At 65.9% G+C, this 45,156-nt stretch carries 46 protein-coding genes and 1 other RNA gene; 21 read left to right on the plus strand and 26 right to left on the minus strand.

Translation table 11 applies throughout. The annotated features are described in order from the left end of the window. Positions 1 to 16: 16 nt before the first annotated feature. Both BN1233_RS06160 and BN1233_RS06165 read right to left on the minus strand, forming a co-directional pair. Entirely contained in the window at positions 17 to 1,651 is a 1,635-nt protein-coding gene (locus BN1233_RS06160) for an acyl-CoA synthetase (protein WP_425311681.1), read from the minus strand. A gap of 122 nt (positions 1,652 to 1,773) precedes the next feature. Next, a complete protein-coding gene (locus tag BN1233_RS06165) occupies positions 1,774 to 2,529 on the minus strand; it encodes a sulfite exporter TauE/SafE family protein (RefSeq protein WP_046862672.1) in 756 nt (251 codons plus the stop codon). A gap of 376 nt (positions 2,530 to 2,905) precedes the next feature. Here BN1233_RS06165 and BN1233_RS06170 point away from each other — a divergent pair, with 376 nt between their 5' ends. Further along, the gene (locus BN1233_RS06170) at positions 2,906 to 4,849 is read left to right on the plus strand and encodes a propionyl-CoA synthetase (RefSeq protein WP_046862673.1); all 1,944 of its coding nucleotides are present in this window, start codon (positions 2,906 to 2,908) and stop codon (positions 4,847 to 4,849) included. Positions 4,850 to 4,898: 49 nt separating this feature from the next. On the opposite strand, the gene BN1233_RS06175 is transcribed toward BN1233_RS06170, so the two are convergent. After that, entirely contained in the window at positions 4,899 to 5,609 is a 711-nt protein-coding gene (locus BN1233_RS06175; protein WP_046862674.1) for a DUF1013 domain-containing protein, read from the minus strand. 395 nt (positions 5,610 to 6,004) lie between these two features. Between BN1233_RS06175 and BN1233_RS06180 the strand changes: the two genes are divergently transcribed. Both BN1233_RS06180 and rcdA read left to right on the plus strand, forming a co-directional pair. Continuing rightward, positions 6,005 to 6,220 (plus strand): DUF1192 domain-containing protein, encoded by a 216-nt coding sequence (locus BN1233_RS06180; protein ID WP_046862675.1) that lies wholly within the window; start codon positions 6,005 to 6,007, stop codon positions 6,218 to 6,220. Positions 6,221 to 6,645: 425 nt separating this feature from the next. Further along, on the plus strand, positions 6,646 to 7,158 hold the full coding sequence (gene rcdA, locus BN1233_RS06185) for a protease adaptor protein RcdA (RefSeq protein ID WP_082145282.1): 513 nt from the start codon (positions 6,646 to 6,648) through the stop codon (positions 7,156 to 7,158). A gap of 67 nt (positions 7,159 to 7,225) precedes the next feature. Here rcdA and rpmE read toward each other — a convergent pair whose 3' ends face one another. Then, complete coding sequence (gene rpmE / locus BN1233_RS06190; protein ID WP_046862677.1) at positions 7,226 to 7,462, minus strand: 50S ribosomal protein L31; 237 nt, start codon at positions 7,460 to 7,462, stop codon at positions 7,226 to 7,228. Positions 7,463 to 7,611: 149 nt separating this feature from the next. Between rpmE and BN1233_RS06195 the strand changes: the two genes are divergently transcribed. After that, positions 7,612 to 9,405 carry an ABC transporter transmembrane domain-containing protein gene (locus BN1233_RS06195; protein WP_147707009.1) on the plus strand — a complete coding sequence of 598 codons (1,794 nt, stop codon included), beginning with the start codon at positions 7,612 to 7,614 and terminating at the stop codon, positions 9,403 to 9,405. 25 nt (positions 9,406 to 9,430) lie between these two features. Here the strand turns inward: BN1233_RS06195 and BN1233_RS06200 are convergent, their stop codons facing one another. The 12 genes from BN1233_RS06200 to BN1233_RS06255 all read right to left on the minus strand — a co-directional run bounded on the left by BN1233_RS06200 (position 9,431) and on the right by BN1233_RS06255 (position 23,453). Next, positions 9,431 to 10,453 carry a peptidoglycan -binding protein gene (locus BN1233_RS06200; RefSeq protein WP_046862679.1) on the minus strand — a complete coding sequence of 341 codons (1,023 nt, stop codon included), beginning with the start codon at positions 10,451 to 10,453 and terminating at the stop codon, positions 9,431 to 9,433. A gap of 66 nt (positions 10,454 to 10,519) precedes the next feature. After that, the gene (locus BN1233_RS06205; protein ID WP_046862680.1) at positions 10,520 to 11,485 is read right to left on the minus strand and encodes a flagellar motor protein MotA; all 966 of its coding nucleotides are present in this window, start codon (positions 11,483 to 11,485) and stop codon (positions 10,520 to 10,522) included. Positions 11,486 to 11,689: 204 nt separating this feature from the next. After that, on the minus strand, positions 11,690 to 12,484 hold the full coding sequence (locus tag BN1233_RS06210) for an inositol monophosphatase family protein (protein WP_046862681.1): 795 nt from the start codon (positions 12,482 to 12,484) through the stop codon (positions 11,690 to 11,692). 124 nt (positions 12,485 to 12,608) lie between these two features. Then, positions 12,609 to 13,502 carry a tetratricopeptide repeat protein gene (locus tag BN1233_RS06215; protein WP_046862682.1) on the minus strand — a complete coding sequence of 298 codons (894 nt, stop codon included), beginning with the start codon at positions 13,500 to 13,502 and terminating at the stop codon, positions 12,609 to 12,611. Beyond that, a complete protein-coding gene (locus BN1233_RS06220; RefSeq protein WP_046862683.1) occupies positions 13,499 to 14,155 on the minus strand; it encodes a thiamine phosphate synthase in 657 nt (218 codons plus the stop codon). The genes BN1233_RS06215 and BN1233_RS06220 overlap by 4 nt, the downstream gene beginning before the upstream one ends. Before the next feature lie 88 nt (positions 14,156 to 14,243). After that, positions 14,244 to 15,329 (minus strand): class II fructose-bisphosphate aldolase, encoded by a 1,086-nt coding sequence (fba, locus tag BN1233_RS06225; protein WP_046862684.1) that lies wholly within the window; start codon positions 15,327 to 15,329, stop codon positions 14,244 to 14,246. Between the two features lie 89 nt (positions 15,330 to 15,418). Beyond that, on the minus strand, positions 15,419 to 16,609 hold the full coding sequence (locus BN1233_RS06230; RefSeq protein WP_046862685.1) for a phosphoglycerate kinase: 1,191 nt from the start codon (positions 16,607 to 16,609) through the stop codon (positions 15,419 to 15,421). A 10-nt stretch (positions 16,610 to 16,619) separates the two neighbouring features. Next, complete coding sequence (gene gap / locus BN1233_RS06235) at positions 16,620 to 17,627, minus strand: type I glyceraldehyde-3-phosphate dehydrogenase (protein ID WP_046862686.1); 1,008 nt, start codon at positions 17,625 to 17,627, stop codon at positions 16,620 to 16,622. Between the two features lie 39 nt (positions 17,628 to 17,666). Beyond that, the gene (gene tkt / locus BN1233_RS06240; RefSeq protein ID WP_046863129.1) at positions 17,667 to 19,625 is read right to left on the minus strand and encodes a transketolase; all 1,959 of its coding nucleotides are present in this window, start codon (positions 19,623 to 19,625) and stop codon (positions 17,667 to 17,669) included. A 233-nt stretch (positions 19,626 to 19,858) separates the two neighbouring features. Beyond that, positions 19,859 to 20,179, minus strand: a complete 321-nt coding sequence (locus tag BN1233_RS06245; RefSeq protein ID WP_046862687.1) for a hypothetical protein — start codon at positions 20,177 to 20,179, stop codon at positions 19,859 to 19,861. Beyond that, positions 20,176 to 22,656 (minus strand): cytochrome c oxidase subunit I, encoded by a 2,481-nt coding sequence (ctaD, locus tag BN1233_RS06250; protein WP_046862688.1) that lies wholly within the window; start codon positions 22,654 to 22,656, stop codon positions 20,176 to 20,178. Before ctaD ends, BN1233_RS06245 begins: the two co-directional genes overlap by 4 nt. Next, positions 22,653 to 23,453 carry a cytochrome c oxidase subunit II gene (locus BN1233_RS06255; RefSeq protein WP_082145283.1) on the minus strand — a complete coding sequence of 267 codons (801 nt, stop codon included), beginning with the start codon at positions 23,451 to 23,453 and terminating at the stop codon, positions 22,653 to 22,655. Before BN1233_RS06255 ends, ctaD begins: the two co-directional genes overlap by 4 nt. On the opposite strand from BN1233_RS06255, the gene BN1233_RS06260 reads away from it, so the two are divergent. Then, positions 23,433 to 23,864 carry a DUF2231 domain-containing protein gene (locus tag BN1233_RS06260; protein WP_244470944.1) on the plus strand — a complete coding sequence of 144 codons (432 nt, stop codon included), beginning with the start codon at positions 23,433 to 23,435 and terminating at the stop codon, positions 23,862 to 23,864. The genes BN1233_RS06255 and BN1233_RS06260 overlap by 21 nt on opposite strands. Here the strand turns inward: BN1233_RS06260 and BN1233_RS06265 are convergent. Genes BN1233_RS06265 through BN1233_RS06305 form a run of 8 tightly spaced genes read right to left on the minus strand, consistent with a single transcriptional unit; the run spans position 23,834 to position 31,111 of the window. Beyond that, a complete protein-coding gene (locus tag BN1233_RS06265) occupies positions 23,834 to 24,346 on the minus strand; it encodes a CopD family protein (protein WP_046862689.1) in 513 nt (170 codons plus the stop codon). The genes BN1233_RS06260 and BN1233_RS06265 overlap by 31 nt on opposite strands. Continuing rightward, the gene (locus BN1233_RS06270) at positions 24,343 to 25,053 is read right to left on the minus strand and encodes a cytochrome c oxidase assembly protein (RefSeq protein WP_046862690.1); all 711 of its coding nucleotides are present in this window, start codon (positions 25,051 to 25,053) and stop codon (positions 24,343 to 24,345) included. The genes BN1233_RS06265 and BN1233_RS06270 overlap by 4 nt, the downstream gene beginning before the upstream one ends. Further along, positions 25,050 to 25,346 carry a hypothetical protein gene (locus BN1233_RS06275; RefSeq protein WP_046862691.1) on the minus strand — a complete coding sequence of 99 codons (297 nt, stop codon included), beginning with the start codon at positions 25,344 to 25,346 and terminating at the stop codon, positions 25,050 to 25,052. The genes BN1233_RS06270 and BN1233_RS06275 overlap by 4 nt, the downstream gene beginning before the upstream one ends. Before the next feature lie 36 nt (positions 25,347 to 25,382). Further along, positions 25,383 to 25,691 carry a hypothetical protein gene (locus BN1233_RS06280; RefSeq protein ID WP_046862692.1) on the minus strand — a complete coding sequence of 103 codons (309 nt, stop codon included), beginning with the start codon at positions 25,689 to 25,691 and terminating at the stop codon, positions 25,383 to 25,385. Next, positions 25,684 to 26,766 carry an NrfD/PsrC family molybdoenzyme membrane anchor subunit gene (gene nrfD, locus BN1233_RS06285; RefSeq protein WP_048709441.1) on the minus strand — a complete coding sequence of 361 codons (1,083 nt, stop codon included), beginning with the start codon at positions 26,764 to 26,766 and terminating at the stop codon, positions 25,684 to 25,686. Before nrfD ends, BN1233_RS06280 begins: the two co-directional genes overlap by 8 nt. A 3-nt stretch (positions 26,767 to 26,769) precedes the next feature. Further along, a complete protein-coding gene (locus BN1233_RS06290) occupies positions 26,770 to 27,672 on the minus strand; it encodes a 4Fe-4S dicluster domain-containing protein (protein WP_082145216.1) in 903 nt (300 codons plus the stop codon). After that, complete coding sequence (fdh, locus tag BN1233_RS06295; RefSeq protein ID WP_082145217.1) at positions 27,669 to 30,875, minus strand: formate dehydrogenase; 3,207 nt, start codon at positions 30,873 to 30,875, stop codon at positions 27,669 to 27,671. The genes BN1233_RS06290 and fdh overlap by 4 nt, the downstream gene beginning before the upstream one ends. Continuing rightward, on the minus strand, positions 30,872 to 31,111 hold the full coding sequence (locus BN1233_RS06305; protein WP_046862694.1) for a hypothetical protein: 240 nt from the start codon (positions 31,109 to 31,111) through the stop codon (positions 30,872 to 30,874). Before BN1233_RS06305 ends, fdh begins: the two co-directional genes overlap by 4 nt. 355 nt (positions 31,112 to 31,466) lie before the next feature. On the opposite strand from BN1233_RS06305, the gene BN1233_RS06310 reads away from it, so the two are divergent. From BN1233_RS06310 to BN1233_RS06335, 7 genes are all read left to right on the plus strand, one after another. Continuing rightward, complete coding sequence (locus BN1233_RS06310) at positions 31,467 to 31,754, plus strand: DUF4164 family protein (RefSeq protein WP_046862695.1); 288 nt, start codon at positions 31,467 to 31,469, stop codon at positions 31,752 to 31,754. 10 nt (positions 31,755 to 31,764) lie between these two features. Continuing rightward, complete coding sequence (locus tag BN1233_RS06315) at positions 31,765 to 32,121, plus strand: cell division protein ZapA (RefSeq protein WP_046862696.1); 357 nt, start codon at positions 31,765 to 31,767, stop codon at positions 32,119 to 32,121. A 117-nt stretch (positions 32,122 to 32,238) separates the two neighbouring features. Then, positions 32,239 to 32,397: non-coding RNA, 6S RNA (ssrS, locus tag BN1233_RS44125), on the plus strand. A gap of 8 nt (positions 32,398 to 32,405) precedes the next feature. Then, entirely contained in the window at positions 32,406 to 33,017 is a 612-nt protein-coding gene (locus BN1233_RS06320) for a 5-formyltetrahydrofolate cyclo-ligase (protein WP_046862697.1), read from the plus strand. 13 nt (positions 33,018 to 33,030) lie between these two features. Beyond that, a complete protein-coding gene (locus tag BN1233_RS06325) occupies positions 33,031 to 33,855 on the plus strand; it encodes a TIGR00282 family metallophosphoesterase (RefSeq protein WP_046862698.1) in 825 nt (274 codons plus the stop codon). A 58-nt stretch (positions 33,856 to 33,913) separates the two neighbouring features. Continuing rightward, the gene (locus tag BN1233_RS06330) at positions 33,914 to 34,606 is read left to right on the plus strand and encodes an exopolysaccharide biosynthesis protein (protein WP_048709443.1); all 693 of its coding nucleotides are present in this window, start codon (positions 33,914 to 33,916) and stop codon (positions 34,604 to 34,606) included. A gap of 93 nt (positions 34,607 to 34,699) precedes the next feature. Beyond that, positions 34,700 to 35,296 carry an exopolysaccharide biosynthesis protein gene (locus BN1233_RS06335; protein ID WP_046862699.1) on the plus strand — a complete coding sequence of 199 codons (597 nt, stop codon included), beginning with the start codon at positions 34,700 to 34,702 and terminating at the stop codon, positions 35,294 to 35,296. Between the two features lie 2 nt (positions 35,297 to 35,298). On the opposite strand, the gene BN1233_RS06340 is transcribed toward BN1233_RS06335, so the two are convergent. Beyond that, positions 35,299 to 36,222, minus strand: coding sequence for a serine hydrolase domain-containing protein (locus BN1233_RS06340; RefSeq protein WP_082145218.1), 924 nt, complete (start codon positions 36,220 to 36,222; stop codon positions 35,299 to 35,301). 161 nt (positions 36,223 to 36,383) lie between these two features. On the opposite strand from BN1233_RS06340, the gene BN1233_RS06345 reads away from it, so the two are divergent. The 9 genes from BN1233_RS06345 to tolB all read left to right on the plus strand — a co-directional run bounded on the left by BN1233_RS06345 (position 36,384) and on the right by tolB (position 43,946). Then, positions 36,384 to 37,130: a YebC/PmpR family DNA-binding transcriptional regulator gene (locus BN1233_RS06345; protein ID WP_046863137.1), complete on the plus strand. Its 747-nt coding sequence runs from the start codon at positions 36,384 to 36,386 to the stop codon at positions 37,128 to 37,130. Further along, positions 37,131 to 37,637, plus strand: coding sequence for a crossover junction endodeoxyribonuclease RuvC (gene ruvC, locus BN1233_RS06350; RefSeq protein WP_046862700.1), 507 nt, complete (start codon positions 37,131 to 37,133; stop codon positions 37,635 to 37,637). A gap of 111 nt (positions 37,638 to 37,748) precedes the next feature. Then, positions 37,749 to 38,366 carry a Holliday junction branch migration protein RuvA gene (ruvA, locus tag BN1233_RS06355; protein ID WP_046862701.1) on the plus strand — a complete coding sequence of 206 codons (618 nt, stop codon included), beginning with the start codon at positions 37,749 to 37,751 and terminating at the stop codon, positions 38,364 to 38,366. Positions 38,367 to 38,407: 41 nt separating this feature from the next. Next, a complete protein-coding gene (ruvB, locus tag BN1233_RS06360; protein WP_046862702.1) occupies positions 38,408 to 39,454 on the plus strand; it encodes a Holliday junction branch migration DNA helicase RuvB in 1,047 nt (348 codons plus the stop codon). Beyond that, positions 39,447 to 39,935 carry a tol-pal system-associated acyl-CoA thioesterase gene (gene ybgC / locus BN1233_RS06365; RefSeq protein WP_046862703.1) on the plus strand — a complete coding sequence of 163 codons (489 nt, stop codon included), beginning with the start codon at positions 39,447 to 39,449 and terminating at the stop codon, positions 39,933 to 39,935. Before ruvB ends, ybgC begins: the two co-directional genes overlap by 8 nt. Before the next feature lie 140 nt (positions 39,936 to 40,075). After that, positions 40,076 to 40,795 carry a protein TolQ gene (gene tolQ / locus BN1233_RS06370; protein ID WP_046862704.1) on the plus strand — a complete coding sequence of 240 codons (720 nt, stop codon included), beginning with the start codon at positions 40,076 to 40,078 and terminating at the stop codon, positions 40,793 to 40,795. A gap of 24 nt (positions 40,796 to 40,819) precedes the next feature. Then, entirely contained in the window at positions 40,820 to 41,260 is a 441-nt protein-coding gene (locus BN1233_RS06375) for an ExbD/TolR family protein (RefSeq protein WP_425311694.1), read from the plus strand. A gap of 24 nt (positions 41,261 to 41,284) precedes the next feature. Next, the gene (gene tolA / locus BN1233_RS06380; protein ID WP_046862705.1) at positions 41,285 to 42,565 is read left to right on the plus strand and encodes a cell envelope integrity protein TolA; all 1,281 of its coding nucleotides are present in this window, start codon (positions 41,285 to 41,287) and stop codon (positions 42,563 to 42,565) included. A 49-nt stretch (positions 42,566 to 42,614) separates the two neighbouring features. Next, positions 42,615 to 43,946: a Tol-Pal system beta propeller repeat protein TolB gene (gene tolB, locus BN1233_RS06385; RefSeq protein ID WP_425311683.1), complete on the plus strand. Its 1,332-nt coding sequence runs from the start codon at positions 42,615 to 42,617 to the stop codon at positions 43,944 to 43,946. Positions 43,947 to 43,982: 36 nt separating this feature from the next. On the opposite strand, the gene tehA is transcribed toward tolB, so the two are convergent. After that, positions 43,983 to 45,005, minus strand: a complete 1,023-nt coding sequence (gene tehA, locus BN1233_RS06390; protein WP_082145219.1) for a dicarboxylate transporter/tellurite-resistance protein TehA — start codon at positions 45,003 to 45,005, stop codon at positions 43,983 to 43,985. Between the last annotated feature and the right edge of the window lie 151 nt (positions 45,006 to 45,156).

Genomic DNA, 45,156 nt, shown 5'->3' on the forward strand with positions numbered 1-45,156 from the left:
GGTCCGTTGACGACCTTCAGGCCAGCGCCTGAGTGGATAGCGCCATCTCCCGGAGACGGAACTTCTGAATCTTTCCCGTCGAGGTCTTCGGGATCTCGGCGAAGATCACGGTGCGCGGGCACTTGTAGGACGCGAGATGCTGGCGGCACCAGTCCAGGATGTCCTCGGCAGTGGCCTGCTGTCCGGGCTTGAGTTCCACGAAGGCGCAGGGCGTCTCGCCCCATTTCTCGTCCGGTTTCGCGACGACTGCCGCAGCCTGTATGGCGGGATGCTTGTAGAGGGCGTCCTCGACCTCGATCGATGAGATGTTCTCGCCTCCCGAGATGATGATGTCCTTCGACCGATCCTTCAGCTGAATGTAGCCGTCCGGATGTTTCACCCCGAGATCGCCGGAGTGGAACCATCCGCCCGAGAAAGCTTTTTGGGTCGCTTCGGGGTTCTTGAGGTAGCCCTTCATCACGACATTGCCGCGGAACATCACCTCGCCGAGGCTCACGCCATCCGCGGGCAGAGGCTCGAGCGTCTCCGGACTGAGGACATCGAGATCCTCGAGGACCGGATAACGGACGCCCTGCCGGGCCTTGCGCGCCGCATATTCTCCGCTCGGAAGGTCGTCCCATTCGCGATGCCAGTCATTGATCACCGCGGGTCCGTAGACTTCCGTGAGGCCATAGAGATGGGTCACGTCGAAGCCCGCTTCCTTCATCGCGGCGAGGACGGCTTCGGGTGGTGGCGCCGCCGCGGTAAAAAACTTCACGATATGGGGCAGGGGACGCTTGTCGGCCTCGGGCGCGTTGAGAAGCGTCGACATGACGATCGGCGCACCGCACAGATGCGTGACGCCATGGTCGGCGATGGCATCGAACATCGCCTTGGCCCGGACCTGCCTGAGACAGACATGCGTCCCCGCCACGATCGAGATCGACCACGGGAAGCACCAGCCGTTGCAATGGAACATCGGCAGCGTCCAGAGATAGACCGGGTGCTTGTCCATCCCGCAGGTCACCACGTTCCCCATGGCGAGAAGATACGCGCCACGGTGGTGATAGACGACGCCCTTCGGATCGCCCGTCGTGCCCGAGGTGTAGTTCAGCGTGATCGCGTCCCACTCATCCTGCGGTGCATTCCAGGCAAAGGCGGGATCGCCCTCCGCGAGAAAGGCCTCGTATTCGATCTCTCCGAGACGCTCGCCGGGGCCCGAGAACTCCGGATCGTCGTAGTCGATCACCAGCGGCTTCACCTTCGCGGCTTCCAGCGCCGGCTTCATCGTGCGCGCGAACTCGCGATCGGTGATCACGATCTTCGCTCCGCCATGGTCGAGGGAGAAGGAGATGATCGGTGGATCGAGCCTCGTGTTGAGCGTGTTCAGGACGGCTCCGATCATCGGCACGCCATAATGGCATTCGAGCATCGCTGGCGTATTCGACAGCATGACCGCGACCGTGTCGCCCCGGCCGATGCCGCGGCGCTGCAGCGCGGAGGCGAGGCGGCGGCACCGTTCATAGAGTTCGCGATACGACCGACGCAGCGGGCCGTGAACGACGGCCACTTGGTCGGGGTAAACGGCGGCGGCTCGCGCGAGGAACCCCAGCGGGCTGAGAGGCTGATAATTGGCAGGGTTCTTGTCGAGGTTCGTATCGTAGGGGCTCACGCGCCGTACTCCTGAATTCGGGCTGCAGCGTAGCGCGCCGCGGCGAAGGATCAACATGGAGCCAACCGGACTCTGCGTTGCCCAGCGCGACCAAGGGCGGAGGCGTTACGACTGCCGCCCTGCTATAGCGCCACCCATCCATCCCAGACGAGCTTCGCTCCGACCGCCACGAGAAGGGCGTAGATCGCCAGGAAGAAGCGATCTCCGTCGACGCGGCGCACGAGAGCGACCCCCAGCATCGTCGAGCCGATCGCAATCGGAAAGAGGGCTGCCGAGGTCGCGAGATTTTCGGACGTGAACTGGCCGAGCGCCAGATACGGCAGCACCTTGATCCAGTTCACGATCGCAAAAAAGATCGCGCCCGTCCCGACGAAGACGTCTCGCGCAAGGCCCTGCGGAAGGACATAGATCTGGAACGGCGGCCCTCCGGCATGGGCGATCATGCTCGTGAAGCCGGAGGCTGCGCCCCAGATGAAACCTCGAGGAATGTCGGCCGGACGGGGAGCAGGCTTGCGCGACAGCGCGAACTGGATAAGGCGGCGGAGCGCGAAAACGAGCGACACGGCGCCGACCGCGAGCGTTACCGCGGCATCGGAGACCTGGGCCGCCAAGACATAGCCGAGCACGATGCCGAAGGTCGCGCTCGGCAGGAGGATCGCAAGATTGCGACTGTCCCAGGTGTGCCGGTAAGCCCATACGGATACGACATCCTGGACGAGCAGGATCGGCAACGTGATCGCCGCCGCCTGCAGGGGCGAGATTGTGAGCGTCAGCAAGGGCAGGGCGAGTAGCCCGATTCCGGCGAAGCCACCCTTCGCGAGTCCGAGCAGAGTGACTGCGGGCAAAGCCGCTGCATAGAACGTCAGATCGGTGATCATTCGGGGCGGCTCAGGACATTCTGCACTCGGCGCTCGCGATCTGCAGCGACTCGGGCGGCAGGCTCGCGCATCGTGCGGAAAAGTGGGTCCACTTGTCCGCGTCGATGGATGCGCCACTCAAGGAACGAAGCATCGGATTGATCCTAAAAGTGGAATCCACTTTTGGGTCCGATGCTATCGGCCGGCCGCATCCGTTGAACGGGCGTGCGGTTTTCCATCGGGCTGTTCCGCGGAATGGCGATGCTGGCGGGTAAAGGTTGAGGGAGATCATTGCGGATTGGAGCGGTCTCGCCGAAAGTGTCGTCGACCGCGCCGCGCCTTGCTAGCACGGCAAAATCGATCAGGCCTAGGCCAGAGTGGAGGAGGGAACAACGCCATGTTGGCTCAAGGAATGGAGCGAGCGGATCAGGGGGCGAGCCGCTATTACGAGACCTACGCACGCTGGCGCCGCGACCCGGAAGGTTTCTGGGCGGATGCAGCCCGCGTGATTGACTGGTTCGAGCCACCGCAGCGCATCTTCGATCCCTCGCTTGGCGTTTATGGGCGCTGGTTTCCGGATGCGATCTGCAACACCTGCCACAATGCGGTCGATCGGCACGTGATCGCCGGACGCGGGGCGGATACCGCGATCATCTACGATAGCCCGGTCACCGGAACGAAGCGCCGGATCTCGTATCTCGAACTCCAGCAGGAGGTGGAAGCACTCGCGGCCGTCCTGCTCGATCTGGGCGTTACGCGAGGGGATCGGGTCATCCTCTACATGCCGATGGTGCCCGAGGCCGTCTTCGGCATGCTCGCCTGCGCGCGCATTGGAGCGATCCATTCGGTCGTATTCGGCGGTTTCGCGGCTAAGGAACTTGCGACGCGCATTGACGACGCCAAGCCGAAGGTCATTCTCTCGGCCTCCTGCGGAATCGAGGGCAACAGGATCATTTCCTACAAGCCGCTCCTCGACGGTGCGATCGAGCTTGCCATGGCAAAGCCCGCGGCCTGCCTCATCCTGCAGCGTCCGCAGGCCGTGGCGGCCGTCACGACCGGGCTCGACCACGACTGGAGCGAGTCCGCCGCCGCCGCCCGACAGGCGAAGCGCCAGGTCCCCTGCGTGCCGCTGGCAGCGACTGATCCGCTCTACATCCTCTACACATCCGGCACGACCGGACGTCCGAAAGGGGTGGTCCGGGACAATGGCGGGCACATGGTGGCGCTCGCCTGGACGATGGACAATCACTACGGTGTTGCGCCCGGCGAGGTGTTCTGGGCCGCCTCAGACGTCGGGTGGGTCGTCGGGCATTCCTATATCGTCTACGCACCGCTGGTGTACGGCTGCACGACGATCCTCTACGAGGGCAAGCCGATCGGCACGCCGGATGCTGGCGCCTTCTGGCGCGTTGCCTCCGAGCATGGCGTGTGCTCGCTGTTCACGGCGCCGACCGCGTTCCGCGCGATCCGCAAGGAGGACCCGGAGGCCAAGCTCCTGAAGCCCTACGACCTCTCGAAGTTCCGGTCGCTCTTCCTGGCCGGCGAGAGGGCCGATCCCGACACAGTGAAATGGGCGGAGTCGATCCTGGGCGTACCGGTAATCGATCATTGGTGGCAGACCGAAACCGGCTGGGCGATCGCCGGCAACCCGCTCGGCCTCGGAGCTCTCCCGGTCAAGCACGGTTCCCCGACCGTGCCGATGCCCGGCTATGATGTTCAGGTCCTGGATGAGGGCGGGCGTTCGGTGCCGGCGGATGTCATGGGGGCGATCGCGGTGAAGCTTCCGTTGCCTCCGGGGACGCTCACGACGCTCTGGAACGCGGAGGAGCGCTTCCGCGAGAGCTATCTCACGGCCTATCCGGGCTTCTACAACACCTCGGACGCCGGCTATATCGACTCGGACGGCTACGTGTTCGTGATGGGGCGCACGGACGACATCATCAACGTGGCAGGCCACCGGCTCTCGACGGGCGGGATGGAGGAGGTTCTGGCCTCCCACCCGGCCGTTGCGGAATGCGCGGTCATCGGCGTGAGGGACGAGCTGAAAGGGGAGGTGCCTTGCGGCTTCGTCGTGCTCAAAGCCGGTATGAGCAGACCGCCTCAGGAGATCGAGGCCGAGCTGGTCGCTGCCGTGCGGGAGCGCATCGGACCCGTCGCGGCGTTCAAGGTGGCGGTCGTCGTCGACCGGCTCCCGAAGACGCGGTCAGGAAAGATCCTCCGAGGAACGATGAAGAAGATCGCCGACGGAGAGCCCTGGACGATGCCTGCGACGATCGAGGATCCCGCCAGTCTCGACGAGATCAGCGGTGCTCTGAAAACTCGTGGCCTTCCCGTGGGCTGAGCGGATCCGGCGATCCGCTCATTTCAAGTGAACGGGTCGGAGCCTGGGCTCACTCCTCGCCTTCATCTTGCGGACGCTTGAGCTGCTTGAGCTTGGAGAAGACCGAGTCGACGTCGATTTCCTCGTCCTGCTCGCGCTGAGGCCGGGTGTCTTCCGCCTCGAAGTCGGGTGCCGTCGAGACTTCGGCCGGCATCAATGTCGCCCCGGCCTCCTGCGGCTGCACGGCCGGACGGTCCTTGGCGGCGCGCTGGACCTCAAGGTCGAGGTCGAGCTGTGTGCACAAGCCGAGCGTGACGGGATCGAGAGGCGTCAACGCAGCCGAGTTCCAGTGCGTCCGCTCGCGGACCTGCTGGATCGTCGTCTTCGTCGTTCCGACCAGCCTCATGATCTGGGCGTCCTTCAGCTCCGGATGATTCCGGACGAGCCAGAGAATGGCGTTCGGACGGTCCTGACGACGGGAAACCGGCGTGTAGCGGGGGCCCTTCTTCGTCCGCTTTACCTCGGGCAGCTTGACCTTGCTTTCCGCCATCTTGAGCCGATGGTTCGGGTCGCGCTGAGCCCGCTCGATTTCTTCACGGCTCAGCTGGCCGGTCGTAATCGGGTCGAGGCCCTTGATCCCTGCCGCCACCTCGCCATCGGCAATCCCCTTCACCTCGAGCGGGTGAAGCTTGCAGAAATCGGCGATCTGCTCGAACGAGAGGGACGTATTTTCCACGAGCCAGACGGCCGTAGCCTTGGGCATCAGCGGTCCCTGGGACATCGAAATTCTCCTGAACGGGCTCGCAGCACTCCCGGCGCAAGCGAGCAAACAATCTCGCGCTCCGACCCGGCGGCGCCGGAGCATCTCTACTCACGATGTGAGGGAAACGCGGAAATTATAGGGATGGGGACAGCGGCATGCAATCGCCTCTGCGCGTTCGAAAGCTGGGCTGCGCGACCCAGCCGTGACCTCCAGCACTTTGGCTGCGCGCGAAAAAGAGGCAATCCATCAAGCGATTAGATGAGTGGGAGACGAGGTGTGTGCGAGCTGCGCCGAGGCCAAACTTGCAAATGCCGGTCCCCATGCGAGAGCCCTGCCGGCATGGCATCGGGTTACCGCATTGGCAATTCCGGCTCTCGGCCCTAACCTGGGGAAGGTTCTATCGGAGGAATGCCATGGCGTTCGATCCCTTTTCAGACGAGCGGGTGCGGCCCGCCCCGAAGGGCCACGACCTCGGGGAAGACCTCTCGTCCCTGTCGATCGAAGAGCTCGATGAGCGGATCTCGCTGCTGGAGCGCGAGATCGGCCGGCTGAGGGAAGCCCGCGAGAGCAAGGAGAATACGCGGGCGGCTGCCAGCGCCTTTTTCCGGACCGAAGCGGCGCGCTCCTGACGGGCGCTGGTCGAATCGAGCTTCGCAGGACATGCACTTGATCTATCGCAAACGATATCATTCGTTCGATGCTTAACTGCTCGTTAAGACTTATCGTTTACTAAAAAGGCGTGTCCAGGTTTCTGGATGCCGAGTGGCTTCCTTCCACTCTGTTTGACGCCTCCCTGTTATTCCTCCGAGCCGCCCCAGGGCGGCTCTTTTTTGTCAACGCCGGAAAGAGCATCGGCTCCTCGACAGGACACGCCGAGTATCCCCCCGAAGCAGCTTAACCTTAATCTTCGGTTACCAGAGCGGAGCCGGCGCCGGCAGCTTATAGTGCCGCCATCACAAGGACCGGCCCCGTCGGCAGGCGAGAAACCGCGCGGCGGTCCTCGCCGCGCTGGTCGGCAGGCCGCCGGGAGGCGAGCTTGAGCGAACTCGATTTTATGATGCCCGAATCCGACCCGATCCATTTCGGGCGGACCTTCGTCAACTCCGATGCCTTCAAGGCCCTGTTTCACGAGGGGATGGAACTCGTGGAAGAAACGGCCTCCTATCTCGACGGCGACGGCCGCGAGGAGAGCCGCAAACTGCCGCGTCAGGGCACCCTGATCTACGCGAGCGAGAGCATGCGTCTCACGACGCGCCTCATGCAGATCGCCTCATGGCTTCTCGTCCAGCGGGCGGTTGCCGAAGGGGAAATCACGCCCGCCCAGGCCCAGGCCGAGAAAAACCGGGTACGCCTGAACTCACACACGCAGGGCCCCTCCATTCCAGAGTTCGAGATGCTGCCCCAGCGGCTGAAGGACCTCATCGGCCTGTCGGCCCGCCTGCACGCGCGGATCCTTCATCTCGACCAGCTGATCAGCGCCCCGGCACCTCAGCCTGTCGTGGGACCCGACAATCCCGTCGCCGTGCAGCACTGGCTCATCGAGCGTGCCTTCCGGGACAGATCCTGAGGGCAGGCCGGCAAGAAAAAAGCCCCGCTTAGCGGGGCTTTTTCGATTCAGCTGAACGTCCGGCGGATCACTTGCGGCCGAGGCCGAGATTGCCGAACCTCGAGTTGAAGCGCGAAACGCGCCCACCACGGTCGAGCAGCTGCTGCTGACCGCCGGTCCAGGCCGGGTGCGTGTTCGGGTCGATGTCGAGGTTGAGGGTGTCGCCCTCCTTACCCCAGGTCGACCGGGTCGTGTATTCGGTCCCGTTCGTCATCACCACCTTGATGAAGTGGTAGTCGGGATGGTCGGTTTCCTTGCGCGCCATAGCAATATCCTCATGGGCCGGCCCGGTCCGGGGGCCCGCTTGCGGCGATCGAGCCTATCTTGAAGAACGCGGGCCTATACCGCACCCAAAGTTTCGAAACAAGAGTCTCACCCCCTTGACGCGGCGCGGCAATGGGGCAGACCCGTCGCATGGCTGATCCGCTCGACCCGAAGGCATCGCGGGCACCACTCAGTGCCCTGCGCCCACTCATCCCCTTTGCTCTCGCCTACAAGGGACGCGTAGCAGCAGCCCTGGCGTCCCTCATAGCGGCCTCGGCAGCCACACTGGTCCTGCCCCTCGCGGTGCGCCGGGTCATCGACTACGGCTTCGGGGAGTCGAGCGGCCATCTGATCGATGCCTATTTTGGTGTTCTGATCCTTGTCGTCGGCCTGCTCGCGCTCTCCAGCGCGCTGCGCTACTGGTTCGTCATCATGCTGGGCGAGCGCGTGGTTGCCGACCTTCGCAGCGCTGTCTTCAATCACCTCACGTCGCTCGATCCCTCGTTCTTCGATCGGTCCCGCAGCGGCGAGATCGTGTCGCGCCTGACGGCCGACACCACCCAGGTGAAAGCCGCCTTCGGGGTCAGCGTCTCGATCGCGCTCCGCAATGCATTGCTGTTCATCGGCGCCATCGCCCTGATGATCTTCACGAGCCTCAAGCTCTCCGCCCTGGTGCTGCTCGCGATTCCGGTGATCGTCATTCCGCTGGTCGTGTCGGGCCGCGCCGTCCGCCGGCGCTCGCGCGCGGCGCAGGACCGCCTGGCCGATGCGTCCGCCTATGCCACGGAGGCAGTCGGCGCCGTGCGGACCATGCAGGCCTTCGGGATGGAGGCCATGACTGCCCGCCGGTTCCGGGAGGCCGTAGAGGATGCCTACGAAGCGGCTCGCCTCTCGACGAGCATGCGTGCGGTCCTGACGGGCACCGCCATTTTCCTGGTCTCGGCGAGCGTGGTTGGCGTGCTCTGGTACGGGGCCCAGGACGTGCTCGCCGGAACCATGACGGGCGGGCGCCTGTCCCAGTTCGTGCTCTATGCGGTGCTCGCCGCGAGCTCGTTTGGCCAGCTGTCCGAGGTCTATGGCGAACTCGCGCAGGCGGCAGGGGCCGCGGAGCGGCTCGGCGAGATCCTCGAAGCAAAGCCCATGATCACCGCTCCGTCTCAGCCTCGGGCTCTGCCGGAGCCGCCGCGCGGCACCGTGGCCTTCCAGAATGTCAGCTTTACCTATCCGGCCCGACTGGAGAGGCCGGCGGTACACGATCTCACCTTCAGCGTTGCGAGCGGCGAGCGCGTGGCCCTGGTCGGACCGTCGGGGGCCGGCAAGAGCACCGTGTTTCAACTCCTGCTGCGCTTCTACGATCCGCATTCCGGAACCATTACGGTGGATGGTGTTCCGATCGATGCGGCCGACCCGATCGCTCTGCGCGCGCGGATGGCGCTCGTTCCGCAGGAGCCGACGATTTTTGCGGCGAGCGTCGCCGACAACATCCGCTACGGCCGGCCCGACGCCTCCCCGGATGAGATCCGCAAGGCGGCCGAGCTGGCGGCTGCCGATTCCTTCATCGATGCGCTTCCGGAAGGGTACGGCACGCCGCTCGGAGAGCGTGGCGTCAACCTGTCGGGCGGCCAGAGGCAGCGCATTGCCATTGCTCGGGCGATCCTGAAGAATGCGCCGATCCTGCTCCTCGACGAGGCGACGTCGGCGCTCGATGCCGAGAGCGAGCAGGCCGTTCAGGTGGCTCTCGACCACCTCATGGCAGGACGCACGACCCTCGTGATCGCCCATCGCCTCGCAACGATCCGGTCGGCTGACCGAATTCTCGTCATGGACGACGGACGGATCGTTGAAGAGGGCAGTCACGAAGCCTTGATGAGCCAGGCTGGTCTCTATGCCCGCCTGGCAAGGCTCCAGTTCACCGGGGCGGACGAGCGCGAGGCCGCCGAATAGAGAGCGGAACCGGCCGCGATCCCTGTCAACGCTCGGTCAGCTTCAGCTCGATGCGCCTGTTTCGGGCATAAGCTTCCTCGGACGTGCCGGTATCCAGGGGCTGAAACTCTCCGAAGCCTGCGGCGACCAGATGCTGCGGCGGCACTCCGCGCGCGATCAGAGCCTGGACGACGGCAATGGCGCGGGCGGAGGACAGCGCCCAGTTACTCGGGAACTGGGCAGTCGCGATCGGACGCTGATCCGTATGGCCATCGACCCGGAGCACCCAGGGAATGTCCGGCGGGATCTCGCGGTTGAGCTCGAGAATGGCCGAGGCGACGCGATCGATCTCCGGCCCGGCCTCCGGACGGAGACTGGCTTGGCCGGCCGGGAACAGAACCTCGGACTGGAACACGAACCGGTCCCCGACGATCCGGATGTCCTGCCGGTTGCCGAGGATCTGGCGGAGACGGCCGAAGAAGTCCGAGCGGTAGCGGGCAAGTTCCTGGACCCGCTGCGCGAGCGCGACATTCAGGCGGCTGCCGAGATCCGCGATGCGCGCCTGGCTCTCCCGATCCCGGTTCTCCGAGGCCGCGAGCGCCTCCTCGAGTGCCGCGAGCTGCCGTCGCATCGCAGCGATCTGCTGGGTCAGAAGCTCGACCTGCGTCAAGGCGCGGCCGGTCGCCTGACGCTCGGCCTCGACTGCGGCGTTGAGTTCGCTGGCGCGGGCCTGCGCATCACCCCCGGACGCAACGAGACCCTGCAAACGCGAGCGCTCGGCTTCAGCCGCCTGCAGTGTCGACTGGAGCGCCGTGACGCTCTCCTGAGTCGTACGATGGCTGGAGCGCTCCAGCGCCAGAAGATCCGTGAGCTCGGCGATCTGCCGATTGAGCCGGTCGAGAACCGTGTCGCGGCTCGAGATTTCGCGGGCCAGGAAGAACTGGCCCAGCATGAACACCGAGATCAGGAAGATGATCGCGAGGAGCAGCGTGGACAGGGCATCCACGAAGCCCGGCCAGTAATTGATCGTGCCGCCCCGTGCGCGACGTCCGCCGCTGATGGCTGCCATCTAGCTCTCCCAATCGGCTCCCGCGGGCGCCGGCTTCCCCGGATCGATGCCGCGTGCACTTTCCACTTAGCCGATCCTTTCGCGGCTGAGGCGGTCGAGCACCTGCTTGAGCTCCTTTTCGCGGGCAGCCTGCGCCTCGACCCAGTCCCGGATCATCTGCTGCTCCGCCCGCATGTGCTGGACGAGTCCCTGAATGCCCTCGGCGAGATTGGCCATCGCCTGGGTCGCCGCCCGGTTGCCGGACCCTTCGGACAAAGCGACGGTCAGGCGGTTCAGGACCGCCGCGAGGTCGGGACCGCCCGCGCGGAGCGTATCCGCGGAGGTGTCCGTCGTGGCCATCGCGAGCCAGTCCTCAAGCTCGGTGTAGAACCGACTCTGGGCCTGTCCGGCCTGAAGTTCCAGGAAGCCGACGATCAGCGAGCCTGCAAGCCCGAAGAGCGATGCCGAGAAGGACAGGCCCATGCCCTGGAGGGGACCCGTCAGGGCATTCTTCAGCTCGTCGAACAACACCGTCGCATCCTGCCCGGTCCGGAGCGATCCGATGATGCGCCCGACCGACCCGACGGTCTCGATGAGGCCCCAAAACGTGCCGAGGAGCCCCAGAAAGACGAGGAGGCCCGCAATGTAGCGGACGATCTCGCGGCTTTCGTCGAGGCGCGCGCCGATGGAGTCGAGAAGCGAGCGTGTGGTCGTCACCGACAGGGAGGCGCGACTCGCCCGGTTGTTGATGAGCGTCGCCATCGGGGCGAGCAGCACGGGGTCCTTGACCGAGACCGGTCCGTCCTCGGCCTGGCTCAGCGCGTTCACCCACCTGACCTCGGGAAAGAGGCGCCAAACCTGACGGACCGCGAGGATGATGCCGATGAACATCACCCCGAAGATCAGCGCATTCAGTCCCGGATTGGCGAGAAACGCCCCCCAGATCTGCCGGTAGAGGATAAAGGCGACGAACCCCGCAAGCACGAGGAAGACGGCCATCCGAACAAGATGGATGCGCGGTGGAGTGAGAGGTTGGCCGTCCGTCCCCGTCATCGTCGTTCCGTTTCCGTCGACTGCACTCTGACTGGCTCGAACCTGTCGATCAAGCAATCCGGCGGATGGCAAGGCCCGTTTCCACCGACTTGGGCCGGCTTTTGCGCTCCAGAGCCGGTTTCATCGGATATCGACGGGCACGGGCCGGGAGAATGCCGATTCGAGGCTTCGGGCCAATTCTGGCTGCAGTCTGGAGGCGCCCTCCTATCGCGGGGCGGATTTCAGGAGCCGCAGCAACTCACGGTGGAGCGTTTCGTTACCGCAGGCGATCGTGCCGGTTTCGATCGGGTTGGAGCCGCCCTCTGTGTCCGAGACGAAGCCGCCCGCCTCCCGGATCAGGACGATGCCCGCAGCCATGTCCCAGGAATTCAGGTCCCTTTCCCAGAACACATCGAGACGCCCGCAGGCCACATAGGCGAGATCGAGGGCCGCAGAGCCGAACCGCCGAAGACCGCCCGCATGACTCATGATCACCGAGGACTCGCGCAGAAACCGGCCATGATCCCCGCGCCCGATATGCGGCATGCCGCAGCCGACGAGCGCATCTGCCATGTCCGAGCGCGCCGCGACCCTGATACGCCGGTTGTTGAGGTAAGCGCCCTTGCCCCGTTCCGCGATGAACATCTCGTCCTTGATGGGATCGTAGATGGCGCCCGCGACGATCTGGCCTTCGCGCTCCAACCCGACCGAAATCGCGAATTGCGGCACGCCGTGCAGAAAGTTCGTCGTGCCGTCGAGCGGGTCGACATGCCAGCGATGGCTCTTGTCCGTGCCTTCGACGACACCGCCTTCCTCGAGCACGAGCCCGTAGCCGGGACGAGCCTTCTCGAGCGCCTCCCGGAGGATCTGCTCGGCCCGGCGATCGGCAGCGGACACGAAGTCTCCGGGGCCTTTACGGGACACCTGCAGATTCTCGACCTCGCCGAAGTCGCGCTTCAGGGCGCGCGATGCCTTCATGACGGCGTCGGTGATCACGGTGATGAGAGGAGAACGGATCATGAGGATGTCCTGGGCCGGTGGGGTTGGTGCTCCATCATGAGGACGGAGCGGCGTCAAGCGAGAGCCGCCGCGGCTCATCTTCGCTCGGGAGGCTCATCCCGGTGCGTCGCGGCAAGACTGCCGATCAGGACAGGCCGGCGCGGTCGGCGGCCAGCCGCTCGGCCCGCTGGCGCTCCTCGGGCGTGAGATCCTTGAGGGCCTCGTCGAGATAGGTGTCGGTGAGGCCCTGCGCAGCGGCCAGGAGATGCCAGGCAGCCGCTTCGACGCGGTTCACCGGCACGCCGCGTCCAGCCACGAGGAGGCGGGCCAGGCGGTTGCGGGCGATCGCGTTGCCCCGGATCGCTGCTAGGCGGAACAACCGGGCGGCGCGCGTCTCGTTGGCAGGCACGCCCTCGCCATTGAATAGCAGGATCGCATATTCGACAATCCCGGGCACGTTGCCGTTGCGGGCCGCACGCTCGAACCAGCGGGCCGCTTCCGCAGTATCACGATTCATTCCGCGGCCGTTCAAGGCCAGGACCCCGAGGGCATGCTGCGCCTCAGCGATCTCGGCCTCGCCGGCGAGCCGGAGTAGTTCGATCGCGCGCCGGAGGTCGTCGGGGCTGCCGCTGCTGAGGAGAAGCAGGGCGACGTTGTAGGCGGCGCGGGGTTCCCCTTTGGCGGCGGCCTGTTCGAGCCAGGCTCGCCCCTGAGCTTCGTTCTTCGCCATCCCGCGCCCGTCAAGCGCCATCAGGCCGAGGGCGGAGAGGGCTTGGCGGTCGCCCTGTCGCGCGGCGAGCTTGTACCATTCGGCCGCCTTCACGGGATCCACCGGAACGCCGAGCCCCTGGTTGTAGAGTTCTCCCAGGAGCGTCATGGCGGCCGCATCCTTGGAGTTCTTCTCGATCCGGAGCGTGGCCTGGCGGAAGGCGGTCAGATAGAGGCCGCGCTGATAGGCGCCATAGGCGAGATCCGGCTCACGCGCCGAAGCGGTCGTCGCCAGAAGGGCCAACACGAGTCCGGACAGCACACGGATCATCGGCCGGCGCTCGATGTCTTCAGGGCCTGCAGCGCCAGGCGCACGGCCTCCGCCGGCCCTTGCGGATGCTGCCAGACGGCATCGCCGAGAGCGACGAATTCCGCTCCCGTTGCCGCTACGGCGGGAACATCCCCGAGCGTGGGGGCATAGGCGATGCACGGCATCTCGAAGATTTCCGCCCACCAGGCGGCCCGCTCGATAATAGCGTCCAGCGGCGGGACAAAGCCGTCGGTTCGAGGTTCCCCGAACAGGAGGTAATCCGCTCCCGTCTCACCGATGGACATGGCATCGTGCTTCGAGCGCACTCCGCCGACGCCCAGGATCCGCTCGCCCTTGAGGCGCTCGCGCAGATCGGCGACGGCGTCCGTTCCCGCCTCTGCCTCTATATGGACCCCGTCCGCGCCTCCGCTAGCCGCGACCATGGCGAGGTCGATCTCGCCGGGGGCTGAGATCAGGAGGGCTGCGCCGTGGTTTTGAGCCGCCGGAGCCAGAGCCTTGATGCGTTTGACGAGGCTGCGCTCGTCGGTCTGCGCAAATCGCGCGATCACGGCTGCAACGTCACCGGCACCGCACGCGGCGTCCAGCTGCGAGGCGAACGCGGCCTCTCCCAGGAGAGGCGTCAGAAGCGTGAGACGGGTCGTGGAGTCTGTCATCGTGGATGTATGGGCGCCTATAACGAAAACGGGGCCCTTCAAGAAGGCCCCGTTCTGATCACCGCGTGCGGCGAATGGCGGATGCGGCTTATTCCGCAGCCTGCCGGGTCGTCCCGAATTTCGGAGCGAGCTCGCCGGATGCGTAACGCTTGGCCATCGCCGCGAGCGAGAGCGGCTTGATCTTCGAGGCCTGGCCGGCGGTGTTGAATTCTTCGAAGCGCTGCTTGCAGAGCTTCGTCATCGCCTCCATGGCCGGCTTCAGATACTTGCGCGGATCGAACTCGCCCGGGTTCTCCGTGAGAACGCGCCGGATCTGGCCCGTCATCGCCATGCGGTTGTCGGTGTCGATGTTGATCTTGCGCACGCCATGCTTGATGCCGCGCTGGATCTCCTCGACGGGCACGCCCCAGGTCTGGGGCATCTTGCCGCCGTGCTTGTTGATGACGTCCTGGAGTTCCTGCGGAACCGACGAGGAGCCGTGCATCACGAGATGCGTGTTCGGCAGGCGGCGATGGATCTCCTCGATGACGCTCATCGCAAGGATCTCGCCATCGGGCTTGCGGGAGAACTTGTAGGCGCCATGTGACGTGCCCATCGCGATGGCGAGAGCATCGACGTTGGTCTTCTGAACGAACTCCACGGCCTGATCGGGATCGGTCAGAAGCTGGTCGCGGGAGAGCTTGCCCTCCGCGCCATGCCCGTCTTCCTGCTCGCCGGAGCCGTGCTCGAGCGAGCCGAGCACACCGAGCTCGCCTTCGACCGACACACCGCCGCAATGGGCCATTTCGACGACGCGCCGCGTGACGTCGACATTGTAGTCGAAATCGGCAGGAGTCTTGCCGTCCTCCTTCAGGGAGCCGTCCATCATGACGGACGTGAAGCCGTACTGAATCGCGGTCAGGCAGGTCGCCGGATTGTTCCCGTGGTCGAGATGCATGCAGACCGGAATGTGCGGGTAGATCTCGACGAGCGCATCGATCAGCCGCGCCAGCATGATGTCATTTGCGTACTGCCGGGCGCCGCGGCTCGCCTGGATGATCACCGGAGCATCGACCGCATTCGCGGCCTCCATGATCGCGAGACCCTGCTCCATGTTGTTGATGTTGAAGGCGGGGACGCCGTAGCCGTGTTCGGCCGCGTGATCGAGAAGTTGTCGAAGCGTGATGCGAGCCATGTCAGTCCTCCTCGTCGTGGTCGGGCGGGTGCCCGTCGGAGCGAGCCCGATCGAACGAGCCGCTCGAATTCATCCTGGACCGCGCGGTCTCAGGTTCTCAGCGCTTCGACGCCCGGGAGCGCCTTCCCCTCGAGCCATTCGAGGAAGGCCCCGCCCGCCGTCGAGACGTAAGTGAAATCAGCGGCCACTCCGGCATGGTTGAGAGCCGCGACGGTATCGCCGCCGCCGGCCACCGAAACGAGCCGGCCGGCCTTCGTGCGCTCCGCCGCGTGGCGGGCTGCCGCGACGGTGCCCTGATCGAAAGGCGGGATCTCGAAGGCTCCGAGCGGGCCGTTCCAGACGAGGGTCGCGGCATCGTTGATCGCCGCCTCGATCCGCTCCACCGATTGCGAGCCGATGTCGAGGATCATCTGATCGTCCGGGATATTGTCGATCCCGTAGGTGTGATTGGCGGCGCCGGCCTTGAACTCGGCGGCGCAGACGCCGTCGACCGGCAACAGGATCGCACAACCGGCCTCCCGCGCCCGCTCGATGATCCGGAGCGCGGTTTCCGAAAGGTCGCGCTCGGCGAGAGATTTCCCGATCCCGAGCCCGGTCGCGTACAGGAACGTGTTCGCCATGCCGCCGCCGATCACGAGGGCATCGACCTTTCCGACGAGGTTCTCGAGCAGATCGATCTTCGTCGAGACCTTCGCTCCGCCGACGACGGCGACGAGCGGCCGGGAAGGCGCCTCGAGCCCTTTCGTCAGCGCGTCGAGCTCGGCCTGCATGGCCCGGCCGGCATAGGCCGGCAGGACGCGGGCAAGCCCCTCCGTCGAGGCATGCGCCCGGTGCGCCGCCGAGAAGGCGTCGTTCACGTAGAGATCGCCGAGCCCGGCGAGTTCCTTCACGAAGGCAGGATCGTTCTTTTCCTCGCCGGCATGGAAGCGCGTGTTCTCGAGAAGCAGGACGTTGCCGTCCGCGAGCTTCGAGACCGCGGCTTCGGCGGCATCTCCGATGCAATCGTCCGCGAAGGCGACCGGCCGGCCGAGTTCCTTCTCGAGGGCTGCCGCCACGGGCCGGAGCGAGTCCTTCGCATCGCGGCCCTTCGGGCGTCCGAAATGTGCGAGGAGCAGGACCTTTCCGCCCTTGTCGGAGATTTCCCGGATCGTCGGCAGGACCCGCTCGATGCGGGTCGTGTCCGTGACGCGGCCATTCTCCATCGGCACGTTCAGGTCCACGCGGACGAGAACGCGCCGGCCCTTCACATCGGCGTCATCGAGAGTCCGGAAGGCGCTCATTCCGCCTCCGTCAGACCAATTTCGCCATGGCGACAGCCGTATCCGCCATGCGGTTCGAGAAGCCCCATTCGTTGTCGTACCAGGACAGCACGCGAACGAGCGTTCCGTCGAGGACTTTCGTCTGATCGAGATGGAAGACCGACGAGTGGGGATCGTGATTGAAGTCGATCGACACGTTCGGCTGTGCCGTGAAGCCCAGGACGCCCTTCAGCTCCTGTTCCGCCGCACGACGGATCGACTCGTTGATCTCGTCCTTCGTGGTCGCGCGCTTGGCGATGAACTTGAAATCCACCACCGAGACGTTCGGCGTCGGGACGCGAATGGCGGTGCCATCGAGCTTGCCGTTCAGTTCCGGCAGGACGAGCCCCACGGCTTTCGCGGCCCCGGTGGAGGTCGGGATCATCGACAGGGCTGCAGCGCGGGCGCGGTAGAGATCCTTGTGGATCTGGTCGAGGGAGGGCTGATCGTTGGTGTAGGAATGCACCGTCGTCATGAAGCCCTTCTCGATCCCGACGGTGTCGTTCAGGACCTTCGCGACGGGCGCAAGGCAGTTCGTCGTGCAGGAGGCGTTCGAGACGACGAGGTGATCCTTCGTGAGCTTGTCGTGGTTCACGCCGTACACGACCGTCAGATCCGCGCCCTCGGCGGGAGCCGAGATCAGGACGCGCTTCGCGCCGGCCTCGAGATGCGCCTTGGCCTTCTCCTTGGAAGTGAAGATGCCCGTGCATTCCATGGCGATGTCGACGCCGAGCTCGCGATGCGGCAGTTGCGCAGGATCCTTGATAGCCGTGACGCGGATGCGCTGGTCATCCACGATCATGAAGTCGCCATCGACCCGAACCTCGCCCGGGAAGCGTCCATGCACGGAATCGAAGCGGAGGAGATGGGCGTTGGTCTCGACCGGGCCGAGATCATTGATGGAGACGACCTGGATGTCCTTGCGTCCGCTCTCCGCGATGGCTCGCAGCACGTTCCGGCCAATACGCCCGAAACCGTTGATCGCGACCTTCACCGTCATCTGTGAGTACTCCTCCTTCAACGAGGCCGCAGGCAGGCCTCACAAGTTGTGCGTGCGCAACACCCGTTCCACCACGGCCTCGGCCGTGATGCCGAAGTGGCGATACAGGTCCTTATAGGGCGCGCTCGCCCCAAAGCTGCTCATCCCGACGAAGATTCCGTCCGGGCCGATCAGCGCATCCCATCCGAAGCGGACGGCTGCTTCGATCGCCACCTTCACCGGAGCCTTCCCGATCACACGGGCGCGCACGCTTTCAGGTTGCGAGAGGAACAAGTCGAGCGAGGGCACCGAGACAACGCGAACGGCAAAGCTTTGTTCGTTCAGGATTTTCTGCGCTGCGAGCGCGATCTCTATCTCTGAGCCGGAGGCGAACAGCGTCGCGCGCGCCTCGCCGGGGGCAGGAGAGATCTCGTAGGCTCCGGCAGAGGAGAGGTTCTCACGCTGCTGCTGGAGCCGCACCGCCGGAACGGTCTGCCGGGTCAGCGCAAGGACGGTCGGGCCGTTCGTGCGCTCCAAGGCCAATTGCCAGCACTCAGCGGTCTCGACGGCATCAGCCGGCCGGAACACGCGCATGTTCGGCATCGCCCGAAGCGCCGCGAGATGCTCGACGGGCTGGTGAGTCGGCCCGTCCTCTCCGAGACCGATCGAGTCGTGCGTCATCACATAGATGACCGGGATCCCGGCGAGCGCCGCAATCCGCATGGCGGGCCGAGCATAATCCGTGAAGACCAGGAAGGTCGCCCCGGCGGGAACGAAGCCGCCGTGGAGGGAGATCCCGTTCATCGCCGCGGCCATCCCGTGTTCCCGGATGCCGTAATGGATGTAGCGGCCCGCGAAGGAGCCGGGCGCGATCGCGGTGATGTCCTTCATCTTCGTGTTGTTGGACGGCGTGAGATCGGCGGAGCCCAGGACAAGCTCCGGCACGGCGCGGGTCAGCACCTCGAGCGCGATCTCGCTTGCCTTGCGAGTCGCGACCGCCTGCGGCTCGGCCACAAGGCGCTCCTTGAGCGTGTTCACCGCCTCGTCGATGCCCTTCGGGCGTATCCCGGCGACTCGCCGCTCGAACTCCGCACGGGTGGCGGAGGGGAGAGCTTCCAGCTTTCCGGCCCAGGCCTTGCGGGCCTCGGCGCCCCGCCGACCGGCCGCGCGCCACGCCTCGGCAATCGCCTGCGGGATCACGAAGGGCTCCTGGGTCCAGCCGAAGGCGGCCTTGGCGCCGGCCAGATCCTCGGCGCCGAGCGGTTCGCCATGCGCTTTCGATGTGCCTGCCTTCTTGGGTGCGCCGAAACCGATCGTGGTCCGGCAGGCGATCAGCACTGGGCGGTCGGATTTGCGCGCCTCCGTGAGGGCGCGATCGATCGCCTCGGGATCATGCCCGTCGACCCGAACTGCCTGCCAGCCGGCAGCCTCGAAGCGCTTTACCTGGTCGACGGAATCCGACAGCGACAGGGGGCCGTCGATCGAGATTCCATTGTCGTCGAAGAGAACGACGAGACGATTGAGCTTCAGGTGGCCCGCGAGCGCGATCGCCTCCTGGCTGACGCCCTCCATGAGGTCGCCGTCTGAGGCCAGCACATAGGTGTGGTGATCGACGAGATCGCCGAATTCGGCGTTCAGCATCCGCTCGGCAAGGGCCATGCCGACGGCGGTGGCGATCCCCTGGCCGAGGGGACCGGAGGTCGTCTCGACGCCGGGCGTCATGAAGTTCTCGGGATGGCCTGGGGTCTTGGATTCGAGCTGCCGGAACCGCTTCAGCTCGTCGATCGTCATGCCCTCCACGCCCGTGAGGTGGAGCAGGGCATACAGCAGCATCGAGCCGTGGCCGGCGGAGAGGATGAAGCGGTCGCGGTCGGGCCAGCGCGGATCGGCTGCGTCATATTTCAGATGACGCGTGAACAGGACGGTCGCGATGTCGGCTGCGCCCATTGGCAGCCCGGGATGGCCGGACTTTGCGCGCTCGACCGCATCCATGGCGAGCACACGGACAGCATTCGCCATGTCGACATGAGGCACGCCACCGGCGGGATGAGAGGTCGTCAAGGTGGTGTTTCCCACAAAAATCGGGGCGGCCGGGCCGCGGCCGCGTCAGGGGCGGGGTTCCTTAACACGCGGGATGGGTGTGTCAAAGCTTGGCCGCTATGCGCCGACGCCGCGGCGGCCGGTGCTGCGAGGTGCTCAGCGAGGAGGTGTCCGAGCTGGGAGAGGACAACAAGGCAGCGGAGTAACCGGGCTCAAAGGCAGGCCGAGGTCGTGACGACCGGGAGAAGAGTCCACAGTGTGGCGACCAGGGCGGTGATGGCCAGCGTCAGGCTCACCCCGCGCACGAAGGCCGAGCGCGAGGCGAAGCGGGGCGAGCGCAGGGCAAGGAGAAAGGCGGACTGAAGCGCGACGGCAGCGGCCCAGGCCGCCGTCATGGCGATGCGGCCCGCAGCGAGGTCGAGGCCCGCTTCGGCCCAGCGGTCCGAGCAGACGAGGCCCTGGAGCCCGTAGACGGCGCTGAAGGCGGCGAGCCACGCCGTGAGCGGGACCGAGATGCGGAGAATGTCGGTCACATTAGCATTCCCGGCAGCCAGGCGACGGCAAGACCCAAGAGCGCCGCGGCGACGGTGTAGTCCGACCAGAGCCGCACGACCCTCGCCTCGCCGATACGCCGGGCCGAGAGGTAGCCGGCGGCCGTGCGCAGCGCGAGGTACACCGTCATGAGTCCTGCGACGGTCGCGTGAAAGATGACGTAGCCCGCTATCACCCAAAGCGTGGCGTCGTAGGCATGGGCGTCGGGGGCCGTTCGCGCGAGCACCGTGACGGCGGCAGCTCCGAGCGCGGCGAGGCCCGCGAGGCTCAGGAGTAGGCCCAGCCAAGGCTCCCCGTCGCGGCGGAGCGCGCGGTCGGCAAGGCGAATGCCCCCTAAGGCCAGAGCCGCGCCGCCAAGCGCCAGCAGCGGTCCAGGCAGGCCAGGCTCAAGCCAAGCGGGTGGCGGCCAGTTCGGCGCTACCGTCCAGAGGAAGGCGTAGCCGAAGAGGAGCGAGCCAAAGAACACCCCGTCGGCGAGGAGCAGGAACAGCGACCCCCACCAACCCGGCGGCCGTTCCACCTCCGGGGCGGGCGGCAGGGCAAGCCCATGCCCTACGGGCTGCGGACTCTGGTCCTCACGGCTCCCCAGGCTCCAGGCCCACCAGGCTGCAAGCGCCGCCACGCCCAGGACCGAAAGCGGCACGAGCCAGTAAGCCTTGACCAGCATCCCGACGAAGAGGCCCCCGGTGACGAAGGCCATGACGACGGGCAGCGCCGTATTGGTCGGGAAGATGACGAGGGAGCTCGGCCGTCCGCTCGCGATCTCAACCGTCAGGATCTCGCGCAGGCCGCTGCCCGGGTTTCCGAGATATCCCTCGCCGCGCGCGATGCGCACGGGCAGGTCGGGGCTGTCGTAGAGAGGATTGCGGCTGTGGACCTCGGGAATCGAGGCGAGATTGTAAGGGGGCGAGGGCGCCGGCATGGCCCATTCCAGCGTTCCCGCCCGCCAGGGATTGCGGCGGCCCCGGACTGCTACGGCCACGTTCACCCCCACATCGATGAGCACCAGCGCGAAGCCGATCGCCATGACGAAGCCGCCGATCGAGGCCAGGAGGTTGATGAGCTCCCACCCTGACCCGGATTCAATGCTGTCGATCCGCCGCCGCATCCCAAGGAGGCCCGCCCAGTGCAGGAGCAGGAAGGTTCCGTGGAAGCCCAGCACGATGAGCCAGAACGCCGTCTCGCCCAGCTTGAAGTAGCGCTTCCGCCCCGTGAAGTGTGGCAGCCAGTAATAGAGCCCGGCGAGCATCGGGAAGACAAAGCCGCCGACCAGGACATAGTGGAGATGCGCCACGACGAAGTAGGTGTCGTGCGACTGCCAGTCGAAGGGCACCACCGCCACCATGACGCCGGTGAGCCCTCCCATCACGAAGGTCGCGAAGAAGGCGAGAATCCAGAGCATCGGCAGGTGCATCTCGGGCCGACCCTTCCAGATCGTCCCGATCCAGGCGAAGATCTGCACCCCCGTGGGCACCGCCACCAGCGTCGAGGCGGCCGAGAAGAAGGCCAGCCCCATGTGCGGGATGCCGGTCGCATACATGTGGTGGACCCAGATCCCGAAGCTCAGGACCCCGAGGGCGACGGCGGCCGCCACGATCCAGCCGTAGCCCAGCAGCGTCGTGCGCGCCATCACCGGCAGGACCGTGGAGATGACGCCTGCGGCGGGCAGGAAGATGATGTAGACCTCCGGATGGCCGAAGAGCCAGAACAGGTGCTGCCAAAGGATGGAATCGCCCCCGGCCTCGGCCTGGAAGAAGGGCATCCCGAAGGCGCGCTCGAACTCGAGCAGGATCGAGCCCAGGATCAACGGCGGAAAACCCGTCAGGATCATCACCGCCACGACCAGCATGTACCAGGCGAAGATCGGCAGCTTGTCGAGCGACATGCCGGGCGCGCGGTAGAGGAGCACTGTCACAATGATCTCGACCGATGCCGAGATCGCGGAAATCTCCACGAAGGTGATCCCGAGGAGCCAGAAGTCCGAGTTGATGCCCGGCGAGCCGAGGGTCGAGGAGAGCGGCGGGTACATGAACCAGCCGCTGTCGGGCGCAATCCCGGCGAGGAGCGAGAAAATCAGCAGTGAGCCTCCGAAGGCGTAGCACCAGAAGCCGAAGGCGCTGAGCCGGGGAAAGGCCAGGTCGCGCGTCCCGAGCATCTTGGGCAGGAGATAAACCGTCAGCCCCTCGAAGAGCGGGATCGCGAACAGGAACATCATGATGGTCCCGTGCATCGTGAAGACCTGGTTGTAGACCTCAGGTCCCATGAAGGCCGAGCGCGGAGAGGCGAGCTGCCCACGGATCAGCATCGCGAGGATGCCGCCGATCGCGAAGAACGTTACCGCCGCGGACAGAAACATCAGCCCGATATCGTTGTTGTTCACGGTCGTGAGCTTGCCGCGCCAGCCCGGCCGGGAGGCCCAGATGCGTTCGAGCTCGCGGTGGCGGCGCAGAGCGTTCATCGAGCGTTTCCCCGGAGGAAGGAGTCCCAGGCGGCCTCGTCATGCGCCCGCACGGTGAAGCGGTGCTTGGTGTAGCCCCGTCCGTTGAACTCGGCGCCGACGCCCGCGTAGTCGCCCGGCGCATGCGCCTCGATTCGCAGGACGTTCACATGGCCCGGGATCGCGTCGAGCTTTCCCGCGAGGCGGGGTACCCAGAAGCTGTGGATCACGTCGGCCGAAGCGATTTCCACGTTCACCGGACGACCGGCCGGAATGTGGAGGATGCCGTCGGTCGCATGCCCCGGCGCGTCGGCATAGGTGAAGCGCCACTCCCATTGGGTTCCCAGGGCCCCGACGGTCACGACATCCGGTCCCGCCCGAGGCAGGAGCCGCTCCCCGACATAGAGTGCATAGGCGGTCAGGGCGGCCAGGATCGTGAGCGAGAAGCCGAGACCGAGGCCCCGGATCCAGATCCGTTCGCGCCGGATGTCCGCCTCGGGCCCGGACGGTCCCTCACCGCGGCGGAACGCCAGCACGAGCAGGATCATGACGAGCAGGAAGATCGCAGCCGCCCCGGTCAGCATGACCCACCACAGGGTGGCGATGGTGCCGGCGGCGGGTCCGGCCGGGTGGACGGTCGAGAGGGACTCCTGGCAACCCGCCAGCGCGACGGGCGTTAGGACCCCGGCCAGACCCCGCAGGAGACACCACCCGTGGCTGAGACTCGGATCCAGACCCAGGACGAGACGCTCGTCGACCCGGTCGCCCAGAGCCCCGGCTTCGACGAAACCGGGTCGATGATCGCGGTCGCGGGCCATCCGATCCATGCCATGACTGTGGCCTTCCCCATCGCGCTGACCTTCTGCAATTTCGGCGCGGACGGGTTCTACTGGTGGACCGGCGACGTATTCTGGGCACGGGCCGGCGTATGGGCGGCGGGGATGGCCTTCCTCATCGGCCTTGCCGCGGCCGCCTCGGGTACGATGGAGCTGCTGATGGTCCCCGGCATCCGCGCGAGGGCCTCCGCCTGGACCCATGCCGCGATTGCGGTTGCGCTCCTGTCGGTCCTGGGCGCGAACTGGGGCTACCGACTTTACGGCTACGAGACGGCGGTGCTGCCTTACGGCATCCTGCTGTCGGGCTTCTGTGTCGTCATGGTGGGCGCAACAGGGTGGCATGGCGGCAAGCTCGTCTTCGACTATCGCCTGGGCACGTCGAACGGGAGCTGACCGCCCCTGGGCTCCATGAGCCAGTCCGGCAGCGGAATCTTCTCCAGCTCGGGCTTGGCCAAGACCAAGATCAGGATCGCGAGGACCGGGACCAGCAGGAGGAGCAACGGAACGAGAGGCTCGGGCGTCTGGTGCTCTCCTTCGTTCTCGGCCACGGCGACGATCGTGTGGCCGACCCAGGCGTGGAAGCCGATGAGCAGCGCAACGAAGACGAGCTTCGCGAACATCCAGACGACGAAGACTTCTCGCAGGAAGATCAGGAGGGTACCCGCGGCGATGGCGACCAGGGCGGCCGGGGTGACGACCGCGGTGTAGCCGTAATGGGACGCCAGCCTGATCCGAGTGTAGTCGGCTTGTCCGATCGCCGGGTCGTGTCGGGCCAGCATCAGGGGCAGCGCGAAAAGTCCCGCGCACCAGAGCACCAAGGCCGCGATATGGAGCGCCTTCAGATACGGGATCGCGCCGACGAGCCACGGGATCATGCGAGGCCTTGCGCCATCGTCTGCCATCCCCGGCGTGCGACGAGAGCTCCCCAGGCGACGAAGGGGAGGCCAGCCGGGACCCACATGATGAGGCCGCCCAACTGCTGATCGCCGAGCGGCGTGAAGCCCCAGTCCAGGGGCGCGACCGCATGGATTGCGTAGAGGGCCTCGGGCGCGAAGGTGAGGAGGGCCCCGAGGAGCGCCATCTGCATGTAGCCGCCCAGAACCCCGAGGAGGCCCACGCCTGGTGCCTGTCCGCAGTGGAGGACCGTCCGCCAGAAGGCGAAGGCCGAGCCGAGGAGCGTCGCCTGCATCGTCCAGTAGGCCGCCACGTTCGACAGCGCCAGGTTGTAGGCCGGCGGCCAGTGCCAGGCCCAGAGCACTGCCGTCGCGACGAGGAGCGGCACCGCCGGGGACCTCGGCCTGCGTCCCGGCCAAGCGAGCGCGAAAAGCGGTGTGGCCACCGCCACGAGCAGGACGTGGTGTACCACCCGCGCCGAGAACAAAGCCGCCGAGAGCGCACAAAGCGGGGAGACGAAAGCCACCATGAGCACTGCCACGGCGAGCGCCCCTGCCCTGTTCCGACCCGCCGCGAGGACTAGGAGCCCCAGCGCCAGGAGCAGCGCCGGGTCGAGGTTCCAGCGCAGCCAGATATCCGCCGGGAGGGGCGCCGGGCCGCAATAGGTCCCTTCCAGCGCCTCCATCATGCGCCTGCCCCGTCGGCGCGGATGCGAACGGGCACGCCCTTGCAGGCAGGGGTGTTGGGCGGACCGTCGTGATAGCCCACGGGGATCAGCGGATTGGCCTCGGGATAGCAGGCCGAGACGCAAGTGTCCGGCAAATCGTAGGGTATGACCCTCAGCTCCTGCACCACCCGCTCGGCGCCGTCCTGCACCGCGCCTTCGAGCCCCACCACCTGCTCCTCCGAGAGGCTCGTCACGCCGGAGCGCGCCATTGCCTCGGTGATCGTCGGCCCGGCAGGCGTGGTGCGGTCGCTCACGGTGCGTCCTCCCTCTTTGTGGTGCCGTGCCCGCGGTCAGGCGTGCCGCATGATCTCGCGCAGGGCGTCACGCGTCTTCTCCATGCGTTGCCACTTGACCCCGACCACCGGGAACTGCGCGCCGAAAGCGAGGCTCATGACGCCGTTCACCTGGTCCAGGGCCTCGCGCAGCTCCGGCCTCTCCTCTCCCGCGCGCCGACGGGCGATAAGGTCGTCGCGCCAGCGCACCAGGAGCCGCATGACTTCCGACATGCGCTGATGCGCCTCCTCGCGCGGCTTCTCGTCGATGAGCTGGTCGAGAATGCGGAGAGCCTCCAGGCCGAGGCGGAGGTCATCGTCACGCATGGCGGTCATCCGGCATGATGGCTCGCGCCACGGGCTTGCCCGAGCGCCGCAGGGGCAGCGCCTGCGGACGCTCCGCCGGCGGGAGCCGGCGCGGCTGCGCGAAGCCGAGGTAATCGGTCGGCCAGATCGCCGTGGCATCGCCTGCCTGCTTGATGGCATGGCGCATCATGAAGCCGCCCGCCAACGTTCCCATAGCGGCGATCATGGAGAGCGCGAGAGACGGCCGCCTGGCCAAGGCGTTGAGGGCGTGGCACGCGAGCGGCACACCGTAGCCGACCACCTTGGCGGCGGTATCGAGGCGGCCTTCTGGCGTCCGGCTCAACACCGCGTCCACCTTCTCCTCCCGGTAGCGCCGCTTGGACAGCATGGACGCCGCAAGACCCGTGGCCGTGGCTAGGAAAGCGAGGCGATCGAGGCGGTCGGCGCTCCGCGCCCGACCTGCGGCGCGCTCGACGAGCGACAGCGCCGCCGCGCCGGAGGCGATGCCGGAGCTTGCGAACTGCACCGCGATGGACTGAGTGGCCGACGCCCACAGCGGCGTCGAGGTGCCCGACAGGAGCGAGGCCGTGTAGGTCGTCATCAGCGCGCCCGTCACGGCGGCAGGGCCTTGCGCGAGGTCGGCGACCGCGCCGACCGCGCGTCCCCAGCGCGTCCCGTCCGGGGCCCATGCGCCAGCCGCAGTCGCGGCGCTGAAGGCGCCGAATCCCGTCAGGACGAAGCTGCCGATCGACAAAGGCGACGTGTGCCGGAAGATGCGCAGCATGTTGTACCAGCGATGCGGCGTCTTCAGGTCCATGATCAGGAGCGGGGCTCCGACGAGCGTTCCGGCGAGGCCGATGGTACGGCCCGCGCGGACGACGCCGCGCATGTCTCTCCCGCCGCCAGCACGGACGACCGAAGCGATAACCTGCGCGCCGCCGGATGTCCCCGCGATCGCCATGTAGAGAGTGACCTTCCAGCTCCACGGCGATGGCTTCAGGGCCGGCATGCCGTAGTAGCTCGTGCCATCGTAGCGGACGGCGGAGTGGCCCTCGACGGGCGGGGACGGAGGGTGTGCGTTGGTGCGGTCGAGCACGGCTCAGCTCCGCTCGCGCGCCGAGAGGAGGCCGAAGGCGGCCGCCGCGAGGCCCACGACGGCGGCGATGCCGGCGCCGAGCGAGGGCGGAACCCGGTCGGCGGGACGGGTCGGGGCGCGCGGCAGGTTGTAGACTTCCGGCTCGTCGGTGAGGAGGAAAAAGGCGTTGAGGCGGTCGAGGCCGCCGCTCGCACCCGCGTGCCCAGGCGCGCCATAGAGATAGGCGGTGCCGACGCCGCGCCCGCGCAAGTCGTCGACGCGGCGCTCGGCCCGTGCGACAAGCTCGTCCACCTCACCGAATTGGATCGAGTCGGTCGGGCAGGCTTTGGCGCAGGCCGGCTCGAGCCCACCCTTGAGGCGGTCGTAGCAGAGCGTGCATTTGTGCGCCTTGCCGTCGTCCGTATCGAGCTCGACGACTCCGAATGGGCAGGCCGGGACGCACGCCCCACACCCATTGCAGATATCTTGCTGGACGACGACAGTGTCGAACTCGGTGCGGAAGATCGAGCCGGTCGGGCAGGCCTCGAGGCATGGCGCCGGGCTGCAGTGTTTGCAGACGTCGCTCATCATCAGCCAATTGCTCTGGAACGGCGCCATCTCGGTGGCACGCGCGCCGTCGTGGCCGATCTTCTCGACGAAGAGCACGTGGCGCCAAGTGTTGGCGCCGAGGTCGCCGGTATTGTCGTAGCTCATCCCCGTGAGCCCGACATGATCGGCCGGCAGCGCGTTCCATTCCTTGCACGCCACCTCGCATGCCTTGCAGCCGATGCACAGGGTCGTGTCGGTGAAGAAGCCATACGATTTTCCTGGCTCGACGACGGCACCGGCCGTCAGTTCCGCCTCGTCCGGGATGACGTGGTCGAACAGGGATTCGGAATAGTCGAGAGCGCGAGGGTGGACGTTCATGGAGCGGGCTCCTCACGGGGCGCGGGGCCGCCCTGCCGCGCCAGCCGTCCCTTGCGCAGGTTGCAGGTGAGCGCCTTGTTTTCGTGCATCGAGGTGTTGACGTCGCCCACCACCGCCGTCAGCACGTTCATGATGTCGCCGGTGGCATAGCCCTTCCACCCGTAATGCCAGGGCATGCCGATCTGGTAGACGCGCTGGCCGCCGAGCTGGAACGGGCGTAGCCGCTCGGTGACGAGCGCGCGCGTCTCGACCTCGCCGCGGGCGGTCGACAGCACCACCCAGTCGAGATTCTCAATGCCCAGTTCGCGGGCGAGCTCCGGGGGTATCTCGGCGAAACCCTCGGGCTGCAGCTCCGCCGTGGTTGGCACGATGCGGGTCGGGGTGCCGCCGGAATGGTGTTCGGTCAGGCGGTAGCTCGTCAGCGCGTAGGGGAAGCGTGGGTCGCCGACCTCGTGCAGGGGATTGTTGTCGCGCCTGTATTTCTTTGCCACCGGGCTGCTCTGGCGGCCGTAGAGCGGGTTATGGACTGGCGACTCGATCGGCTCGTAATGAGTCGGCAGCGGCCCGTCCTTGAGTCCAGCCGTAACGAAGAGGGCGCTGCGCCCATCCGCCATCATGACGAAGGGGTCGTCGCCGCCGATCGCCTCCGTCCCGGTGACCTTACCTGACCAATCGGGCCTGTAGTCCGGCCGCTTCTTCTCCTCGAAGTCGATCGAGTCCGTGCCGATCCACTTCTCCTTTTCCTCGTCCCACCAGACGAGTTTCTTTTTCTCCGACCACGGCTTGCCGGCGGGATCGGCAGACGCCCGGTTGTAGAGGGTGCGGCGGTTGGCGGGCCAGGCGAAGGCCCAGCCAAGATGGGTGCCGGGGCCGTCAGGGCCGTCGGGCTTACGAGAGCGGGCCTGGTTGTGGTTCTCCTTCGGGAACACGCCGCAGTACATCCAGCTGCCGCAGGCGGTGGAGCCATCGTCCTTGAGCTCCGTGAATTCGGCGAGCTGCCGGCGGTCGGCGACCGTATAGCCGTTGATCTCCCTGAGCACTGCCTCGGCATCCGGCTCGCCGCGCTCGTCCATCATCGGGTAGTCGAGCGTGATCCGTCGGAGCGGCTCGTCACCTGGTTCCGTGCTGTCCGCGTAAAGCTCCTTCAGACGCCTACCAAGGTGGTAGACGAACCACAGCTCGGAGCGGTTGTCGCCCGGCCCCTCGACAACCTGGTCATGCCACTGGACGAGACGATGGGTGTTCGTGAAGGTGCCGGCCTTTTCACCCGCGAGCGATCCGGGCATGAGAAAGACCTCCGTGCCGATCTCCTCCGGGCGTGCCTTGCCGTTCCGCACGAGCCGGCCGTCCTTCCAGAAGCTGGCACTCTCGGTCTCGGCGATTTCGCGCACGACGAGCCAGTCGAGCTTGCCAAGGCCCTCCTCGATCATGTCGGAGTTGCTGCCGCCGATCACCGGATTTTGGCCCATGAGGAAGAGCCCGCGGATCAGCCCATCGTGGATTGCCATGGTCATCGGCAATTGCGAATGGTCAGCGACGATCTTCGGCAGCCACTGGTAACCGAATTCGTTGGCTGGGGTCGCGGCGTCGCCGTACCAGGCTTTGAGGAGACTGATGAAGTATTTGGGGAAGTTGTGCCACCAGCCGGTCGGCACGGTTTCAACCTTGAGATACTCCTCGAGCGTGTCGTGCGGCCGGCCAGCGTGCGGCTGCGGAAGGTAGTTCGGCAGCATGTTGTAGAGGGTCGGGATGTCGGTCGAGCCCTGGATGGAGGTGTGACCCCGTAGCGCCAGGATACCCCCGCCCGGACGCCCGATATTGCCGAGAAGCCCCTGGATGATGGCGGCAGCGCGGATCATCTGCACGCCGGTGGAATGGTGCGTCCAGCCTACCGCATAGCAGAAGGCGCCGGTGCGCTCGGCGCCGGAATTCTTCGCCAGCGCCTCGGCCACCTTGACGAAGGTCTCCTTGGGGCAGCCGGTGACGCGCTCGACCATCTCGGGCGTATAGCGGGCGTAGTGGCGCTTGAGGATTTGGTAAACGCAGCGTGGGTGTTGGAGTGTCTTGTCCTCCGAAGGCGGGCGCTCCGTGAGGCGTTGGCTGCCCTCGCTGAAGGATTCCGAGGAGTCGAGGTAATGCTCGGCAAGGGCAGAGGGCACCGTCATGCCCTCGTACTGCCAGGAGTCGCCCTGGTATGACTGCTTCTCCTCGTCCCAGCCCGAGAACACGCCGTCGCCCTCGTCAGCATCCTTGAATTCGTCGGTGATGATGGTGGCGATGTTGGTGTAGTTGAGGGCGTATTCCCTGAACCACAGGTCGTTCTGGAGGATGTAGTTGATGATGCCGCCCAGGAAGGCGATATCCGTCCCGGCCCGAACAGGGGCGTAGATGTCGGCCATGGCCGAGGTGCGCGTGAAGCGTGGGTCGGCGTGGATGACCGTCGCGCCCTTCTCCTTCGCCTGCATGACGAAGCGAAAGGCGATCGGGTGGGCCTCGGCCATGTTCGAACCCATCACGACGACACAGTCGGAATTGGCAAGATCCCACTGCGCCAGGGTGGCGGCGCCACGTCCGAAGGAGGTGCCCAAACTGGGCACCGAGGAGGAGTGTCAGACCCTGGCCTGGTTCTCGATCCACACCAAGCCGAGCCCGCCCCCGAACACCTTCTTGATGAGGTAGTTCTCCTCATTGTCGAGGGTAGCACCGCCGAGGCTGGCCATGCCGAGCGTGTGATTGACGATGTCGCCACTCGGCAGCTTGTGCACGAAGGTCTCGTCGCGGGTGCGCTTGGCCAATTGCGCGATGCGCTCCATGGCCCAGGCGAGCGGCTTCTCCTCCCATTCCGTAGCATAGGGGGCGCGGTACTTCACCTTGGTGAGGCGGTTCGGGTTGGCGAGGAGCCCGAATGTGGCGGCGCCCTTCGGGCACAGGGTGCCCTGGTTGATGGGGCTGCGCGGGTCGCCCTCTACGTGGATGAGCTTGCCGTTCTTGGCGTACAACAGCTGGGCGCAGCCGACCGCGCAATAGGGGCAGATGCTCGTGCCGACCCGGTCGGCCTCCTCCAAGCGCGGCCGCAAGCCTTCCGACATGGTGCTGCGGGCGGCATCACGGCGATGGTCCTGGCCAGCGAGCTGGCGCGGCAGCGACCAGTCGCGCAGGAAGCCGGCCACGGTGTCGGCAAGGCCGCGGCGCTTGATGGTCATCTCGGCTCTCCCATGGCTTGAGCCTCGGTGAGGCGATGGGCGACGCCCGCGAGGATGTGCTCGGCGTCAGTAAAATGTACGACGACGGGAGTTTGCGCGTGCTGGAGCCCGGGCAAATCCTGCGGCTCGAGATCGGCGTCAGACGCAAGGAGGAACAGCTTCGACCGGCCGTCCGGCGTCACGAGCCGGAAGCGGCCTTCCTGAACCACCGTCACGATACCCTCGATCTGCTGCATGCAGCCCCGTCCCCGTCGCGATAGCTCCGCAACGATCCGTTACGCCGATGGTTCCTCGACGGAATTGGAATCGAGGACGGCATTCCGAGCCACGACATCTGCTCGCGGGTGTGCCTGCTGCTTGGTCCTGTGCAGTTCCACGCCTGTCTCTTGAGCTTCATGTGCGCCTTCGCGGAGGGCTGCGCGCGAGCCCGCGTAGGGCAAGATGGAGGGCGAGCCTGATGGGATGACACCTATCTCGTCACCTCCTCGCCAAGGTCGCGGAAATCCGAATGCGATCGTCCTGGGATCGCAAGCCGATGCAATTGCCCGATCGTGGATCGCAGCCTAGGTTCTGACCGATTCCGGAGGTTCGATGACATCAGCGCTCGACGAAGCCATGCGGCGGCTCGAAGGCTCACTCGGCTTGCTCGAGGTCACCGTGATGAGACGCCTCGAGGCGGATAAACGCCGGGGCGATCTCGAAACCGAACTGCAGATCATGCAGGACGATCGCGCACGGCTCGCTCTCGAACTCGACGGCATGCTGGCGCGCCTGCAGCGGGCCGAGGCGGCTGCCGCTGATGTCTCGGAGCGAGTGGAGCGGGCCTCCGCTGCCATCGAGAGCGTCCTGGACGAGACCGGTGACGGCGAGCGCGAGTGATGAGGGGCGCATGCCACAGGTGACCGTCAATATCGCAGATCGAACCTACCGGATCGCATGCGGAGAGGGGGAGGAGCAGCATCTCGAGAGGCTCGCTGCCTTTTATGACGCCAAGATCGGAGAGATGCGGCAGGCCTTCGGCGAGATCGGCGACATGCGCCTCATGGTGATGGCGGCCATCGCGATCGCCGACGAACTCGGCGAGGCGAAACGCAGGATCGAGGCGCTCGAAGGAGAGCAAAAGCAGGCAGGCCCCGAAAAGGATCAGAATGGTGCCGTCGAGGCGCGCGTGGCCGAAAGCATCAACCGCGTCGCCGAGCGCCTGGAACGGCTCGCGCGGGCATTCGGGACGAGCGGGGGTGGGTAGGTTTGCGTCTGTGCGGGAGGCGGGTCGCCCGGCTCATCTAAAATTTGCGCGCCTGCAAATCGCTTCTCTCACGCCATGCCCCTTCCCCCGACTCACTCCAGGCCCTACATTGCGAATGCGGGGCTGCGGGGTGCGTCAGGAGTTCTTTATTCCCCGGGGCCTTATCGATCCTCTCGGGAGCTGTACCTGTCCTGGTTCGTGGACCGGGACACACGGCGCCCACCTACGTTGTAGGTTTCCCGGGATCGATTCTCCAACGGCCATCGTGGCTCCGCACTGAATTCATGGCCGAATCCGAACCTTCCCAAATCAAGGCGGCTCTTCGCCGGGCCGCGCTGCAGAGGCGCGACGGCCTCGACGCGCCATGGCGGGCACGGGCCTCCGCTGCGATCACCGCAGCTGCTTTGGCGCTTCCCGATCTCGATACTGGCCCGGTCAGCGGGTTCTGGCCCATCCGCAGCGAGATCGATTGCCGTGATCTCCTCTGGCAGCTCCACGAGCGCGGTCTCGAACTGTGTCTTCCGGTCGTCGATCGAGGCCGGCAGGTGTTCCGCCGCTGGACGCCTGGAGATGCGCTCGAGTCCCGAGGCTTCGGGCTGAGCGAGCCTCCCGATACCGCCCCGATCATCGACCCGCGGGTCTGCCTCGTGCCGCTTGCAGCTTTCGATCGGAGAGGCGGGCGTTTGGGCTACGGAAAAGGCTATTACGATCAGGCCCTCGGCGACCTCTCCCGGCATGGGCACGTGACCGCGATCGGGCTTGCCTTTTCGGTGCAGGAGGTCGACAGGGTGCCGGTCGAACCCCACGACCAGCTCCTCGACCTCATCATCACCGAGCGCGAAGTCGTCCGACCTGCGGCCTCGCCGCACGGCCTCCGGGATACCCCAACGATCTGAAACCGAGCTCCTCATGCGCCTTTTGTTCCTCGGCGATATCGTCGGCCGGCCCGGACGCACCGCCGTCATCGAGCGCCTCCCGGAGCTGCGGGAGCGCTGGCAGCTCGACTGCGTCGTGATCAATGGCGAGAACGCGGCCGGCGGGTTCGGGATCACGGAGGTGATCTGTGAGGAGGTCCTCGGGGCGGGCGCCGATGCGATCACGCTCGGCAATCACTCCTTTGATCAGCGCGAGGCGCTCGTCTTCATCGAGCGGCAGCGGCGTCTCCTGAGGCCCGCGAACTACCCGCCGGGAACGCCGGGACGGGGAGCGACTCTCATCGACACCCGATCGGGCCAGCGGGTGCTCGTCATCAGCGTGATGGGGCGGCTGTTCATGGATCCGCTCGACGACCCGTTCGCGGCTCTGGATCGAGAACTCGAAGCCTGTCCCCTCGGCCGTGTGGCCGATGCCGTGATCGTCGATGTCCACGCGGAGGCCACGAGCGAGAAGGAGGCCATCGGGCACTATCTCGACGGACGGGTCAGCCTCGTGGTCGGGACGCACACCCATGTTCCGACAGCCGATCATCGGATTCTGGCCGGCGGCACGGCTTATCTGTCGGATGCCGGCATGTGCGGCGACTACGATTCCGTGCTCGGAATGCAGAAAGAGGAGTCGATGCGCCGCTTCCTGCAAAAGACTCCGGGACCGCGCATGGAGCCGGCCCTCGGGGCGGGAACGCTGTCCGGGATCGCCGTCGAGACCGACGACGCGACAGGCCTTGCGCGACACGTCGCCGCCGTCCGCCTCGGCCCCTGGCTCGCGGAATCCGTTCCGACATTCTGGGAGCGGTGAGTCGCTCTACACGCAGGCATCGACGCTGCCCATCTAGGCGCGGAACCAGGAGTATCGGGTGCAGGTCGAGACCGGAACCGTAACCAGACGAAGCCGCAAGTCCGATCGGGCAGCCGAGGTCGAGCAGGTCGCAACGGGAGAAGGGCACCAGAGCGTGTCCACGGTGCTGCGGGAGGTCGTCGAAGCCAGCCGCGGCGAGAACATCACGATCCGCGAGATCGTCGAGGCCTTCGGCGACCGCGCCTTCGGCTTCCTGCTGATCCTGTTCAGCCTGCCGAACTGCGTGCCCGCGCCGCCGGGCGTAGCCGGGATCGTGGGGACGCCGGTGCTGATCTTTGGGATCCAGATGATGCTCGGCCATAGCCGGCCCTGGCTTCCTGCTTTCATTCTCAGGCGCAGCATCTCGGTTGCCACGTTCCGCCGCGTCATCGACGTCGCGGAGCCGCGTCTCAAGAAGCTCGAAGCCTATTGCCGCCCCCGCTACACTTGGGCCTTCGGGCCGACGGGGGATCGGCTCATGGGATTTTTCGCCATTCTCGTGGCGGTCTCGGTCCTGATCCCTTTTCCGGGAACGAACTTCCCGCCGTCGCTCGCCCTGGTGATCGCCTCCGTGGCCGTCATGGAGGAGGATGGCATTCTTCTTCTCGGAGGGCTTCTCGTTGGCCTTGCCGGGCTGGCCTACACGGCGACTGTGACCGGCGCCGCTTTCCATCTCGTCGAAGCCGCGCTGACGGGCTGGTTCGGCTCTTGATGCCGGTGAGTGGAACCACCTGCGACGGGACCGGCGGCTCTCCTCGTCCTGATCTCGCGCGAGCGGGTCGAGCCCTCTTGAGTGAGGCCTTGCATGGCGTTCGAGAGGATCAGTGAACGTCTCTCCCGTGTTCTTGCCGAAACCATCGATGCGGTCACGGTTCGGAAAGTCCTCGCAAGCTTCGGTCGGGAGGCTCTAACCCTCCTTGTCGTACTGCTCCTTTTGCCGAATGCCTTCTTGGCCCCACCGGTATTGGCCGGGATCTCAGTGGGGCCGGTTGCCCTCTTCGGCGTGCAACTCCTTCTCGATCGAGAAGAGCCATGGCTTCCGCAGAGTCTTCTCGACAAGGCGATCCCAAAGGCGGCTATCGAACGGCTGATGGCGCGGGCCGGTCCCGTCCTGGATCGGCTCGAAGCAAGAAGCCGCGCTCGCCTGCCGATCCTGACCGGATCGATCGGGCGCAGAGTCTTCGGCCTCTTCGCGGTGCTCGCGGCAGCCATCGTGATCCTGCCCATACCCGGTACGAACGTGCTGCCAGCTATCGGCATCATGCTCATGGGGATGGGGCTGATCGCTCGTGACGGCCTCCTTGTACTGATCGGGATCCTCTGCAGCATCTCCGGGCTCGCCGTGGCCTTTGCGGCCGCAGGCCTCGTCCTGCAAGCGATAGATTGGTTGGTGAGGGCCTGAAATCAGTCGCGCTCGAGGAGTTCGAAAGTCAGATTCTCGAGAGTACCCTGCGCGTCCGGCCCGTCGGCCGGCCGGAACACCGCGACGGTGCGGACCCGGCTTCCGGAGCCCGCATGGTAAATCGCGCACGTGCTTCCCGGCCCTTGGCCGGTGTGTCCGACGATCGGCCCCTGCGGTCGGCCGCTATCTCCCATGACTCCGAGCCCATAGCCCGGCTGGCGAAACGGACGCCCCGGAATGGGCTCGCCCACCACATGGAGGTCGAGCATGGCGCGGCGCAGGTCGTGGGGCAGGAAATCCCTGAGGAGCAACCGGTGGAGCAGGCGCGCAGCCTCGCGAGGCGATCCGACAAGGAGGCCGTGATAGACCCAGCCGGGATGGTAGCGCCGCGCATTGCCCCAGGAGGTATCGTCGAGATCGGCGGGGACTTGCGCAAGGCAGACACTCTCGAGATCCAGAGGGTCGAACACGAGATGCCGGAGGGCATCCGCAAGGTTCTCGCCTGTCGCTTCCTCCAGGATGCGGCCGACGAGCAGATAGCCGATATTGGAGTAGGACCAGCCCCGACCCGGTAGGAACAGGAGCGTCGCCGCATCGGCCCGGGCCAGCATTTCCTCCATAGGCCAGGGCTCGTCATGGTGGGCAAGGGCCGCCTTGTAGTCCTCCAACCCGCCGTAATCCGGAAGACCGGCCGTGTGCTGCAGGAGCTGCCGCAGGGAGAAGGGGCGACCGTGCAAACTGTCGAGATTCAGCCTGCCATCCCGCACGAGGGCCAGGGCGGCAGCTGCGAGCACGGTCTTCGTGAAGCTCCACCACGGAGCAGGCCGGTCCGGCAGCGAGCCGAATCCGCCTTCGTCCGGGCCTTCGAGCCCGGCGATGAGCGTTTCCGCATCTAAACCTGCCAGGATTGCTGCGGTGTCCCTCATACGTTTGGCTTCTCGGGCATCAACGCCTCCTACTGGATCTTGGTCGGGCCTCTTGGCGGGGCGAGGGCGCGGGCTCTATAACCCCGGCACCTCTTCGTCACCTGCAGTCGTCGGGCCACCCTTCTGAAGAGGGCGTGCCGCCTCGACCCATGGAGCCTTCGATGGCTGGACATTCGCAATTCAAGAACATCATGCATCGCAAAGGGCGCCAGGACGCCCAGCGCTCCCGCCTATTCTCGAAGCTCGCACGGGAAATCACCGTCGCGGCCAAGTTGGGCACGCCCGACCCGGCGATGAACCCGCGCCTTCGCGCCGCGATGCTTGCAGCCCGCGCCGAGAACATGCCGAAGGACAACATCCAGCGTGCCATCAACAAGGCGACCGGAGGCGAGGGTGAGAGCTACGAGGAGATCCGCTACGAGGGCTATGGCCCGGGCGGCGCCGCGCTCATCGTCGAGGCGATGACCGACAACCGTAACCGGACGGCCTCCGACATCCGCTCGTATTTTACCAAGAACGGCGGCAACATGGCGGAAACCGGGGCGGTTTCCTTCATGTTCGACCGAGTCGGGCTCGTCTCCTTCGCTCCGGAGGTGGCCGACGCGGATACGATGCTCGAGGCGGCGATCGAGGCCGGCGCCGACGACGTCGCCTCGACGGATGACGGGCACGACGTGATCTGTGAACAGTCGCAACTCGGCGAGGTCACCAAGGCTCTGGAAGCGCGCTTCGGGGAGCCGCGCGCCTCGAAGCTCGTCTGGCGCGCCCAGAATACGGTCCCGGTCGACGACGAGGCCGGCGAGAAGCTTCTGCGCCTCATGGAAGCCCTCGAGGAGCATGACGACGTCCAGAACGTCTACGGGAATTTCGAGCTCTCCGAGGCCGTGCTGCAGAAGATGGCATCGTAGGTGCGCGCGCCGGCGACACGAATTCTCGGAGTCGATCCGGGCCTGCGCCGAACGGGGTGGGGCGTGATCACGATCGAGGGAACGAAGCTCGGTTTCGTGGGCTGCGGAACCGTGAAATCGAACGACAAGCTGTCTCTTGCGGAACGACTGTGCGAGCTGCACCACGGACTCATGGAGGTGCTCGCGACTTATGGGCCGGACGAAGTGGCCGTCGAGGAGACCTTCGTCAACAAGGATGCGCAGGCGACCTTGAAGCTCGGCCATGCGCGAGGGATCGCGCTTCTCGTCTCGGCTCTCTCAGGGCTCGAGGTCGCAGAATATGCACCGAACCTCGTCAAGAAGACGGTCGTCGGGTCGGGCCATGCGGAGAAGACGCAGATCCGCGCCATGGTCCGCATCCTGCTCCCGAAGGCCGATCCGAAATCCGACGACGCTGCAGACGCCCTGGCGATTGCGGTCACGCACGCGCATCACCGCAATGCGAGGACGCTCAGCCGTCTCGCCTGAACCACCCGACAAAGGTGATCATGCGGCGTGAGTGCGTGCAACCGCTTCTGAGCGCTCGGTTCCGCCAAAGGTAAAAAGGCTCTACAGAGGTCCGGGACCGGAGAGCTGGGTGTGATCGGAAAACTGAAAGGCCTCGTCGATAGTTACGGGGACGACTTCGTCATCATCGATGTCCAGGGCGTTGGTTACGTCGTGCATTGCTCGTCCCGGACTTTGCAGAACCTGCCGCCGGTCGGCGAGGCCGCGGTGCTCTCGATCGAGACGCAGGTCCGGGAAGACATGATCCGCCTGTTCGGCTTCCGGTCCGATGCCGAGCGCGAATGGTTCCGCATGTTGCAGAGCGTCCAGGGCGTGGGGGCGAAGGTGGCTCTCGGGATCCTCTCCGTGCTCGATCCCGGAAGCCTGGCGACGGCGATCGCGACATCGGACAAGGCGAGCGTCGCCCGGTCTCCCGGCGTAGGACCGAAGCTCGCTCAGCGTATCGTGTCGGAACTGAAGGATCGCGCCCCTGCCTTCGCGCCGGTCGACCCGACCCTCATCCGGCTTTCCGGCGGAGTGGAGGCCGGCGGGATTCCGGCGCCGGCATCGGATGCGGTCTCCGCCCTCGTCAATCTCGGCTATGCTCAGGCTCAGGCCTCCGCCGCAGTGGCGGCCGCTCTCAAGCAGGTGGGAGACGAGGCCGAGGCGAAGACGCTCATCCGGCTCGGCCTGCGCGAATTGGCGCGCTGACGCAATCAATCCTAAATTAGGCTCTTCCCGAGGATATTCGCTTGGACAATCCCCGCCGCCTGGTCTCTCCCGAGAAGAGACAGGACGACTCCGACACTTCCCTGCGCCCGCTCGCCCTCGACGAGTTCGTGGGCCAGCGGCAGGCGCGGTCCAATCTCCAGGTGTTCATCGACGCCGCGAAGGTGCGCGGCGATGCGCTCGATCATGTGCTCTTCGTAGGCCCACCCGGCCTTGGCAAGACGACGCTCGCGCAGATCGTCGCGCGCGAGCTCGGCGTCAATTTCCGGTCGACCTCCGGCCCCGTGATCGCCAAGGCGGGCGATCTCGCCGCGCAGCTCACCAATCTCGAAGAGCGGGACGTCCTCTTCATCGACGAGATCCACCGCCTCAATCCAGCGGTCGAGGAAATTCTCTATCCCGCCATGGAGGATTACCAGCTCGACCTGATCATCGGTGAGGGGCCCGCTGCACGCTCGGTGAAGATCGAGCTGCCCCGCTTCACTCTGGTCGGAGCCACGACCCGTGCCGGGCTGCTGACGACGCCGCTGCGGGACCGGTTCGGAATTCCGATCCGCCTCGAATTCTACACGATCGACGAGCTCGAACTCATCGTGAAGCGGGCTGCCCGGGTCCTCGGCATCGGCATGACCGAGGATGGAGCGAACGAGATCGCCCGTCGCGCCCGCGGGACACCGCGGATCGCCGGGCGGCTCCTGCGCCGGGTGCGCGATTTCGCGATCGTCGATGAAGCCACACAGATCACGCGCGAGATCGCCGACCGGGCGCTGCGCCTTCTCGACGTGGATCCGATCGGCCTCGATGTCATGGACCGCAAGTATCTCACGACGATCGCGTCCTCCTTCGGCGGAGGGCCGGTCGGCATCGAAACGATCGCCGCCGCGCTGTCCGAGCCGCGGGATGCGATCGAGGAGATCATCGAGCCCTACCTGATCCAGAAGGGATTCGTGCAGCGCACTCCGCGCGGTCGGGTCCTGACCCCGCATGCCTTCGCGCATCTCGGGCTGCCGGAGCCGAACCGGGACGTCGTCCAGTTCGGCCTGTTCCAGAACGGCGACGACGATGCCTGACGCCGGCCCGAGGGACTTGTCGCGGGAACTCGCCGGCTGGCTCGACGGCGACACGCACCGCCTTCCGGTTCGGGTCTATTACGAAGACACGGACTTTTCCGGCGCCGTGTATCACGCGAGCTATCTCCGCTTCCTCGAGAGGGGGCGAACCGACTTCCTGCGTCTCGCCGGCGTTGCCCAGTCAGACCTGCATGCGGGCGGGGAGGGGATGATCTTCGCCGTCCGCCGCCTGACGATCGATTATCTCAGGCCTGCGCGGATGGACGACGTTCTCGTGGTGGCGACCCGCACGGTCGAGATGCGGGGTGCCTCTCTCGTGATGGACCAGCGCATCACGTGTGGGGAGGAGCCGATTACCACCGCCACGGTGCTCGTCGCGACGCTCGCCGGCGGGCGTCCGGCCCGCATTCCCGACGGCCTGCGACAACTCCTCAACCCGGACATTCAACTGAAACTTAACCCTACGGAGCGATTAAGGTAGTCTCCGAGAGCTGGCCCGGCCTGATCCCTGCGCCCATACTTTCGACAGATTCCGCGGCGAACGAGCGGGAAACAAAGTGGGGCATCGCTCCTCGGGATACGAAACGACCGGTTTCCTGAGCCGGCAGACGAGGACCAAACATGAATCCGGCCGATCTCGCTCAGGCCGCGCCCGTTGCGCACGACATGACCCTATGGGGTTTGTTCTGGCAGGCGCATTTCGTCGTGAAGCTCGTCATGCTGGGCCTTCTCGGTGCCTCGGTGTGGTGCTGGGCCATCATCATCGACAAGACGCTGCTCTTCGCGCGCACGAAGCGCGCCATGAACAAATTCGAAGAGGTGTTCTGGTCCGGGCAGTCCCTCGAGGAGCTCTATCGCAGTCTCGAGAGCCGTCCCACGACCGGTCTAGCCTCCCTGTTCGTCGCCGCGATGCGCGAGTGGAAGCGTTCCTTCGAAGGGTCCGGCCGCTCCTTCCAGAGCCTCTCGCAACGGATCGACAAGGTCCTCGACGTTACCATCCAGCGTGAGGTCGAGCGCCTCGAGTCCCGGCTTCTCTTCCTGGCCTCGATCGGCTCGGCAGGTCCCTATATCGGCCTGTTCGGGACGGTGTGGGGCATCATGAATTCCTTCACCTCGATTGCTGCATCGAAGAACACGAGCCTCGCGGTCGTCGCGCCCGGCATCGCGGAGGCGCTCTTTGCGACCGCAATCGGTCTCTTCGCCGCGATCCCGGCGGTGCTCGCCTACAACAAGCTGCAGTCCGAAGTCGCCAAGCAGCAGGGCCGCCTCGAGGCTTTCGCCGACGAGTTCTCGGCCATTCTGTCCCGCCAGATCGACGAGCGCATTGCGCTTGCCGCGTGACGGAGGATCGAGATGGCAGGGGCAATTGGAATGGCATCGGGCGGTGGCGGCGGGCGGCGACGGCGCCGGTCCCGCAGGGGGGGGCCGATCAACGAGATCAACATGACGCCGTTCATCGACGTCATGCTGGTGCTCCTGATCATCTTCATGGTTGCGGCGCCACTGCTCACCGCAGGCGTGCCCCTCGACCTTCCCCAGACCCGGGCCGCTCCTCTCAACGTCGACACCAAGCCCGTGACCCTCTCCATCCGCGCGAGCGGACAGGTCTTTCTGGGCGAGACTGAACTCAGCGACGAGGAGATCGTCGGCCGGCTGGCGAGCACGGCCAAGCAGGGATTCGATGAGCGGATCTTCGTTCGTGGAGACAAGAAAGTGGACTATGGACGGGTGGCGCAGGTGATGTCGATCGTAACGGCTGCCGGCTACAAGCGCGTCGCGCTTGTGACGGAACCCGACCAGCGCTGATCTCGCTCCGCAGGGCCGCACGACGTGGGGTTGAGGCACAAGTTCAATCGCTCCGAGCCCGGGCTCTGGCTGTCGGGGGCCGCCCATGCGGGCATCCTCATCGCAGGGCTTGTCGCCTATTCGGCGCCGCAGTTCCCCGATGCCCAGGAAGGCATCGCCGTCGAGGTCGTGACCGAGAACCAGTTCTCGCAGATCACGAAGGGTGAGGAGGACGCCAAGCAGGCGCAGCCGGATCCGAAGCCGCGGGTGGATCGCGTCGCCGAGAAGGCCGAGCTTCGTGACCCCGGCGAGGCGCAGCGAGACGTGCCAGCGCCTCCGACGAGACCGGACGACGCAAAGGCCGAGGACCAGGAGGAACTGGCTGCGGTGCCGCCTCCGCCACCTCCGCCCAGACCGGAGGAGATCCAGAGGGACATCGAGAAGGCAGAGGCAGAGGCAAAAGCAGCCGAGGCCAAGGCGCAAGCTCAGGCCGAAGCGCGAGCGGCTGGGGCCAAGGCGCGGGCAGAAGCAGCAGCCAAAGCCGCCGCGCTGAAGGCCGCCCAGGAGAAAGAAGAGGCAGAGGCCATCGCAAAAGCGGAGGCTGAAGCAAAAGCCCGCGCCGAAGCCAAGGCGAAAGCCGAAGCGGAGGCACGTCGCGTCGCGGAGGCGAAAGCCAAGGCCGAAGCCGAGGCGAAGCGCATCGCAGAAGCCAAGGAGAAGGCAGAGGCCGAAGCGAAGCGCGCTGCCGAGGCCAAGGCAAAAGCCGAGGCCGAAGCGGAAGCCAAGCGTGTTGCCGAGGCGAAGGCCAAGGCGGAAGCCAAGCGTGTTGCCGATGCCAAGGCGGCCGCTGAGGCGAAGGCCAAGCGGCAGGCCCAACTCGCCGAAAAGTTCGACCCTAGCGATATCCGTCAGCTTCTGCAGTCCAAGGAGAAGGCGGCCTCGTCCGGAGCGACCGGGGCAGAGGTCAACCGGACGGCAGCTCTCGGGACCGCCACTGGCACAGCGCAGAAACTGAACCCGAGCATGCGCGACGCGCTGGCGGGGATCTTCCGCGAGCAGATCGAGCGTTGCTACATGCCGCCGCCGGGCACCGCGACGACGCCGGCCGAAATGCCGGTTCTCGACGTGCGCTTCAATGTCGACGGCAGCCTCGCAACAGAGCCGCGCATCCAGCGGGCCGGTAGCAAGCCGATCGATCGGGCCGTGGCGGATGCCGCCCTGCGCGCCGTTCGTCGATGCGCACCCTACCGCGTTCCTGCCCGGTTCGCGCCGTTCTACGAAGACTGGAAATACTGGTTGATCGAATTCGATCCGGCGCAGACCTGAAGCAGCTCGAATCTGCTGCGATGAACCACCTCAACCCAAAACGGATGTCATGATGCTCGCTCGCTCGACTGCAGGAACGCTGCTCGTTGCGCTCTGCACGCTCTTTCTGACAATGGCCGGCCTGTCGGGAGCCCACGCGCAATTGACACTGCGCGTCGGACCGGGCTCGCAGTTTCAACCGATGCCGATCGCCGTTGCAGATTTCGCGGGAGAGGGCGAACTCGGCGCGCGCGTATCGGGCATCATCACCAACAATCTTCAGCGCTCCGGTTATTTTGCGCCGCTCGACAAGTCGCGTTTTCCGGAGCGTCCCGCATTCGATGTGGCACCGCGCTTCGAGGCGTGGCGCGCGGCCGGCGCACAGGCGCTCATCACCGGTCGCGTGTCGCGGGATGCATCCGGCCGCCTGAAGGCGGAGTTCCGCCTGTGGGATGTCTATGCCGGACAGCAGATTGCCGGGCAGCAATACTATACGGATGCGAACTTCTGGCGTCGCGTCGGCCACATCATCTCGGATGCGGTCTACACGAAGATCACGGGCGTCGGTGGATTCTTCGACACGCGGGTCGTGTTCGTCGACGAGTCGGGGCCGAAGGAGAACCGCCGCAAGCGTCTTGCGATCATGGATCAGGATGGGGCGAATGTCCGCTATCTCACGCATGGTGAAATGCTCGTCGTGTCTCCGCGCTATTCGCCGGCGACCCAGGACATCACTTACATGGCTCAGCCCCCTGGCCAGCAGCCGCGCGTGCAGATCATCAATCTCGATACCGGATCGCGTCAGGTCGTCGGCAACTTCCCGGATATGACGTCCTCGCCGCGCTTCTCGCCCGATGGACAGCGGATCGTCATGAGCCTTCAGCAGGGCGGCAACGCGAACATCTTCCTCATGGATCTGAACTCGCGCACGACCACACGGCTCACGAGCACGAACGCGATCGACACCTCCCCATCCTTTTCCCCGGATGGGCGAGAGATCGTTTTCGAAAGCGATCGCGGCGGCACCCAGCAGATCTACGTGATGGGCGCAGACGGCTCGAATCCACGCCGCATTTCGTTCGGTGACGGCTCCTATTCGCAGCCGGCGTGGTCGCCGCGCGGAGACTACATCGCGTTCACGAAGAGGCACTCGGGTGGTTTCGCAATCGGCATCATGAAGCCGGACGGCTCGGGAGAGCGCATCCTGACGGAAGGTTTCCACAACGAGAGCCCGACCTGGGCGCCGAACGGCCAATACATCATGTTCTTCCGGGACCCCGGCGGCCAGTCCGGCGGAAAGCTCTACATGGTGGACATCACGGGCCGGGTCGAGCAGCCGGTACCGACGCCGACTTTTGCATCCGATCCGACCTGGTCTCCACTCCTCGCCGATGCGCGGTAGGAGCAGATCCATGGCGGGCGGCGCCCATGGCGCCGTTCACGGAACGGTCGATTTGCGGGACGGCTCGGGACGAACGAGCTGACCGGCAAAAGCGAGTGCCAACGTCCTCACGGTGATCCAGCCGATGATGAGGTTCGCGCCGATGAAGAGCGGCAGGGCGAGACCGTCTATCGGTCCTGCCTGCCCCCGCTCGATGAAGCTCAAGGCCGCAAGCGGGAGAGCGGAGACGCCGAACGTATAGGCCCAGGCGGCGGGTGAGAAAGCCTGCTCGCGGAGCCAGGGCACGAGGCGAAGCATGATCAGCGCCTGCAACAGAGCATATCCGAAAAGCATCTGCACGAACCGGTCCGGCGGTCCGTCCGTCACCGACAGGTAGGCTACGCAGCCGACCGCCGGCGTGGCAAGGTGGAGCCCCATCGTGGCGCGCAGCCGTACGGGGAGCGCATGCGTGAGGAGCCGGTGCAGGACGACCGATTCCAGCACCACCAACGAGAGAAAACCCGCGCCGAAGAAAAGGAGGCCCATCTCGGGATAGCCGAAACTGCCGCACGCAATGGCGCTGACGAAGCAGCCACCCACGGTGGGCATATAGAGGGCAGGGGTTGTTGCCTCGGCGTCCCGTCCACCTTGCCAGAGCTCGCCAACCGCCCAGGCACTGAACGCGACCTGACTGGCAATGCCGATCACCAGCATCAGCCAAGCGATGTCAGGCAGGTATGGAGCGACCGCGAGACTGGCCATCAGCGTCGCGACCGGAACGAGCGCGATGAAGAGAGCTTGAACCTGGTGCTGGAGTTCGGCAATCGCCTCTTCACGTGAGGTCACCCATTTCAGGGCGTACAGCACCAGCAGAACGAGCCACACCGTGGCTGCCGTGATGGACAATGCCTCACCGATCGATACCGGTAATCCCCACACCTGTGCGGCCATGCGCCAGCCATTCCCGAGGCCGCCGAGGCCCAGGACCATGCCGAAGAAAGTCGCCGGGACGGCTGGCAGGGTGAAGCGAGCGGTGATCGGCCCCGATGGACCGACCCGCTTCCGCGGGGTTTTGGGCATGGCCTGCGTTCAATCAGAACGTCGAGACGAAGCAGGTCGAGCAGGCGCGCCATTCCGGGCGGGTGGGTGTCGACGAACCACAGCTGCTGCCGAAGCACTCAGCCTTTTTGATTGACCGCTCATCGGCCCAAGCCCGTCCGCTGTTCCGGCA

The sequence above is a fragment of the Microvirga massiliensis genome (assembly GCF_001006805.1).
In the GTDB taxonomy this organism is placed as follows: Bacteria; Pseudomonadota; Alphaproteobacteria; order Rhizobiales; family Beijerinckiaceae; genus Microvirga; species Microvirga massiliensis.

Excerpts from the sequence above, each read along its gene's own strand:
- BN1233_RS06165 (WP_046862672.1), bottom strand. The coding sequence starts at position 2,529 with ATGATCACCGATCTGACGTTCTATGCAGCGGCTTTGCCCGCAGTCACT.
- BN1233_RS06170 (WP_046862673.1), top strand. The coding sequence starts at position 2,906 with ATGTTGGCTCAAGGAATGGAGCGAGCGGATCAGGGGGCGAGCCGCTAT.
- BN1233_RS06175 (WP_046862674.1), bottom strand. The coding sequence starts at position 5,609 with ATGTCCCAGGGACCGCTGATGCCCAAGGCTACGGCCGTCTGGCTCGTG.
- BN1233_RS06180 (WP_046862675.1), top strand. The coding sequence starts at position 6,005 with ATGGCGTTCGATCCCTTTTCAGACGAGCGGGTGCGGCCCGCCCCGAAG.
- rcdA (WP_082145282.1), top strand. The coding sequence starts at position 6,646 with ATGATGCCCGAATCCGACCCGATCCATTTCGGGCGGACCTTCGTCAAC.
- rpmE (WP_046862677.1), bottom strand. The coding sequence starts at position 7,462 with ATGGCGCGCAAGGAAACCGACCATCCCGACTACCACTTCATCAAGGTG.
- BN1233_RS06195 (WP_147707009.1), top strand. The coding sequence starts at position 7,612 with ATGGCTGATCCGCTCGACCCGAAGGCATCGCGGGCACCACTCAGTGCC.
- BN1233_RS06200 (WP_046862679.1), bottom strand. The coding sequence starts at position 10,453 with ATGGCAGCCATCAGCGGCGGACGTCGCGCACGGGGCGGCACGATCAAT.
- BN1233_RS06205 (WP_046862680.1), bottom strand. The coding sequence starts at position 11,485 with ATGACGGGGACGGACGGCCAACCTCTCACTCCACCGCGCATCCATCTT.
- BN1233_RS06210 (WP_046862681.1), bottom strand. The coding sequence starts at position 12,484 with ATGATCCGTTCTCCTCTCATCACCGTGATCACCGACGCCGTCATGAAG.
- BN1233_RS06215 (WP_046862682.1), bottom strand. The coding sequence starts at position 13,502 with ATGATCCGTGTGCTGTCCGGACTCGTGTTGGCCCTTCTGGCGACGACC.
- BN1233_RS06220 (WP_046862683.1), bottom strand. The coding sequence starts at position 14,155 with ATGACAGACTCCACGACCCGTCTCACGCTTCTGACGCCTCTCCTGGGA.
- fba (WP_046862684.1), bottom strand. The coding sequence starts at position 15,329 with ATGGCTCGCATCACGCTTCGACAACTTCTCGATCACGCGGCCGAACAC.
- BN1233_RS06230 (WP_046862685.1), bottom strand. The coding sequence starts at position 16,609 with ATGAGCGCCTTCCGGACTCTCGATGACGCCGATGTGAAGGGCCGGCGC.
- gap (WP_046862686.1), bottom strand. The coding sequence starts at position 17,627 with ATGACGGTGAAGGTCGCGATCAACGGTTTCGGGCGTATTGGCCGGAAC.
- tkt (WP_046863129.1), bottom strand. The coding sequence starts at position 19,625 with ATGGCGAATGCTGTCCGTGTGCTCGCCATGGATGCGGTCGAGCGCGCA.
- ctaD (WP_046862688.1), bottom strand. The coding sequence starts at position 22,656 with ATGAACGCTCTGCGCCGCCACCGCGAGCTCGAACGCATCTGGGCCTCC.
- BN1233_RS06260 (WP_244470944.1), top strand. The coding sequence starts at position 23,433 with ATGATCGCGGTCGCGGGCCATCCGATCCATGCCATGACTGTGGCCTTC.
- BN1233_RS06255 (WP_082145283.1), bottom strand. The coding sequence starts at position 23,453 with ATGGCCCGCGACCGCGATCATCGACCCGGTTTCGTCGAAGCCGGGGCT.
- BN1233_RS06265 (WP_046862689.1), bottom strand. The coding sequence starts at position 24,346 with ATGATCCCGTGGCTCGTCGGCGCGATCCCGTATCTGAAGGCGCTCCAT.
- BN1233_RS06270 (WP_046862690.1), bottom strand. The coding sequence starts at position 25,053 with ATGATGGAGGCGCTGGAAGGGACCTATTGCGGCCCGGCGCCCCTCCCG.
- BN1233_RS06280 (WP_046862692.1), bottom strand. The coding sequence starts at position 25,691 with ATGCGTGACGATGACCTCCGCCTCGGCCTGGAGGCTCTCCGCATTCTC.
- BN1233_RS06290 (WP_082145216.1), bottom strand. The coding sequence starts at position 27,672 with ATGAACGTCCACCCTCGCGCTCTCGACTATTCCGAATCCCTGTTCGAC.
- BN1233_RS06305 (WP_046862694.1), bottom strand. The coding sequence starts at position 31,111 with ATGCAGCAGATCGAGGGTATCGTGACGGTGGTTCAGGAAGGCCGCTTC.
- BN1233_RS06310 (WP_046862695.1), top strand. The coding sequence starts at position 31,467 with ATGACATCAGCGCTCGACGAAGCCATGCGGCGGCTCGAAGGCTCACTC.
- BN1233_RS06315 (WP_046862696.1), top strand. The coding sequence starts at position 31,765 with ATGCCACAGGTGACCGTCAATATCGCAGATCGAACCTACCGGATCGCA.
- BN1233_RS06320 (WP_046862697.1), top strand. The coding sequence starts at position 32,406 with ATGGCCGAATCCGAACCTTCCCAAATCAAGGCGGCTCTTCGCCGGGCC.
- BN1233_RS06325 (WP_046862698.1), top strand. The coding sequence starts at position 33,031 with ATGCGCCTTTTGTTCCTCGGCGATATCGTCGGCCGGCCCGGACGCACC.
- BN1233_RS06335 (WP_046862699.1), top strand. The coding sequence starts at position 34,700 with ATGGCGTTCGAGAGGATCAGTGAACGTCTCTCCCGTGTTCTTGCCGAA.
- BN1233_RS06340 (WP_082145218.1), bottom strand. The coding sequence starts at position 36,222 with ATGAGGGACACCGCAGCAATCCTGGCAGGTTTAGATGCGGAAACGCTC.
- BN1233_RS06345 (WP_046863137.1), top strand. The coding sequence starts at position 36,384 with ATGGCTGGACATTCGCAATTCAAGAACATCATGCATCGCAAAGGGCGC.
- ybgC (WP_046862703.1), top strand. The coding sequence starts at position 39,447 with ATGCCTGACGCCGGCCCGAGGGACTTGTCGCGGGAACTCGCCGGCTGG.
- tolQ (WP_046862704.1), top strand. The coding sequence starts at position 40,076 with ATGAATCCGGCCGATCTCGCTCAGGCCGCGCCCGTTGCGCACGACATG.
- tolB (WP_425311683.1), top strand. The coding sequence starts at position 42,615 with ATGATGCTCGCTCGCTCGACTGCAGGAACGCTGCTCGTTGCGCTCTGC.
- tehA (WP_082145219.1), bottom strand. The coding sequence starts at position 45,005 with ATGCCCAAAACCCCGCGGAAGCGGGTCGGTCCATCGGGGCCGATCACC.